51 protein-coding genes, 1 tRNA gene and 2 pseudogenes (2 of these 54 only partly in view) are annotated in these 55528 nt (G+C 70.7%); 33 read left to right on the forward strand and 21 right to left on the reverse strand.

The window, feature by feature from the left end; genetic code table 11:
- Nucleotides 1-429, forward strand: the 3' portion of a protein-coding gene (locus ACWCSV_RS24735) for an adenylosuccinate synthase (protein WP_327177018.1). Its footprint begins 855 nt before the window's first position; 429 of the gene's 1284 nt are visible here — the last part of the coding sequence; its start codon lies beyond the left edge, outside the window; it ends in the stop codon at nt 427-429.
- Between the two features lie 227 nt (nt 430-656).
- On the opposite strand, the gene ACWCSV_RS24740 is transcribed toward ACWCSV_RS24735, so the two are convergent.
- Nucleotides 657-2171: a PstS family phosphate ABC transporter substrate-binding protein gene (locus ACWCSV_RS24740; protein WP_451145652.1), complete on the reverse strand. Its 1515-nt coding sequence runs from the start codon at nt 2169-2171 to the stop codon at nt 657-659.
- Between the two features lie 318 nt (nt 2172-2489).
- On the reverse strand, nt 2490-4802 hold the full coding sequence (locus tag ACWCSV_RS24745; RefSeq protein WP_451145654.1) for a protein kinase domain-containing protein: 2313 nt from the start codon (nt 4800-4802) through the stop codon (nt 2490-2492).
- 528 nt (nt 4803-5330) lie between these two features.
- On the opposite strand from ACWCSV_RS24745, the gene ACWCSV_RS24750 reads away from it, so the two are divergent.
- Both ACWCSV_RS24750 and ACWCSV_RS24755 read left to right on the forward strand, forming a co-directional pair.
- Entirely contained in the window at nt 5331-6221 is an 891-nt protein-coding gene (locus tag ACWCSV_RS24750; RefSeq protein ID WP_451145656.1) for a glycoside hydrolase family 19 protein, read from the forward strand.
- Nucleotides 6222-6377: 156 nt separating this feature from the next.
- Nucleotides 6378-6935, forward strand: coding sequence for a hypothetical protein (locus ACWCSV_RS24755; protein WP_451145658.1), 558 nt, complete (start codon nt 6378-6380; stop codon nt 6933-6935).
- A gap of 112 nt (nt 6936-7047) precedes the next feature.
- Here the strand turns inward: ACWCSV_RS24755 and ACWCSV_RS24760 are convergent, their stop codons facing one another.
- Nucleotides 7048-7293, reverse strand: coding sequence for a DUF6332 family protein (locus ACWCSV_RS24760; RefSeq protein WP_451145660.1), 246 nt, complete (start codon nt 7291-7293; stop codon nt 7048-7050).
- Nucleotides 7294-7557: 264 nt separating this feature from the next.
- Here ACWCSV_RS24760 and ACWCSV_RS24765 point away from each other — a divergent pair, with 264 nt between their 5' ends.
- From ACWCSV_RS24765 to ACWCSV_RS24785, 5 genes are all read left to right on the forward strand, one after another.
- Nucleotides 7558-7719, forward strand: a complete 162-nt coding sequence (locus tag ACWCSV_RS24765) for a hydrophobic protein (RefSeq protein WP_266707077.1) — start codon at nt 7558-7560, stop codon at nt 7717-7719.
- 255 nt (nt 7720-7974) lie between these two features.
- Nucleotides 7975-8328: a PRC-barrel domain-containing protein gene (locus tag ACWCSV_RS24770; RefSeq protein ID WP_451145662.1), complete on the forward strand. Its 354-nt coding sequence runs from the start codon at nt 7975-7977 to the stop codon at nt 8326-8328.
- A 1224-nt stretch (nt 8329-9552) separates the two neighbouring features.
- Nucleotides 9553-10935, forward strand: coding sequence for an aminotransferase class III-fold pyridoxal phosphate-dependent enzyme (locus ACWCSV_RS24775; RefSeq protein WP_451145664.1), 1383 nt, complete (start codon nt 9553-9555; stop codon nt 10933-10935).
- Between the two features lie 182 nt (nt 10936-11117).
- On the forward strand, nt 11118-11807 hold the full coding sequence (locus tag ACWCSV_RS24780) for a GntR family transcriptional regulator (protein ID WP_451145666.1): 690 nt from the start codon (nt 11118-11120) through the stop codon (nt 11805-11807).
- Between the two features lie 312 nt (nt 11808-12119).
- On the forward strand, nt 12120-12770 hold the full coding sequence (locus tag ACWCSV_RS24785) for a hypothetical protein (RefSeq protein ID WP_451145668.1): 651 nt from the start codon (nt 12120-12122) through the stop codon (nt 12768-12770).
- 102 nt (nt 12771-12872) lie between these two features.
- On the opposite strand, the gene ACWCSV_RS24790 is transcribed toward ACWCSV_RS24785, so the two are convergent.
- Complete coding sequence (locus tag ACWCSV_RS24790; protein ID WP_450769832.1) at nt 12873-13673, reverse strand: SLATT domain-containing protein; 801 nt, start codon at nt 13671-13673, stop codon at nt 12873-12875.
- A 368-nt stretch (nt 13674-14041) separates the two neighbouring features.
- Between ACWCSV_RS24790 and ACWCSV_RS24795 the strand changes: the two genes are divergently transcribed.
- From ACWCSV_RS24795 to ACWCSV_RS24805, 3 genes are all read left to right on the forward strand, one after another.
- Complete coding sequence (locus ACWCSV_RS24795) at nt 14042-14377, forward strand: YbaB/EbfC family nucleoid-associated protein (RefSeq protein ID WP_451145670.1); 336 nt, start codon at nt 14042-14044, stop codon at nt 14375-14377.
- Nucleotides 14378-14556: 179 nt separating this feature from the next.
- A complete protein-coding gene (gene recR / locus ACWCSV_RS24800) occupies nt 14557-15156 on the forward strand; it encodes a recombination mediator RecR (RefSeq protein WP_327177030.1) in 600 nt (199 codons plus the stop codon).
- A gap of 62 nt (nt 15157-15218) precedes the next feature.
- On the forward strand, nt 15219-15878 hold the full coding sequence (locus tag ACWCSV_RS24805) for a DUF5063 domain-containing protein (RefSeq protein ID WP_390958753.1): 660 nt from the start codon (nt 15219-15221) through the stop codon (nt 15876-15878).
- Nucleotides 15879-15918: 40 nt separating this feature from the next.
- Here the strand turns inward: ACWCSV_RS24805 and ACWCSV_RS24810 are convergent, their stop codons facing one another.
- Nucleotides 15919-16683, reverse strand: coding sequence for an SDR family NAD(P)-dependent oxidoreductase (locus ACWCSV_RS24810; RefSeq protein WP_451145673.1), 765 nt, complete (start codon nt 16681-16683; stop codon nt 15919-15921).
- A gap of 108 nt (nt 16684-16791) precedes the next feature.
- Between ACWCSV_RS24810 and ACWCSV_RS24815 the strand changes: the two genes are divergently transcribed.
- From ACWCSV_RS24815 to ACWCSV_RS24845, 7 genes are all read left to right on the forward strand, one after another.
- Entirely contained in the window at nt 16792-17445 is a 654-nt protein-coding gene (locus ACWCSV_RS24815; protein WP_451145675.1) for a TetR/AcrR family transcriptional regulator, read from the forward strand.
- A 112-nt stretch (nt 17446-17557) separates the two neighbouring features.
- Nucleotides 17558-18544 carry a hypothetical protein gene (locus tag ACWCSV_RS24820; RefSeq protein ID WP_451145677.1) on the forward strand — a complete coding sequence of 329 codons (987 nt, stop codon included), beginning with the start codon at nt 17558-17560 and terminating at the stop codon, nt 18542-18544.
- Between the two features lie 77 nt (nt 18545-18621).
- Nucleotides 18622-18873, forward strand: coding sequence for a hypothetical protein (locus tag ACWCSV_RS24825; RefSeq protein WP_451145679.1), 252 nt, complete (start codon nt 18622-18624; stop codon nt 18871-18873).
- 444 nt (nt 18874-19317) lie between these two features.
- A complete protein-coding gene (locus ACWCSV_RS24830) occupies nt 19318-20589 on the forward strand; it encodes an aspartate kinase (protein WP_390958742.1) in 1272 nt (423 codons plus the stop codon).
- Nucleotides 20586-21665: an aspartate-semialdehyde dehydrogenase gene (locus tag ACWCSV_RS24835; RefSeq protein ID WP_451145681.1), complete on the forward strand. Its 1080-nt coding sequence runs from the start codon at nt 20586-20588 to the stop codon at nt 21663-21665. The genes ACWCSV_RS24830 and ACWCSV_RS24835 overlap by 4 nt, the downstream gene beginning before the upstream one ends.
- Before the next feature lie 597 nt (nt 21666-22262).
- Complete coding sequence (locus tag ACWCSV_RS24840) at nt 22263-22847, forward strand: SigE family RNA polymerase sigma factor (protein WP_451145731.1); 585 nt, start codon at nt 22263-22265, stop codon at nt 22845-22847.
- A complete protein-coding gene (locus ACWCSV_RS24845; protein WP_451145683.1) occupies nt 22844-24304 on the forward strand; it encodes a hypothetical protein in 1461 nt (486 codons plus the stop codon). The genes ACWCSV_RS24840 and ACWCSV_RS24845 overlap by 4 nt, the downstream gene beginning before the upstream one ends.
- Before the next feature lie 76 nt (nt 24305-24380).
- On the opposite strand, the gene ACWCSV_RS24850 is transcribed toward ACWCSV_RS24845, so the two are convergent.
- Nucleotides 24381-25262: an SURF1 family protein gene (locus ACWCSV_RS24850; protein ID WP_451145685.1), complete on the reverse strand. Its 882-nt coding sequence runs from the start codon at nt 25260-25262 to the stop codon at nt 24381-24383.
- Nucleotides 25263-25359: 97 nt separating this feature from the next.
- A complete protein-coding gene (locus ACWCSV_RS24855) occupies nt 25360-27231 on the reverse strand; it encodes a S9 family peptidase (protein ID WP_451145687.1) in 1872 nt (623 codons plus the stop codon).
- Nucleotides 27232-27507: 276 nt separating this feature from the next.
- On the opposite strand from ACWCSV_RS24855, the gene ACWCSV_RS24860 reads away from it, so the two are divergent.
- On the forward strand, nt 27508-27954 hold the full coding sequence (locus tag ACWCSV_RS24860; protein ID WP_451145689.1) for a nuclear transport factor 2 family protein: 447 nt from the start codon (nt 27508-27510) through the stop codon (nt 27952-27954).
- 153 nt (nt 27955-28107) lie between these two features.
- On the opposite strand, the gene ACWCSV_RS24865 is transcribed toward ACWCSV_RS24860, so the two are convergent.
- A complete protein-coding gene (locus ACWCSV_RS24865) occupies nt 28108-28902 on the reverse strand; it encodes an SGNH/GDSL hydrolase family protein (RefSeq protein WP_451145691.1) in 795 nt (264 codons plus the stop codon).
- 455 nt (nt 28903-29357) lie between these two features.
- Here ACWCSV_RS24865 and metG point away from each other — a divergent pair, with 455 nt between their 5' ends.
- Nucleotides 29358-31139 (forward strand): methionine--tRNA ligase, encoded by a 1782-nt coding sequence (gene metG / locus ACWCSV_RS24870; RefSeq protein WP_451145693.1) that lies wholly within the window; start codon nt 29358-29360, stop codon nt 31137-31139.
- A 231-nt stretch (nt 31140-31370) separates the two neighbouring features.
- Here metG and ACWCSV_RS24875 read toward each other — a convergent pair whose 3' ends face one another.
- Nucleotides 31371-32612: a helix-turn-helix transcriptional regulator gene (locus tag ACWCSV_RS24875; protein WP_451145695.1), complete on the reverse strand. Its 1242-nt coding sequence runs from the start codon at nt 32610-32612 to the stop codon at nt 31371-31373.
- A gap of 129 nt (nt 32613-32741) precedes the next feature.
- Between ACWCSV_RS24875 and gltX the strand changes: the two genes are divergently transcribed.
- Nucleotides 32742-34112, forward strand: a complete 1371-nt coding sequence (gltX, locus tag ACWCSV_RS24880) for a glutamate--tRNA ligase (RefSeq protein ID WP_451145733.1) — start codon at nt 32742-32744, stop codon at nt 34110-34112.
- A 127-nt stretch (nt 34113-34239) separates the two neighbouring features.
- Nucleotides 34240-34494: a Sec-independent protein translocase subunit TatA gene (tatA, locus tag ACWCSV_RS24885; RefSeq protein ID WP_451145697.1), complete on the forward strand. Its 255-nt coding sequence runs from the start codon at nt 34240-34242 to the stop codon at nt 34492-34494.
- A 92-nt stretch (nt 34495-34586) separates the two neighbouring features.
- On the opposite strand, the gene ACWCSV_RS24890 is transcribed toward tatA, so the two are convergent.
- Complete coding sequence (locus ACWCSV_RS24890; protein WP_327177043.1) at nt 34587-34820, reverse strand: hypothetical protein; 234 nt, start codon at nt 34818-34820, stop codon at nt 34587-34589.
- Nucleotides 34821-34873: 53 nt separating this feature from the next.
- Nucleotides 34874-35050 carry a hypothetical protein gene (locus ACWCSV_RS24895; RefSeq protein WP_451145699.1) on the reverse strand — a complete coding sequence of 59 codons (177 nt, stop codon included), beginning with the start codon at nt 35048-35050 and terminating at the stop codon, nt 34874-34876.
- Between the two features lie 633 nt (nt 35051-35683).
- Here ACWCSV_RS24895 and ACWCSV_RS24900 point away from each other — a divergent pair.
- Together ACWCSV_RS24900 and ACWCSV_RS24905 are read left to right on the forward strand one after the other, a co-directional pair.
- Entirely contained in the window at nt 35684-36910 is a 1227-nt protein-coding gene (locus ACWCSV_RS24900) for a DNA sulfur modification protein DndB (RefSeq protein ID WP_451145701.1), read from the forward strand.
- 509 nt (nt 36911-37419) lie between these two features.
- Nucleotides 37420-37802, forward strand: a pseudogene (locus ACWCSV_RS24905) (tyrosine-type recombinase/integrase); the annotation flags it as partial.
- Between the two features lie 89 nt (nt 37803-37891).
- Here ACWCSV_RS24905 and ACWCSV_RS24910 read toward each other — a convergent pair.
- The 3 genes from ACWCSV_RS24910 to ACWCSV_RS24920 form a co-directional block, all read right to left on the reverse strand.
- A tRNA-Pro gene (locus ACWCSV_RS24910) sits at nt 37892-37965 on the reverse strand.
- A 65-nt stretch (nt 37966-38030) separates the two neighbouring features.
- Complete coding sequence (locus ACWCSV_RS24915; protein ID WP_451145703.1) at nt 38031-38780, reverse strand: Pr6Pr family membrane protein; 750 nt, start codon at nt 38778-38780, stop codon at nt 38031-38033.
- Between the two features lie 216 nt (nt 38781-38996).
- Nucleotides 38997-39935: a metallophosphoesterase gene (locus ACWCSV_RS24920; protein WP_451145705.1), complete on the reverse strand. Its 939-nt coding sequence runs from the start codon at nt 39933-39935 to the stop codon at nt 38997-38999.
- A gap of 93 nt (nt 39936-40028) precedes the next feature.
- Between ACWCSV_RS24920 and ACWCSV_RS24925 the strand changes: the two genes are divergently transcribed.
- Entirely contained in the window at nt 40029-40493 is a 465-nt protein-coding gene (locus ACWCSV_RS24925) for a GatB/YqeY domain-containing protein (RefSeq protein ID WP_387371286.1), read from the forward strand.
- A gap of 95 nt (nt 40494-40588) precedes the next feature.
- On the opposite strand, the gene ACWCSV_RS24930 is transcribed toward ACWCSV_RS24925, so the two are convergent.
- Nucleotides 40589-42832 carry a transglycosylase domain-containing protein gene (locus ACWCSV_RS24930; protein WP_451145707.1) on the reverse strand — a complete coding sequence of 748 codons (2244 nt, stop codon included), beginning with the start codon at nt 42830-42832 and terminating at the stop codon, nt 40589-40591.
- Nucleotides 42833-43449: 617 nt separating this feature from the next.
- Here ACWCSV_RS24930 and ACWCSV_RS24935 point away from each other — a divergent pair.
- Nucleotides 43450-43800 (forward strand): WhiB family transcriptional regulator, encoded by a 351-nt coding sequence (locus ACWCSV_RS24935; RefSeq protein ID WP_327177088.1) that lies wholly within the window; start codon nt 43450-43452, stop codon nt 43798-43800.
- Nucleotides 43801-44038: 238 nt separating this feature from the next.
- Here the strand turns inward: ACWCSV_RS24935 and ACWCSV_RS24940 are convergent, their stop codons facing one another.
- Together ACWCSV_RS24940 and ACWCSV_RS24945 are read right to left on the reverse strand one after the other, a co-directional pair.
- Entirely contained in the window at nt 44039-45466 is a 1428-nt protein-coding gene (locus tag ACWCSV_RS24940) for an ArsA family ATPase (RefSeq protein WP_451145709.1), read from the reverse strand.
- The gene (locus ACWCSV_RS24945) at nt 45463-46437 is read right to left on the reverse strand and encodes an ArsA-related P-loop ATPase (protein WP_451145711.1); all 975 of its coding nucleotides are present in this window, start codon (nt 46435-46437) and stop codon (nt 45463-45465) included. Before ACWCSV_RS24945 ends, ACWCSV_RS24940 begins: the two co-directional genes overlap by 4 nt.
- A gap of 71 nt (nt 46438-46508) precedes the next feature.
- Here ACWCSV_RS24945 and ACWCSV_RS24950 point away from each other — a divergent pair, with 71 nt between their 5' ends.
- From ACWCSV_RS24950 to ACWCSV_RS24965, 4 genes are all read left to right on the forward strand, one after another.
- A complete protein-coding gene (locus ACWCSV_RS24950; protein ID WP_003967454.1) occupies nt 46509-46667 on the forward strand; it encodes a DUF4177 domain-containing protein in 159 nt (52 codons plus the stop codon).
- Nucleotides 46667-47137, forward strand: coding sequence for a RidA family protein (locus ACWCSV_RS24955; protein ID WP_451145713.1), 471 nt, complete (start codon nt 46667-46669; stop codon nt 47135-47137). Before ACWCSV_RS24950 ends, ACWCSV_RS24955 begins: the two co-directional genes overlap by 1 nt.
- 163 nt (nt 47138-47300) lie before the next feature.
- Complete coding sequence (locus tag ACWCSV_RS24960) at nt 47301-48197, forward strand: NUDIX hydrolase (RefSeq protein WP_451145715.1); 897 nt, start codon at nt 47301-47303, stop codon at nt 48195-48197.
- Nucleotides 48194-49024, forward strand: a complete 831-nt coding sequence (locus ACWCSV_RS24965; protein WP_451145717.1) for an MBL fold metallo-hydrolase — start codon at nt 48194-48196, stop codon at nt 49022-49024. The genes ACWCSV_RS24960 and ACWCSV_RS24965 overlap by 4 nt, the downstream gene beginning before the upstream one ends.
- A 160-nt stretch (nt 49025-49184) precedes the next feature.
- Here the strand turns inward: ACWCSV_RS24965 and ACWCSV_RS24970 are convergent, their stop codons facing one another.
- Entirely contained in the window at nt 49185-49859 is a 675-nt protein-coding gene (locus ACWCSV_RS24970; protein ID WP_150489041.1) for a Crp/Fnr family transcriptional regulator, read from the reverse strand.
- 399 nt (nt 49860-50258) lie between these two features.
- Between ACWCSV_RS24970 and nth the strand changes: the two are divergent.
- From nth to ACWCSV_RS24985, 3 genes and pseudogenes are all read left to right on the forward strand, one after another.
- Nucleotides 50259-51155: pseudogene (nth, locus tag ACWCSV_RS24975) on the forward strand (endonuclease III); the annotation flags it as partial.
- Between the two features lie 380 nt (nt 51156-51535).
- A complete protein-coding gene (locus ACWCSV_RS24980) occupies nt 51536-52294 on the forward strand; it encodes an NUDIX hydrolase (RefSeq protein ID WP_451145719.1) in 759 nt (252 codons plus the stop codon).
- Nucleotides 52295-52380: 86 nt separating this feature from the next.
- Nucleotides 52381-53580 (forward strand): MarP family serine protease, encoded by a 1200-nt coding sequence (locus tag ACWCSV_RS24985; protein WP_451145721.1) that lies wholly within the window; start codon nt 52381-52383, stop codon nt 53578-53580.
- 87 nt (nt 53581-53667) lie between these two features.
- Here ACWCSV_RS24985 and ACWCSV_RS24990 read toward each other — a convergent pair whose 3' ends face one another.
- From ACWCSV_RS24990 to ACWCSV_RS25000, 3 genes are all read right to left on the reverse strand, one after another.
- Entirely contained in the window at nt 53668-53871 is a 204-nt protein-coding gene (locus ACWCSV_RS24990; RefSeq protein WP_327177096.1) for a hypothetical protein, read from the reverse strand.
- Between the two features lie 106 nt (nt 53872-53977).
- Complete coding sequence (locus ACWCSV_RS24995) at nt 53978-55066, reverse strand: alpha/beta fold hydrolase (protein ID WP_451145723.1); 1089 nt, start codon at nt 55064-55066, stop codon at nt 53978-53980.
- A protein-coding gene (locus tag ACWCSV_RS25000; protein ID WP_451145725.1) for a phage holin family protein crosses the window boundary here: on the reverse strand, nt 55063-55528 show its 3' portion. Its footprint extends 68 nt past the window's final position; 466 of the gene's 534 nt are visible here — the last part of the coding sequence; the start codon falls outside the window, past its right edge; its stop codon occupies nt 55063-55065. The genes ACWCSV_RS24995 and ACWCSV_RS25000 overlap by 4 nt, the downstream gene beginning before the upstream one ends.

The raw sequence follows: 55528 nt of genomic DNA on the forward strand, positions 1-55528 counted from the left end.
GGCGAGGCGCTGCGCCGCATCGGTGGCGAGCGCGGTGTCACCACCGGCCGCGACCGTCGCTGCGGCTGGTTCGACGCGGTCATCGCGCGGTACGCGACCCGGGTCAACGGCCTGACCGACTTCTTCCTCACCAAGCTCGACGTGCTCACCGGCTGGGAGCAGATCCCGGTCTGCGTGGCGTACGAGATCGACGGCAAGCGCGTCGAAGAGCTGCCCTACAGCCAGACCGACTTCCACCACGCGAAGCCGATCTACGAGATGCTGCCGGGCTGGTCCGAGGACATCACCAAGGCGAAGACCTTCTCCGACCTGCCGAAGAACGCGCAGGCCTACGTGAAGGCGCTGGAGGAGATGTCGGGCGCTCCGATCTCCGCGATCGGTGTCGGCCCCGGCCGCACCGAGACGATCGAGATCAACTCGTTCCTGTAGGGAGTCTGTCGGGGCCCGTCTGCCAAGGCCTGTCTGTCAGGGCCCGTCTGGCAAGGCCTGTCTTGCAGGTCTGTCTGGCAAGGCTCGTCTGGCAGGTTCTGTCGGGCTCCGGGAGGATCCTCGTACGACGACGGCCGCGGGCCGGGACACGTTCTGTGCCCCGGCCCGCGGCCGTTTCGTCCGTGGCGGCCGTTTCGTCGGCGGCCGTCCGGAGGGGGCGTCCGTCGTCAGGAGCGGGGGCGGTCGCCGCACAGGGGGTACGCCTGCGGGGCCGAGCAGGGCACGAGGCCGTGGGTGCGCAGGGCCTGCTGGTCGTGGCTGTTCACGTAGTCGAGGAAGCGGGCCGCGAGCGAGTCGGGGGCCGGGTCCCGGTACGTGTACGCGTACTCGACCACCCAGTACGGGTAGCCGTTCGTGGTGATCTTCTCGGGGGACGGTTCCCTGGCGTCGATGGTGATGCGGTGCAGCCCCTTCGGGGCGGCCGCGCCGGTGCGCAGTTCGCTGTAGCCGATCGCCCCGTCCACGGTGCCGACGGTGCGCAGCACCTCGTCGGTGCTGCCCAGTTCGCACCGGGTGACCAGTGCCTTCGGGTCGTCGCGGGTGAGGCAGTCGCGGGAGGACGTGGGTATGGGCTCATTGCCGCCCAGCACCCGGCGCTGGAGCGCCACCCGGGTGCCCGAGTTCGCGTCCCGGCTGACGAGCCGGATCTCCAGGTCCGGGTTGCCGGGGAAGTGGTTCCAGTTGCGGATCTCGCCCCGGTAGATCCGCCGTACGTCGTCGAGCGACAGATCCTTCACCTGCACGCTGTCGTTGACGACGAGGGAGAACAGTACGACGGCGACCCGGCCGTTCTCGTGCAGCTCCGGATAACCGCCCGGCTTCGGGCCGTCGGCGAAGACGACCGTGGCGGGGGAAGCGCCACGTTCGTCGAGCAGCCGGACTCCGGCGTCGCTGCCGTGCATGTCCACGTCGATCGAGGAGCCCTCGCACGCCTGCGTGTACAGCTTCGCCAGCTCGGTCACGGCCGGCTGGAACGCGGTGGAGCCCGCCACCCGCAGGGAGCCACGGGCGCACTCCACCGGCGGCGGGGTGCGGTCGAACGCGAGGATGATCGTGGAGAGGGTGACCACCCCGACGGTCAGCGCCACGGTGATGGACCGGGCGGCCTTGCTGAACACCGGCGGCTTCTCGTCGGGACGGGCCGCGCTGTTGACCCGTACGTCCCCGTCCCGGATGCCTCCGACGATCCGGATCGGGCTGCCCACCTCGCCGCCGGTGAGCAGCACGAGGAGCTTGAAGTGCTGATGACGGTTGAGGGGCACCCGGGGCAGCCGGATCAGACCGCCCTCCTGCCGCATGCCGGCGGCGGGGGTGAAGTGCTCCATCAGGTGCCCGGTCTCGACGGGCTGGGTCACCGCTATGCCGCGCACCGCACGGTCGGTGAACTCCACGGTCAGGCCGTGCCGTTCGATGCCGGTGTAGTCGTCGCGGGAGATGGACTGCGAGCCGTCGTTCTCGATGCGCAGCAGGACGAGAGTGGCGTCCGACATGTCAGGGGTCTCGTCGAACAGCCCCAGCCGGACGTTGACGCCGCTGCCGATCGGGGTGTCCATCTGGACGCGGTACCCGATGCGCCGCTGGGCCGGGATGCGGCGCTCGTACCAGAGCACCCCCACGGAGACCAGCACACCGACCGCGGCGGTCACGACGGCCACGACGTTCTCGGCGCTCAACCACTCCACGGCTGCCTCGCACCCCTCCGCGCGTACCGGACCGGGCCCGCTCGGCGCGCCCTCGGGCCGCCACCGTACGAGCGGGGAGACAGCAGCGGAGCGGGGGAGCGCATGTTGTCGGCGGGTGTTCGCCCCTTGTTCAGCTCGCCCCTTGTGCCGCTCGGTGCGGGGGTGGTGTGGCGTGGTGTGGGGTGGGGTGGGGTGGGGTGAGGTGGGGTGCGATGTGCGGGGCGGGTCCGGCGGCGGGGTTTGGTTCCCGCAGGGGGCGTGGCTCCCGCTGTGGGGTGTGGTTCCGGCGGTGGGCGGCTGGTTCCGGCGGGTGGAGAGTCAGAAGGCCCGGTAGTACTCGGCGGGTTCACCGTCCGCGCTCATGCCGTTGACCAGCAGACGTTCGTGGCCTTCGAAGGTGTCGATCCGCAGGTACTGCGAGCCGTTGGAGAAGCAGTCGGGGTCGGAACGGTCCGCTGCCGAAAGCATGTCCGGTCCGGCGACCAGCAGTTCGCCCGATCCTCCGACGACGGCGGTGCTCGTGCAGGCGACGGGGTCCGGGGCGGGCATCCCGGTGTCGGGGTCCAGCTTCGGGGTTCTCGATACGTACCGGATGAGCGGGGCGCCCACCGGGCCCTGGGCGACGGTGAGGTCGAACCGGTACAGATGCCGCTCCCTGGCGCTGAGTTCGGGCATGGGGGCACGCCTCCAGTACCCGAGGAAGGCGGCCGGTACGGCTCGGGAGCCGCTCGCGGCCCGCCGGAAGACGGAGTGGACCGCCCCGGAGGTCCACTCCATGACGTCGGGCGAGCGCACGGCCAGCGTCTGGTGGGCGGCAGGGGTGCAGCGGCCGGCGGGGATGCTGATGTTCACGTCGCTCTCGCCGAAGACGATGTGGTCCTCGTCCGCGTCGACCAGGACGGACCGGCCCATGCAGAGGCGTTCGCCGAAGACCTGGACGTAGGTGGCGGTCTTGTGGCCTCGGGTGCCCTGCCCGATCTCGATCCGGCCCGTCTCGTACGGGGCGTTGTCGGTGCCCTTGAGTACGCCCTCCCAGGCGCCGAGGTAGACCTCGGGGACGTCGCCGGGGCCGTTGGGCCCCCAGGGGCGGGAGCCGTAGCTGCCCTCGCCGCTGGTGTCGGTGTCGCCCATGTCGCTGCCCATGTCGGTGCTCTGTGCGGGGTTGCCGAAGCCGAGACCGACGAGGCGGCTGAATCCGCCGAGCCCGCCGGCGGTGTAGTGCTGGAGGGCCAGGCCCGCGCCGAGGAGCCCGCTGACGGCGCAGGCGGCGAGCAGCGCGGTGCGCCGGAGGGCGAGGCTGCCCCTGTGGGCACGGATGGCCTCCCAAGGAGGCGCCGAGGGCGTTGTCGGGGGCGTCGGTGGGGGCGATTGCGCGGGCGCTGCCAGGGGCTTTTCCGGGGGTGTCTTCGTGGCGGCTGCCGAGCGCGTCTCCGGGGGTGCCGGCGGGGATGCCTCCGCGGGCGGTGTCGGGCCGCCGGGAGGGGCGTGCACCGGGTGGGCGCGGGGTGCGGGGGCCTCCGGCGATCGGCGCTGGGGGACGGTGAGTCCGGGGGCGGCGTGATCCGGCGTGGTGGGCTCCGGGGCGGAGTGGTCGGGTGCTGGGTGGCCGGGGCCGGAGTGGTCGGGTGCTGGGTGGCCGGGGCCGGAGTGGTCCGGGGCGAGGATGTCCGGGTCGGGGTGGTCCGGTGCTGGGTGGTCCAGGCCGGGGTGGTCCGGGGCGGGTGTTTCCGCGTCCAGCGGTGGGGTCTCCTGGGTGCTGAGCAGGGCCAGGAGTTCGGGCGGCAGCCATGCTTCGGGCCGCCTGGCCGACCGGGCTGGGGCCGACTTCGCCAGGGCTGCGGCAGTGGGGCGGCGGTGGGGGTCGCGGTGCAGGCAGGACCGCACCAGGGGGCCGAGTTCGGCGGGGAGGGCGGTCAGATCCGGCTCGTTGTTCGCGATCCGGAACATGATCGCGTGGACGCCGCTGTCGGACGCTCCGAAGGGCTGCACCCCGGTCGCCGCGTACGCGAGGACCGCGCCGACGCAGAAGATGTCCGAGGCGGCGGTGACCCTCTCGCCCCTTACCTGCTCGGGCGACATGAACCCCGGTGAGCCGATCACCGCTCCGGTGCTGGTCAGGCCGCCGTCCGTGACCGTCTCCACGGCCCGGGCGATACCGAAGTCGATGATGCGGGGGCCGTCCGCGGTGAGCAGGATGTTGGACGGTTTCAGGTCGCGGTGGACGAGTCCCGCCGCATGGATGTGGGTCAGCGCCCGCCCGAGGCCGGCGGCCAGGAAGCGTACGGAGGGCACGGGCAACGGGCGTACCCGCGTGGCCGGTTCGGGTCTGCCACGCTCGGCGGCTTCCCAGCGCCCCTCCGCCCAGGTGCGCTGGACCCGCCGGGTACGCCGGTCGCCCACGACGGTACGGAGCGAGGGGCCGGGGACGTACGCGATGGCCACCCACGGAAGGGCGGCATCCGTGTCCGCCGCGATGACCGGGGCGGTGCCCGCGCTGCCGACGCGTTCCAGCGCGGCGACCTCCCGGGCGAACCGGATCCGGAATTCGTCCACCACCGCGAACTGGGCGTGCACGACCTTCACCGCCACGGTCCGTCCGCCCTCGGAGCGTGCGAGGTAGACGCGTCCCATTCCTCCCGTGCCGAGGCGGCCGAGGAGCCGGAACGGGCCTACCCGAGGAGGATCTTGAGGAGTCAGCGGGTCCACGCCCGGATACTCGCATATCGGTCGCCCGGGTGGCGCGGTCCCGCGCCCCGGCGCCCCGGCCCGGAGTGGGCCGGAGTGGGCCGGGAGGATGCCGTGCACGGGGCGCCCTGTGGTGCACCCAGAGTCCGAGGCCGATCTCCCCTTCGAACTGAGTTGCGGTGAGAGGGTGTCGGAGCCGGGTGGGGCTGCTCGGATTCTTTCTCGGGGCACCGACGCGCGCGCGGGTGAAGACTGCCCAACACCTGCATGTTTAGCTCCTGTTGAGGGCCGCTGCGGGTTCCTCGCCGGTGCGGGAGGTTCATGGAGGGGGGCGCGGCGTGACGCTGACGAAGCTTGGTCCAGACCTTGACAGGTCCAGACCAGTCTCGCTTGAGTGTCCGCACCCCCACAAGACGGCGCGGTCCCGGACCGGTCAGAAGTCCGGACACAGCGTCGCACCGAAGGAGTGATCACGTGTTCCGACGCGTCATGGGCCTTCTCGCCGCGGCAGCGGCCGTAGCGGCCACGGTCGTCGTCCTTCCCGCCGGTACGGCTTCCGCCGCGACCTGCGCCGCCGCCTGGAACTCCTCGTCCGTCTACTGGGGCGGCGACTCCGCCTCCCGCAACGGTCACAACTGGACCGCCAAGTGGTGGACCCAGAACGAGGTTCCCGGCACCACCGACGTCTGGGCCGACGCCGGCACCTGTGGCGGCGGCACCACCGACCCCGGCACGCCGAACCCCTCCGGCTTCGTCGTCAGTGAGTCGCAGTTCAACCAGATGTTCCCGAGCCGGAACTCCTTCTACACGTACTCCGGGCTGACCGCCGCCCTGAGTGCCTACCCCGGCTTCGCCAACACCGGCAGCGACACCGTCAAGCGCCAGGAGGCGGCCGCCTTCCTCGCCAACGTCAGCCACGAGACGGGCGGGCTGGTGTACGTGGTCGAGCAGAACACGGCCAACTACTCGCACTACTGCGACACCTCGCAGTCCTACGGCTGCCCGGCGGGCCAGTCCGCGTACTACGGCCGCGGCCCGATCCAGCTGAGCTGGAACTTCAACTACAAGGCCGCCGGTGACGCCCTCGGCATCAACCTGCTGGCCAACCCCAACCTCGTCCAGACGGATGCGGCCGTGGCCTGGAAGACCGCTCTCTGGTACTGGAACACCCAGAGCGGCCCGGGCACGATGACCCCCCACAACGCCATGGTCAACGGTGCCGGGTTCGGTGAGACCATCCGCTCGATCAACGGCTCCATCGAGTGCAACGGCGGCAACCCCGCCCAGGTCCAGAGCCGCGTCAACTCCTACCAGTCGTTCACCTCGATTCTGGGCGTCACCCCCGGCTCGAACCTGAGCTGCTGATCCCCTTCCTTCTCCGAGGCCGCTCCACGAGCTGCCTCCGCGCAACCGTCTCCACCTCCTCCTCCGCTTGGCCGGGCGGGGGGTGCGACCGGCCCCCGGCCGTGCCGTACCCCCCGCTTCGGCGTTCCGGAGGCCGCGTTGGCAAGATCCGTGTGCATGACATCCGAGACATCCGACAGCGGCAGCCTGCCCACCCCCACCACGACCGCCGAGCGGATCGCCCTCGTCGACCACGTGCTCGCCCTGCCGTTCCCGCAGGGCGACGAGGCGGAGGACAGCGGGGTACGGAGCAGCGGCCCCAGCCACCATCTGCTCATCCTGCGAGCGAGCGAGGACTTCTGGGACGGGCGGGAGGCGGAGGCGGTGGAACCGGCCGAGGAGGAGATCGAGTCCGAGTTCAGCGCCGTGGCGACGGCGCTCACCGAACGCTGGGGCGAACCCGAGACGGTCGACCTGTGGCCCTGGCTCGCCGGTGACGGCGAGACGGAGACGGCTGCCGCGGCACCCGAGCCCCTGGGGCAGCTCTGCAACCTGGCCGGCAGCATGCAGGCCTGGCGCATCCCCGGTACCACCCGCTGGCTCGGCCTCACGGTGGGCCAGGCCGACCCGGAGTTCCCGATCTGGCTGCTTGCCGCGGTCGGTGAGAACGAGGTCCTGGAGACGGGTGGCCTCGGTGACGAGGAGACCGGGGACGGCGAGGGATCCAGCCTCTGAGTCCGCGTACGGGACGCCTCGGGGGAGGAACGCGCTCCGGTCGCCGACCTGTTGGCGGCCGGGGACGCGGATGCGGGGGCGGATGCGGTGCCGGTGAGACCGGGGGCGGGGGTCAGGCGTGGTACCGGCCGAATCGCCACAGCACGTGCACGACGCGGAGCGCCGCGAGCAGCCCTCCGACCGAGGCTCCCGTGATGAGCAGAACCTTGTCGGTGGTGTGGGAGAGCTCCCAGACGATCGCGGGTCCTGCGATCGCGCCGAACACGACGGCTCCGAGGAAGCACGCGCTGAGCAGCGCGTAGCCGATCTCCACGGTGATCTCGTCCCGGTCTTCCTGAGTCCTTCGCCCCGTTCCCATGGCCAGAGCGTGGCAGCAGGCGCGGTCCGGGTCCAGTGGGTGGGTTGGAGAGCGAGTCCGGTGCTGGGGCTGGGGCTGGGGCTGGGGTGCCGGTGAGGCTGTGCGCGTGTCGGGGTGGCGGCTCCGCGGTGGAGGAGCCGTTCGGTGAGGGGCGAATTCCGGGAGGACGTCTGCGCTTGCCCCGTAAATTCGGGAAGAAACAGAGGAGTTTGTGTGTGTGGGGCGAAGTTGTAGGGGCAACAGAAGCTCTGGAGGTTGATAATCATGGTTCCCCTGCTTCTCGTTCTTCTTCTGGCCGTCATTCTTTTCGGTGCTGGGTTCGCGCTCAAGGCGCTGTGGATCGTCGCAGCGATTGTCCTTGTTCTCTGGCTGATCGGCTTCGTTGCCCGCCCGAAGGGTGGCAGCCACCGCTGGTACCGGTGGTAGTCAGCACGAAGCCGCCGTTTAAAGAATTCGCAGTAGGAAGAGGGTCCGCTCCCGATGGGCGGGCCCTCTTTCGCGTTTCCCGGCTCGTTTCGGAGTGGGGCGTCGGGGCTTCTGCGTTACAAGTCGAGGGAATTGTGGTGCATGGGTCGGGCGATGCCGGGCAAGCGAAGGTCAGGACGGAAACCGTACTTACGGTGAAATTCCCGTCCGACTGAGCCTGACATCCATTCCGGCAACGAGAGAGGAAGCCTGAAGATGAGCGAGAACATCTGGGGCTACCAGCCCACGGCCGGCCACACCGCCGGCACCGACCTGATCGGCTACAAGGTCGAAGCTACCGACGGCAGCATCGGCAAGGTCGACAAGCACTCCGACGAGGTCGGCTCCTCCTACCTGGTGGTCGACACCGGGGTCTGGATCTTCGGTAAGCACGTCCTGCTTCCGGCGGGGACGGTGCGCCGGGTCGATCCGGAGGAGAAGAGGGTCTACGTGGACCTCGACAAGGAGCAGATCAAGAGTGCTCCGGAGTTCGACAAGGACTCGCACCTGGGGAACACCGAGTTCTTCGAGACCACGGGTGAGCACTACGGGCGGCACCGTCGCATCTGACGCCTTCATGCGTCAGAACGGGCTTCGGCTTCAAGTGACTTCGTCATCCACGGGGTGGCACCCACGAGGGAAGGTCATCACGGAGTCGAGACCGCAGCGCGGGACCGTGGCGCTGGATCGCGCTGCTGGATTGCGGCGCGTGGTTGGTGGAACCCGGCGGGTCGGGCCAGGCAGAGTTTATCTGTCGGGCCCGGCCCGCTTTCCGCGCGCCCGGATCTCCGCAGGAACCGTGGCGGCGAGGTATTCGGCGCGGACCTCGATGAGCGGAGCCGTCCCGCAAGCGGGCCCTCCAGGCGCGGGATGCTGCCGATCCCAGCCGTAGAGGCATCGGTGAACTCCCCGGTTTCGGGAAGTGCTTCCAGCGTGGGAACCGCCTATGCGGAGCGACAGGAATCCACACGGTGAGCAAGCCGAGCAGAGCGCGGATGCCGACCCGGCTGGCGGCCCGGGCGGTGGCTCGGGCGGTGGCTCGGTCGATTGCAGTCGAGATGTGCGCCGGTGTGCGTGAACTCTTCATCGGGGTGCCTTCCTCCGCGTCGGCCCTCTGAGGAGAGGAGCCGACATCTTTGGTCCGTCACTCCTGTACAGAGCACCGCCGGGTCGGAAAGGTTGATGCCCTCAAGACCCGGATCGCACGAACGAGTGATGCATTCCAGAGTCGGGACGGGTGCTCCCCGCGCCTCCGGAATGCCGCGGGTATCACCGGCGCAACGCCGCTGTGAGCATCGGGAGAGCGTGGCGCGGTTCCTGTACCCGTAGGTGCCGGTGCGCCCTCCTGGGCAAAGGTGCGTGGCCACGGGTGCGCCCGGAGTCGTGAGGCGTCCTGAACCGAGCGTGAGCGACAGGCCCGGCGCTGTGGCGAGCGCCCCGCCGTGCAGGGCGAGTCTTCGGCGTGAGGGACGCAAGGAGTACCTCCAGGGGATCGGGGCGTGCCGTTCCGCTGTCGCGACGATTCCTTCCGCCCGCGCGAGGCGTTCCGTGCATCCCTTCGGGGCGAAAAGGCTGTCGGAGACGGCCCCCAAGAGGGCTGTCGGAGACGGTTTCCCTGAAGTTGCCGGCGGTAATAGCGCAGGGGCAATACCGCTGCCCGGGAGTGCAGAGAGAGCCGGGAGAGCCGGGAGAGCCGGGAGTGGGCTTGGCGGGGCCTTCCCTCCCCACCCCGCACGTCAACTCCCCACCGCACAGTCATGGAACCCCGCGTCCCCACCCCCTACGCTCGCCGACATGACCGCTGAAGCCCTTCGTGGCCCCCGAGACCCGTTCGTCGACCAGGCCGCCGGTGCGGCCGTGAAGGCTGCCGACCGGGCCCACGTCTTCCACTCCTGGTCCGCGCAGGGGCTGCTCGATCCGCTCGCCGTGGCGGGGGCGGAGGGGTCGTACTTCTGGGATTACGACGGGAAGCGCTACCTCGACTTCGCGAGCAGTCTCGTCTTCACCAACATCGGCTACCAGCACCCGGTCGTCGTGGCCGCGATCCAGGAGCAGGCGGGCAAGCTCGCCGCCTTCGCGCCCGCGTTCGCGATCGAGGCCCGGTCCGAGGCGGCGCGGCTGATCGCCTCCCGCACGCCGGGAGACCTGGACAAGATCTTCTTCACCAACGGCGGGGCCGAGGCGGTGGAGAACGCCGTGCGGCTGGCACGGGTGCACACCGGCCGTACGAAGGTGCTGTCGGCGTACCGCTCGTACCACGGGTCCACCTCGACCGCGATCAACCTCACGGGTGACCCGAGGCGTTGGGCGTCCGACACCGGGTCCGCGGGGGTGGTGCGGTTCTGGGCGCCGTTCCTGTACCGCTCGCCGTTCTACGCGACGACCGAGGCGGAGGAGTGCGCCCGCGCCCTCCAGCACCTGGAGGACACCATCGCGTTCGAGGGGCCCGGCACGATCGCGGCGATCGTGCTGGAGACCATTCCCGGTACGGCGGGCATCATGACTCCGCCGCCCGGCTACCTCCCGGGCGTGCGCGAGATCTGCGACCGGTACGGCATCGTCTTCGTGCTGGACGAGGTGATGGCCGGCTTCGGGCGTACCGGCGAGTGGTTCGCGGCCGACCACGAAGGGGTGGTGCCGGACCTGATGACCTTCGCGAAGGGGGTCAACTCCGGTTACGTCCCGCTCGGCGGCGTCGCGATCAACGCCGAGATCGCGGCCACCTTCGAGACCCGCCCCTACCCCGGCGGTCTCACCTACTCCGGGCACCCGCTGGCCTGCGCCGCCGCCGTCGCCACGATCCGGGTGATGGAGGAGGAGAAGGTCGTCGAGCGGGCCGCCCGCCTCGGCGAGAAGGTCCTCGGGCCGGGGCTGCGCGAACTGGCCGCCCGCCATCCCTCGGTCGGCGAGGTGCGGGGCGTCGGCGCGTTCTGGGCGCTGGAGCTGGTACGGAACCGGGAGACGCGCGAGCCGCTCGTCCCGTACAACGCGACCGGGGAGGCCGCGGCGCCGATGGCCGCTTTCGGGGCGGCGGCGAAGAAGCGGGGGCTGTGGCCCTTCATCAACATGAACCGCACCCATGTCGTGCCGCCGTGCACCATCAGCGACGCCGAGGCGTTGGAGGGCCTCGCGGCGCTTGACGAAGCCCTGACGGTCGCAGACGGCTACACGGTCTGAAGCGAATCTCCACAGTCTGTAGAAAAGCCCGCTATCGACCCCTTGTGCCGGAAAATTTCCCGTCAAAGGTGACGCTTCCTCATATCTGTCCCTTCGTCGGCTTCCTGTCCCGCCCTGCCCGGATCCGGGCAGGGCGGGCCTGCCTTAAGGTGTCCCGAACAGAAAAATGGGGAGGGAACGGGATGAGCCCGCACGGAGGTGTGACCCGCAACACGCTGCGCCGCCAGATCTCCGGTGCGCTGCGTGACGAAGTGCTCGCGGGGCGTCTGCCGTCGGGCAAGGAGTTCACGGTCAAGCAGATCGCCGAGCAGTACGGGGTCTCCGCGACCCCGGTCCGCGAGGCCCTCTTCGACCTTGCCTCGCAGGGTCTCCTCGTCTCCGACGAACATCGCGGGTTCCAGGTCCGCGCGTTCTCCGCCGAGGACTACCGCTCCATCGTGCAGGCGCGTGCCGTCATCGTGGAGGGCGTGTTCAGTGGCTGCCACCCGATCGCGGTCCGGGGCGAGGCGATGGTGTCCGTACGCCGCCGCGCCTCCGAGGCCGCTCGTGCCGCGAAGGGCGGCGACCTCGACGTACTGATCGGGTACGACCTGCGGTTCTGGCGCGAGCTGAGCGCCTTCCTCGGCAACCCGAACATCAGCGACTTCCTCGCGACCCTCCGGGTCCAGGGCTGGGTCTTCCTGGTGCACCGGCTCCGTACGAGCGCCGAGCGGAACCGGTTGCTCTGGCTCGACCACGAGGCGCTCGCCGACGCGGTCACCTCCGGGGACCGGGCGGGGGTGCTGGCGATGCTGCGCGGGTACTACGCCCGGGAGCAGGAATGGGCGGAGCGGCTACTGGCCGTGGAGCGGCTCGCGGCGGACGGCCGCTGAGGCGACCCGCACGCCCCGTGACGGCCCCGACAGGGACCCGTACGCTCGTGACCCGGCAGGACCCGTACGCCGCGTGACCCGGCAGGACCCGTACGCCCCGATGCGGTGCCCCGGTGCAGCGCTCCGGCGCAGCGACCCGTGTGACCTGGTGCGCCCCCTGCGCCCCCTGCGCCCCCTGCGCCCCGTGGGGCGTCGTGCCCCCGTCGTGTCCGGATTCGTCCTGGTCCCGTGACCGCCGAGACCCTGTGCGTGGCCCACCTGCCGCATTACGCTGTCCCGACGAGCGCCCAACCCGTGTGAGAGCGAGACTTCGTGGCCTGTGACCTGTGGCTCGTCCCCCTCGTCGATGTGCTGTGCCACAGCCCCGACAACCCGTTCGCCGAAGAGATCGCCGTCTACGACAACGCGCTGGGGGAGGCCGGTCTGCCGCCCGTCCCCGTGTACGCGTACATGCCGGGCCTCACCGGGGACGTGGCCCCGGTCGCGGGGTTCGACTACGAGGCGCTGCACTATCTGCGCCGGGCCTACCTGCTCCAGCTCAGCGGGCTGGCGGTCACTCCTGTCGACGGTCTCGGCGGGGACTACGAACAGCTCCTGGAGATGTTCGAGCAGAGCGCGCAACAGTCGCACCTGGTCTGGCACTTCGACCACGCGGGGGCGTACGTCCCGGTGGACTTCCCCGTTCCCCTCTCCAACGACGAGCTGCTGGAGGGCGGGGGCCCGCTCGGGTCCTCGCACGGTCTGCTGCGCGAACTGGAGTTCGTCGCCCCGGCGCTCGGCATCGACCCGGCGAACCCGCCGGCCGCGCCCGCGCCGCCCACCCGGCCCACCGAGCTGGAGGAGCCGGCCGACCCGATCGCGTACGATGCGAGCCCGTTCGCCCGGGAGCGGCACGTCTGGCTGGGCCTGCACGCGGCCGCGACCCGGAGCCTCGCGCAGGGCTCGATGATCATCTTCAGCTGACGGCACGCCCTCGCTCGAAGCGGAAGCCCCGGACGCACCTCGCCGAGGCACCGCACCGGGCCACCACGACCGGTCACCACACCGGCCACCGCACCCGCCACCTCACCTGGGCGGCTCCGGCGGCCGTTGCCGGGGCATGTTGGGCCGGGTCACCGCGGGCATCGAGAAGCGGCCCGGTGGCCCGGTCTGCTCGCCCCGGCCGATGCCGGCGCCCGTCACCAGGGACTGCATCCCCATGGGGGCGGGCCCGGCGCGGAACTCCACCATCCAGTCCGCCGTCTCGGACCGTACGAGCTCCGTGATGTCCTCGGAGAAGCGCCGCAGCACCCCGAGGCAGCGTTCGGCCGCCTCGCTCGCGGTGCCCTCGGTCGGGCCGAGCACTTCGCGTACGGACTCCGAGGCCCAGTCGAACTGGAGCACCTGGAGCCGGCGCTGCACGGCCTGCGCGGTGGCCAGATCCCTTATCCAGCCGGAGGTCAGGCCGAAGTACCGGTCGCAGGCCATGCAGGCCGCCCCGAGCAGCAGCGAGAAGTAGCCGTACCCCGCCGAGCCCTCCAGCGCGCCCGTCAGATCGAGCAGCGGCAGGGTCGCGCCCGCGACGACCCCGACCGAGGTGCCGACGCGCAGGCCGCGTGCGCCACGCCGCTTCCAGGTGCGGTCCCTCAGGTACCAGGCCGCCGTCTCCAGCGCGCCCGTCTCGACCCACCGGTACAGCTCGTCCAGGCGTTCGGCCGGCTCGCCCCAGTCGCCGAGCGGGAACGGGCGCGCGGCGAGATCCCGCCCCGGTCCCGCCGGGCCGCCCGGTTCCGGGGCGGAATGCGTGACTCCGGTGCTGTCACCGGATGACCCCGCAGCGGATTCCTTGCGGGGCGGCCCCTCGGGCGGCATCTCCGGCTGGCTCACCGGGGCACTCCTCTGCACTCTGCGTGGAACTACGGAGGGTCTGTCTCGGGTATCTCCACTGACTTTCACCGACTCCGCCGTCTGGCTCGCTGCGCCGGCTCCGCCCACGGGCTGCGCTGACTCTGCGTTCCCGGCGGTGCGATCGTGTGTGGCGGTACGCATGCCCTTCCTACCGCCGAATGGTGGGCCGTGGGAGCGAAATCGCGGTATTACAGCGTGCTGTCGGCCTCTGGTCAGGTATAGGGCGTTTTCCTGGGGTTGAGAATCTCACTCGAAAGAGTTGCTTCCGATGGGTGGAGCGGGGCACCCGGCAAGCACGTAGGCTCGTTTTAGCCAAACATCCGCCCTCGAAAAGCCCAGGAGTGACCATGATTCCCGGTGGTGGTCAGCCCAATATGCAGCAGCTGCTGCAGCAGGCCCAGAAGATGCAGCAGGATCTCGCGGCGGCTCAGGAGGAGCTGGCGCGGACCGAGGTGGAGGGTCAGGCGGGCGGCGGTCTGGTCAAGGCCACCGTGAACGGCTCCGGCGAACTGCGCGCCCTCGTGATCGACCCCAAGGCGGTGGACCCCGAGGACACCGAGACCCTGGCCGATCTCGTCGTCGCGGCAGTCCAGGCGGCCAACGAGAACGCCTCCGAGCTCCAGCAGCAGAAGCTGGGCCCGCTGGCGCAGGGCCTGGGTGGCATGCCCGGACTCCCGTTCTGAGCCGTCCCACCCGCTGAGCCGTCCCGGCCGACGCGCGAGCCGCGCCCACGCACGGGCCGTCCGACGCGCGAGCCGAGCCGACGTACGAGCCGTCCCGGCCGCCGAGCCGGCCGACTCCCCTATTGGTACCCACGCGTACCCACTACGGTACGAGCAGGAATTGAAGGAAAGGCGTTCCGTTGTACGAAGGCGTTGTTCAGGACCTCATCGACGAACTGGGCAGGCTCCCGGGCGTCGGTCCCAAGAGCGCGCAGCGGATCGCCTTCCACGTGCTGCAGGCGGAGCCGACCGACGTGCGGCGCCTCGCCCATGCCCTCCTCGAGGTCAAGGACAAGGTCCGTTTCTGTTCGGTCTGCGGAAACGTCGCGCAGCAGGAGCAGTGCAACATCTGCCGCGACACCCGCCGGGACCTGACGGTCATCTGCGTGGTCGAGGAGCCGAAGGACGTCGTCGCGATCGAGCGGACCCGTGAGTTCCGGGGCCGGTACCACGTGCTCGGCGGCGCGATCAGCCCCATCGAGGGCGTCGGGCCCGACGATCTGCGCATCCGCGAGCTGCTGACCCGGCTCGCCGACGGCTCCGTCACGGAGCTCATCCTGGCGACCGACCCGAACCTGGAGGGCGAGGCCACCGCGACGTACCTGGCGCGGATGATCAAGCCCATGGGGCTCCGTGTCACCCGCCTCGCCAGTGGGCTGCCCGTGGGCGGCGACCTGGAGTACGCGGACGAAGTGACCCTGGGCCGCGCGTTCGAGGGGAGACGGCTTCTCGATGTCTGACGCGGGTACGTTGCAGAGGTTCCAGCCACCGTTCGTGCAGGTGCCCACCGGAGGTTCCCTCGATGTCTGACGCCACGCTGAACTCCGTCACGCAGGACCCGGACGACTTCGCCGTCCAGATCGCGGACCAGATCAAGACGTTCATCGTCGCGGTCACCGAGGTGTCCAAGGTCGACGAGCCGGAGGAGGCCGTTCCGGTCCTGCTCCTCCAGGTCTCCCAGCTGCTGCTCGCGGGCGGCCGGCTCGGCGCGTACGAGGACATCCTCCCGGACGAGCGGTACGAGCCCGACCTCGGCGCCGAGCCGGACGCGGACGGGCTGCGGGAGCGGTTCGCGGCCCTGCTGGAGCCCATCGACGTCTACTCCGAGGTCTTCGACCCGTACGAGCCCCGCAAGGCGCCCGTGCCGCACCGGATCTCCGACGACCTGGCCGACCTCGTCACCGACCTCGGCCACGGTCTCGCCCACTACGAGGCGGACCGCACGGCCGAGGCGCTGTGGTGGTGGCAGTTCTCGTACTTCTCCAACTGGGGCTCGACGGCCTCCGCGACCCTGCGGGCCCTCCAGTCGCTGATCGCGCACATCCGCCTCAACCAGCCGCTGGCGGAGCTGGACGGGCTCGACATCGACCAGGACCCGGGCGACGACGACCTCGCCGAGGCCGCGGGTCTGGTCATGGTCCAGGAGATCGCGGGGCCGCTGGGGCTGCGCCCGGTGAAGTAGCGGCCGGACGCCACGGACCGTACGGCTCCGAGGGGGCGGGTCAGACCGCCGACCAGCCGTTGTCCACGGCGAGGATCACACCGTTGATGTTGCTCGCCGCGTCCGAGGCGAGGAAGACGATCGCCGCGGCCTGCTCCTCGGCGGAGGCGGGCGTGCCGACGTTCCCCATGTAGGAGCCGAGGACGGCCGGGCCGAGCGCGTCGCGGTCGGCGTTCACCTGGATGTTGGTGAGGGTGCCGCCGGGGGCGATGGCGTTGGTGCGGACGCCCTGGGCGCGGTACATGACGGCGGTCGACTTGGTGAGGCCCGCGATGCCGTGCTTCGACGCGGTGTACGCGGCGCCCGCCGCCGAGCCGCGCAGGCTCGCCTCCGAGGCGGTGTTCACGATCGCGCCCTTTCCGGCCGCCAGCATGTGCGGGAGCGCGGCCCGCGTCAGCAGGAACGGCGCGGTGAGGTTGACGCGTATGACCCGCTCCCACTCGGAGTCCGTGACGTCCGCCGCCGCCGACATGGAGTCCATGATTCCGGCGTTGTTGACCAGCACGTCCAGCCCGCCGAGGGTCTCCACGGCGGTGCGCACGACCTCGTCCACCACAGTCTGCTCGCTCAGGTCGCCCACCACCGCGACAGCGGTGCCGCCGTCCGCCGCGATGTCGGCGACGGTCTGTCCGGCCCGTGCCTCGTCCAGGTCGGCGACGAGGACCTTCGCGCCCCGGGCGGCGAACTGGAGGGCGGTGGCCCGGCCGATGCCGGAGCCCGCGCCGGTGACGACGACGCTGCGGTCCTGGAATTCGGTGGTGGTCATGGTGGTGCTCCCTTGCCTTGATGTTCCGCCCCGGACTGTACGGTTTTTTGGCGCACGGTGCCAGAAAGTCGCTCCGCGCCATAGTGCGGAGATCGTTAGGGTGGGTCCATGGGAGACGCTCCGACCTCTGCCGCGCAGTCCGTCCGCGCCGGCCGCCCGCCGCTGACCGAGCGCCGCAAGGCGGCCACCCGGCTGGAGATCGCGGAGGTCGCGGTGCGGCTCTTCGCGGAGAAGGGCGTCGCCGCCACCTCCGCCGACGAGATCGCCGCCGAGGCGGGCGTCTCGACCCGCACGCTCTGGCGGTACTTCCCGACCAAGGAGGCGTGCGTACAGCCGCTGCTCGCGGTCGGCGTCGACTCGCTCGCCGATGCGCTCCGGAACGGCTCGGGCGACGAGTCGCTGATCGACGCGCTGGAGGCCATGCGACCCGACACCATGCGCCCCACGGCCGGTTCGGAGGACGTACTCAGCCTGGTCAGGCTCACCCGTACGGAACCGGGGCTCCGGGCCGTGTGGCTCCAGACCCATCTGGAGGCCGAGCCGGTCCTCGCGGAGGCCCTAGCCGAGCGCACCGGGGAGTCGCCGGACGCGCTGGCGCCCCGGGTCGCCGCCGCCATGATCAACGTCGCGTTGCGGGTCGCCGCCGAGGAGTACGCCTGGAAGCGGGAGCGGACGGACCGCACCCTGGACGAGGTCGCGCGCGATGCGCTGCGGATCGCGGCCGGGGCACTGCGGGAGGGCCCGGGGGCTGCCGAGAGGTGACAACTCCTGTACGGCGTGGGGCCGGGGGCGGCCGAGAGGTGACAACTCCCTTACGGCGTGGGGCCGGGGGCGGCCGGGTGGTGACAACTCCCGTACCGCATAAGGTCGGAGCGTGACAAGGACCACTCCGGCCAGGCCGGTGTCCGTGGAGGCGGTGTTCCCGGAACTGGCCGCATGGCGGGGCAGGACGACACGCCTGCACCCCAGGCCGGGTCGGCCCGGCATGCGGGAAAGCCATGTCGGCGGGCCGATGTTCTGGCCTGAGGGCGAGGCGTGGCCGGTCTGCGACGAGCCGCACCCGAGGGAGGCCGAGGGGTACGCGCCGGACGAGATCCGCAGCGCGCGGGCGGCGGGCGTCCACCCGCCCCGTCGGCCGTGGCTCAGCCCCACGACGCCGGGCCCGGCGCCCCTGGTGGGGCTCGCCCAGTTCTTCCGCCGCGACGTCCCGGGTCTGGCCGCAGGGCCCGGCGGGGCGGATCTGGTGCAGCTCTTCCGCTGCCCCTTCACCCACGGGCCGTACCTCGAAATCCTCTACCGGCTGCGGTGGCGGCGGGCGGAGGAGGCCGAACGCGTGGGCCGGTTCCTTGCCGCTCCGCCCGAAGTGCCCATGCTCCGCTGGGAACACGACCTCCCCGAGCCCTGCGTCCTGCACCCCGAGGAGGTGGACACCTATCCCTGGGCGGAGGACGACTCGCTGCCCGCCGCGCTGCTCGCGCGCATCGACGCCTGGGACGAGGCCCAGGAGCTGGAGCACGGCCCCGACGCCCTCAGCTACCAGTCCGACCTGTCGATCCCGCCCGGTTGGCGGGTCGGCGGCTTTCCCCGATGGGCATCGACGGGTCCCATGCACATCGAGTGCACGACCTGCGCGACCCCGATGTGCCTGCTGCTGACCGCCGAGGGATACGAGACGGACGGCCCCTCCGACAGCTGGCTGCCGTTGGAGGACCGGGCCCCGTCCCTGCGGGGCGGCGCGTCGGTCCGGGGCGGTGACGCCGTCCTCCGCCCCACCCGGCTTCGCTTCGGCCGCGACCGGGACTTGCATGTCTTCGCCTGCCCTGCGGATGCCGAGCACCCGCCCCGGTGGGTACTCGCCTGACGGGAAAACTGCCCCAAGGCTGCCTCCGTGGATCGCCACGGATCGCCACGGATCTCCGTGGATCTCCGTGGATCTCTGTGGAGCGCCTCTGCGGCGAGGACGAGACCGCGACGATCCTGGTCGACGGGGTCTGCGAGGAGTGCCGCACCGCCATCGACCAGGACGGGGCGAGCTGCGCCACCGGCGCCGTACCCGATACCTTCCTCGCCCGCCCCCGGCGGGAGCAGACGCGGCTGCCGGGTCGCCGGACTCCGCGCGGCGGCGGGCCGCCCGATGACGGGGCCGGTACCGCGCCGGTGCTGAGCGACGAGCGGGCACGGCCTCTCTGACCTCGGCACTTCATCCTGTGCAGGCTGCACGGAAGATCTGAGCGATTGCCGGGCGTCCACGCGTACACCGGGGCTCTGTCCAGGAGGGCGGCCCAGGACCTCGCCAACGGGTACGGCCCCTGCCTGATCTGCTCCCGATCCGGCCCTGGTCCACCGGAGGTCCGCCTCCTGGCCGCCGGCGGGCCGCAGGGTGGACCGCAGCGCGGACCGCCGGGCCCCGCCGGCGCCCGTCCCCGGTGGCGGAACGCGCCGGAACCGTGTGGGCTGGACCACAGAGACGCGTGGCAGCTCGTGGGGTGGGCATAGGCCCCGTACGAGCGGCCCGGGACGACACGCCGGACCAGGTGGTGGGCGGGACATCTCACCATCTGGTAAGGACGGGGAGATTCCGGGCCGCTCGTTAAACTGAGCCGACCGCAGTAACGGAATGAGCGAGGAGCGCACGTGGGCCTGGTCGTGCAGAAGTACGGAGGCTCATCCGTAGCCGATGCCGAGGGCATCAAGCGCGTCGCCAAGCGAGTCGTCGATGCCAAGAAGAACGGCAACCAGGTGGTTGTCGTGGTGTCCGCGATGGGCGACACGACGGACGAGCTGATCGATCTCGCCGAACAGGTGTCTCCGATGCCTGCCGGGCGTGAGTTCGACATGCTACTGACCGCCGGAGAGCGGATCTCCATGGCTCTGCTGGCCATGGCGATCAAAAACCTGGGCCACGAGGCCCAGTCGTTCACGGGCAGCCAGGCCGGTGTCATCACCGACTCCGTCCACAACAAGGCGCGCATCATCGATGTCACGCCCGGCCGCATCCGGACCTCGATCGACGAGGGCAACATCGCCATCGTCGCCGGGTTCCAGGGCGTGAGCCAGGAGGGCAAGAACATCACCACCCTCGGCCGCGGTGGGTCGGACACCACCGCCGTCGCCCTCGCCGCGGCGCTGGACGCCGAGGTCTGCGAGATCTACACCGACGTCGACGGCGTCTTCACCGCCGACCCCCGGGTCGTCAAGAAGGCCCAGAAGATCGAGTGGATCTCCTTCGAGGACATGCTGGAGCTGGCCGCGTCCGGCTCCAAGGTGCTGCTGCACCGCTGCGTCGAGTACGCACGCCGATACAACATCCCGATCCACGTCCGCTCGTCCTTCTCCGGACTGCGCGGCACCTGGGTCAGCAACGAGCCGCAAGGGGACCAGCAGGTGGAGCACGCGATCATCTCCGGAGTCGCCCATGACGTCTCCGAGGCCAAGATCACCGTCGTCGGAGTCCCCGACAAGCCGGGCGAGGCCGCCGCGATCTTCCGCACCATCGCCAACGCGGAAGTCAACATCGACATGGTGGTGCAGAACGTCTCCGCCGCCGCGACGGGGCTGACGGACATCTCCTTCACCCTTCCCAAGGCCGAGGGCCGCAAGGCCATCGACGCCCTGGAGCGGGCCAAGGGCACCATCGGCTTCGACTCGCTGCGCTACGACGACCAGATCGCCAAGATCTCGCTGGTCGGCGCGGGCATGAAGACCAACCCGGGCGTCACCGCCGGATTCTTCGAGGCGCTCTCCGACGCCGGTGTGAACATCGAGCTGATCTCGACCTCCGAGATCCGCATCTCGGTCGTCACCCGCGCCGACGACGTCAACGAGGCCGTCCGCGCCGTGCACACCGCCTTCGGTCTCGACAGCGACTCCGACGAGGCCGTCGTCTACGGAGGCACCGGCCGATGACCGCACGCCGCCCCTCGCTCGCGGTCGTCGGTGCGACCGGGGCGAGCGGCGGCGTCATGCTCCAGATCCTTTCGCAGCACGCGGACGTCTGGGGCGAGGTGAGACTCGTCGCCTCCCCGCGTTCGGCCGGCCGCAAGCTGGCCGTACGCGGCGAGGAGAAGGACGTCCTGCCGATCGGTGAGGACGTCTTCGACGGCGTCGACATCGCCGTCTTCCTGGTGCCCGACCGGGTCGCCGCACTCTGGGCGCCCGTCGCCGCCTCCCGGGGCGCCGTGGTCGTCGACGGCTCCGCCGCCTTCCGCCTCGACCCGGACGTGCCGCTGGTCGTCCCCGAGGTCAATCCGCACGCCGCTCGTACCCGCCCGCGCGGGATCGTGGCCTCGCCGGACTGCACCACGCTCTCCCTGATCGTCCCGGTCGGCGCGCTGCACGCCGAATTCGGCCTCCGCGAACTGACCGTCTCCACCTACCAGGCCGTGAGCGGCCAGGGCCGCGACGGCGTCGCCGCCCTGCGCGAGGAGCTCGGCCTGGTCGCAGGCAGCATCGCCGCCGGCACGGAGCTGGGCACCCGCCCCGGAGACGTACGCCGCGTCCTCGGCGACCGGCCCGCCGGCCCGTTCCCCGCCCCCGTCGCGCTGAACGTCGTGCCCTGGGCCGGCAGCGACGCGGGCGACGGCTGGTCCTCCGAGGAACTCTCCATCCGCGAGGAATGCCGCAAGATCCTCGGCCTGCCGGACCTGCGCACCGCCATCACCTGCGTGTACGTCCCCGTCGTGATCACGCACTCGATGTCCGTGCACGCCCGCTTCGAGAACGAGGTCACCGTCGCCCGGGCCCACGAGATCCTGGCCACCGCCCCCGGCGTCGTACTCGTCGACAGCCCCGCCGAGGGCGAGTTCCCGACCCCCGCGGACGTGGTGGGCACCGACCCCACCTGGGTCGGCCGGGTACGCCGCTCCCTGGACGACCCGCAAGCCCTGGAGATGTTCCTCTGCGGGGACAACCTGCGAAAAGGCGGGGCCCTGAATGTGGCGCAGATCGCCGAATCCCTCGCGGCCTCCGTGGGCGGGTCCTGAATCCGGCTCGGTTTCGCCACACGGTTTCGTCACACGGGCTGCCGCACGGTTTCTGCCGGGGCCTCGTTTCGGGCGGTCTTTCGAGGGTCTTCGGGGGGCGCCTTCGGGCCTTCTTCGGGGCCGCCTTCGAGGTCGAGGGCTGTCTTCCGGCTCTCCTGGTCCTCTTTCCGGCTTCCCTCCGTGCTCTCTTCGGCCTCTCTTCAGGGTCACCGAATTTCGTACGCAATCGAAATGTCTCATCGAAACAGTTTTGTGGGATCTGTGAAGGTCACATGTTCAATTCGGCTTCCTTAACCCCTTGAGCTGGGGCGTTGTCATATCCGACGATGACTCTGTGGTCCTGTGCAACCGTGAGTCGGCAGTTCGGCGTCTTCGCCGTCACTTCTTGCGCGACGGGCGCACCAATAGGGCAATTGGGGAAGAGCGGGTACGTATGAGGGCGAGTCGCACAGGGTTGAACGCGCTGCCGAACGCGTACAACCCTGACGGGGGGCAGTGTGTCCAACTTGCGTGGCAGAGGTTCTCGAAATCCCGGTGGTCGGCCCCTTGCGAGGGGTCTCCGTGCTCCCGCTCCGCAGGCCCCGTGCGGTCGGCGGCATGCCGGTGATCGCCCCGCTGAGCGCCGCGAGCACGACGAGCCCCGTGCGGCTCTCCTCGCAGCGCGAGGGTGCTGAGGAGGCGGTGGCGGCCGGAACGACGGTCGACCATCTGACCGAGACCTACCGCGCCCACTACCGTTCGCTGCTCGGCCTCGCCGCGCTCCTGCTGGACGACACCGCCTCCTGCGAGGACGTCGTGCAGGAGGCGTTCATCCGCGTGCACTCCGCCCGCAGCCGCGTGCGCGAACCCGAGAAGACGCTCGCCTACCTCCGGCAGACGGTCGTCAACCTCTCCCGCTCCGCCCTCCGCCGCCGCATCCTCGGGCTGAAGCTCCTCTCCAAGCCCATGCCGGACATGGCCAGCGCGGAGGAGGGGGCGTACGACCAGCTGGAGCGGGATGCCCTGATCAAGGCGATGAAGGGCCTCCAGCGGCGCCAGCGGGAAGTTCTCGTGCTGCGCTACTTCGCGGACATGACCGAAGCCCAGGTCGCCGACACCCTCGGTATCTCGCTCGGTTCGGTGAAGGCGTACGGTTCGCGCGGTATCGCCGCTCTGCGCCTGGTGATGGAGGCGCAGGCATGAGCGACGGCCCCCTCAGTCACCAGCCGGACCGGACGGGAAACGGAACTGTGAACCACGGGCCGAAGACGAGCCATGGGCCCAAGGCGAGCCGTGGGACGGAGCCTGGGCCCGGCTCCGAGAGTCAGGCGGAGGCGTCCGAGCCGACCGGCCGTACCCTCGGAGCCGACGAGGAGCATGGTCCTCCGGGGCGCACACCGTCCGGTCGGTACGACGAGACGCCCGGCCGTCCTGGCGGTGAAGCCTCCGACCGTCGCGAGAGGGCGGCCCGCGCGCTCGATGACCTGTCCCGCCCCCGCGAGGAGGCGGCCGGCTTCCGCGACGAGGCTTCCCGTACGGGCGCACCGACCCCACGGGCCCCGCTCTTCCTGGCACGCCCCGCGACCGCGGGCTCCGGCAGAAGCGCCGGTGGCAGGGGCGGCCCGGACACCGGGGACCCGAGCACCGGCGACGACGGCGACACGGCCGACGAGCAGCTGTTGAGGAACCTGCTGCGGGGAGCCGTCCGCGACCTCGAACCGGCCGGGAACGCGCTGGACCACCTGCACCGGGCCGTACCCGCCCGGCGGGCGCGCCGCCGCCAGGGGGTCGTCGGCGCGGCCGCCGCGGCCCTGCTGATCGGTACCGCCGTGCCCGCCTTCGTCCACGTGGCGAGCTCCGGGAACGCGGCCACCGCGTCGCCCGCCCTCGCCGGACAGAGCGAGAACTCCCAGAGCCAGCAGGGGGACGCGTCCGGGGCGGCGGTGGGGGCGAAGCCGAGCGACGGACAGCCCGCGCAGGGGACGAGCGGGCCGCACGAGGGAACGCCCGGCCCCGGCGACACCCCGTCCGCGAGCGAGGAACCGGGCGACCCCGACAGCGTCCGCTCCGGAGCCGTCAGCCAGGAGGAACTCGCCTCGATCGCCGCTCTGCCCGCCTGCGGGCCCGGCCAGCTCGGCATCGTCTCGGCGTCCACCGGAACGGCGGACTCGAACGGCACGGTCTACGGGACCTTCCGCATCGCCAACCGGTCCGCCGCGAACTGCTCGGTCAGCAGCGCGGGCACGGTGGGCTTCACCGCGTCCGGCGCCGCCGACGCGACGAAGATCCAGGTCGTGCGGCACGTGATGGGTGACCCCGCCGCCGGACTGCCCGACCCCGCCGTCGAGCCCGCGGCGGTGCTGCTGAGGCCCGAGATGTCGTACGAGGTGCAGTTCGCCTTCGTACCGGCCGACACCTGTCCCACCGCCACCGCCCCCACACCCATGCCGACAGAGACGATTCCGCCGGGCACGGGCGGTGCGGTGGAGGACCAGACGGCGAGCGTGGAGACGCAGTTCCTGCCGGCCGACACCGCCCCGGCCGAGGGATCCATCGCCGTGAGCCACACCCCGGAAGCGGGTGCGCCGACCGCCGAGACCACGATCAGCAACGCCTGCGCGGGCACGATCTACCGGACGGGCATCGTCGCGGAGCCGTAGGGCCTCTCGGTCGCATCAGGCCGGATCAGGGGAGCGGAGGGACAGCGGGGGTCATCCGCGGAGGGGCAGCGGGCGGTCATCCGCGGCGCGGCGGCGTTCCGGACGCGGTGCCGACGGGTTCACCCGGTTCAGGAGCGACCGGCGTTGACCGGGCGGCGTCGGCCGGGTCGGGAATCAGGCCCAGGGCGATGTCCCGGGCCGCTTCGGCCTCGCGCCGCAGCAGGCGGAACCACATGAAGAGCACGAACGCGGCGAAGACGAACCACTCCCCGGTGTAGCCGAGGTTCTGGAAGGCCTTCAGGTCGAGACCGCTGCCCTCGACCGCCGCCGCCGGAACCGCCTTCATGCCGTTGCCGGAGTCGTCCGCGCCGCCGATGCCGCTCGCGGGGAGCGTGACCCAGGCGTCGTACACGTCGTACGGCACGAGGTTCACCAGCGTCGCCGCGCTGATGATGCCGAGCTCCCCCTCGGGAAGGCCCCCCGCGTTGTTCACACCGGAGCTGGTGGCGCTCTCCGAGGCCTGGAGGTCGCCGGTCACCGTGATCTCACCGGTGGGCGCCGGGGGGACCGTGTTGTTCTCCCGCGCGCGCTCCGGCTCGCCCGGCATCCAGCCGCGTACGACGGGCAGCGCCTTGCCGCCGTCCGTACGCAGCAGGTCGAGGACGTAGAAGCCGTCACGGTCGTCCAGCTCGCGCCCCGGGACCAGGAACTGGTCCGCGAACGTCCCTGTCGCCGTGGCGGGACGGCCCGACGTGACCGTGTCCACGGGCAGCAGTGAGTCCAGCGGTTTCGCCCGGCGGGTGCCCGGGTCCGGCTGCTTCTCGGCCTGTTCGTGCGAGTGCACGCGGTCCTCGAAACGGCCGAGCTGCCAGGTGCCCATGAACACGCAGAACGGAATGGCCAGCACGACGAAGAGGTTGATCCCCCACCATCGCGGGGTCAGCAGGAACCGGTACACCCCTTTACCGTACGGTCCCCGCCCGGCCGACCGGGAGCGGGGGCGCCCATTTATCCGTCCCTTACGGGGGCGCCCCCATCCCGGTGCGGGTCTCCGGCTACTTCTCCGAGGCCGTCGTCGCGGTGGTCGGCGCGGCCGCTCCGGGTGCGGGCTCCGGCAGATGCCGCAGCGCGAAGTCCAGCTCCAGGGCCACCTGCTTGATCCGCTCCTCCACCACCAGCGAGCCGTGGCCCGCGTCGTAGCGGTAGACCTCGTGCACCGCGCCTCGTGCCTTCAGCCGGTCCACGTAGTTCTCCACCTGACGGATGGGGCAGCGTGGATCGTTGACGCCCGCCGAGATGTAGACCGGGGCGCGCACCGCGTCCACGTACGTCAGCGGCGACGACGCCTCGAATCGCTCGGGGACCTCCTCCGGAGTGCCGCCCAGCAGGGTCCGGTCCATCGCCTTCAGGGCCTCCATCTCGTCGTGGTACGCCGTGACGTAGTCCGCGACCGGGACGGCCGCCAGCCCCAGGGCCCAGGCGTCGGGCTGGGTGCCGAGACCGAGCAGGGTCAGATAGCCGCCCCAGGACCCACCGGCCAGGATCAGCCGGTCCGGATCGGCGAGACCCGACTCGACCGCCCACTCCCGGACCGCCGCGATGTCCTCCAGCTCGATCAGCCCGACCCGGTGCTTCAGCGCGTCGGTCCAGGCCCGGCCGTACCCCGTCGAACCCCGGTAGTTCACCCGCACGACCGCGAAACCGTGGTCCACCCAGGCCGCCGGGCCGGACGCGAACGCGTCGCTGTCGTGCCACGTCGGGCCGCCGTGGATCTCGAAGACCGTCGGGAACGGGCCCTCGCCCGAGGCCGGCGTCTGCACCAGCGCGTGCACCCGCCCGCCCGGCCCCTCCACCCACGCGTCCCGCACCGGCACCGAGACGGGGGCCTTCAGACCCGGCGGGTCCAGCACCACCGAACCCGTGGTCGAACGGACGACCGGTGGCTGGGCCGCCGAGGACCAGAGGTACTCCACCGTCCCGTCGGGCCGGGCCGTGGCACCCGATACCGAACCGGCGGGCGTCTCCACCCGCACCGGCGCCGGCCCGCCCGGCTCATGGCGCCACAGCTCACTGCGGGCCTCGAAGCCGTGCTCGACCAGGATCGCGGAGGCGTCCGGATACCACTCGGCACTCACGTCGCCGGGCAGATCGATCGCCAGCTCCGTCTCCGTGCCCGCGACCGGGTCCCAGATCATCGGCTCCCAGCGGCCCCGCCGCTGGTGCCCCACCAGCAGCCGGGTGTCACCGGCGACGGGAGCGAACCCCATCACCGCCAGGCCCAGCTCCTTCGTGCCGCCCTCGGTGTCGTCGAGCTCGGCCACCGTCGAGCCGTCCGGCCGCACCACCCGCAGCGCCGAATGCATCGCGTCGCCGTGCTCCGTGTGCTCCAGGGCGATCAGGCTGCCGTCGTACGACAGATCGCCTACCCCGGCCGACTCGCGGTGCCGGTAGATCTCCACGTCCCCCGCGCCACCCGGCCGCGCCAGATGGATCGTGGTCCCGTCCTCGTCGGTGGACCGCCCGACGACCGCGCTGCCGTCCCGCCCGATCGCGAGGCCCGCCGGATACGACGGCTCGAGACCCGGCGCCGCCGGAACGTCCTCGCCACCGCCGAACGGCTGCCGCATCCACACGCCGAACTCGTCCCCGTACGACGGTGCGGCCGGATCGTCGGAGCTGCGGCCGTCGTCGAACCACCAGATCCACTCGCCGTCGGGGGAGAGCACCGCGTCCGTGGTGCCGTCCGGCCGGTCCGTGACCATGCGCTGCTCGCCGGTCCTGCGGTCCCACGCGTAGATCTCGTACGTACCCGTCGCGTTGGACACGAACAGGCTGCGGTCCGGGGCGTCCTCCGCCCAGTCGGGCAGGGAGACGCGCGGGGCACGGAACCGCTTCTCCCAGTCGGGCATGGCTTCTGCGCTACTCATGCCCCCATCAAACCCGATGGGGAGGAACTGGTGCACGGCCCGCGAGCAGGTGAATCGTGACGGCGGGACCCGGGGGCGCCGGCCCGCGCGACCGACGAGTCGCCGGAGTGGATCCGGAGCGCTGGAGTGGATCCGGAGCGCCGGAGTGGATCCGGGGCCAGGGGCCGGTGCCGGACGCTTCGGCGGTGCCGCCCGCACGTCCTGCCGCGTAGCGGGCGCTGTTCACCGTCTCCGCAGGTCAGCGCGATTGTCAGTGGTGGGGTCCAGACTCCTTCCATGACTGCAGAGATGAGCGCGGGCACGGTCTCGACCGCTGTTCTGCGCAAGGCCGTGGAGACGTACTGGACCGCCGCCGACGCCCGTGACTGGGAGGCGTTCGCGGCCACGCTCGACGACGACGTGGTGTACGAAGTGCCGCAGACCCGCGAGATGGTCCGGGGCAAGGAGAGATGCGTCCGGTTCAACCGGGAGTACCCGGGCGACTGGCACGTGCGCATCGACCGGATCGTGGCCGACCTGCCCGAGCACCCGGTCGGAGCGAGCGAGGCCGGGCACGGTGGCCAGGCCGCCGCGCGCACGCTCTTCACCGTGGGAGAAGCGGAGTTGGACGGCATCCACTTCTTCTCGTTCGACACCAGGGGCCGCATCACCGCCGTCACCGACTTCTGGCCGGAGCCGTACAAGCCGCCGACCGGGCGCGAACACCTCGTCGAACGCTTCTGACGGTCCACGCTCCGGATGGTTCAAGGGGGCGTGGGCGGCCCGCGCGTCCGACGGCACAGGGCCCCTGCGCCGGCCTGCGGCGGAGGAGCCCTGTGCGTGTGGGGGGTGGGCTGTGCGGGCCGTCGGCGGTTCGGGCCTCCGGCGATCCGGCCGTTAGAGCGCCGACTTGAAGGCGGGAAGATAGCCGCCCGACTGGCCGGCGGCCTTCGGGTGGTAGGAGTTGTAGACCGGCAGCGTGACGCTGTTCAGCCAGGGGTCGCCCGAGCAGAGCTCGTGGCCGGTGAACTCGTCCACCACGCTGGAGTAGGTGAACCCGGCGTTGGCCGCACGCTTGGCGATGACGGAGTTCAGCACGTCCGCACCGTTGTTGATCGCCTTCCGCGCGTTCTCGCTGAGGCCGAGGATGCAGCTGCCGGAGATCTTGTAGAAGCGGGGGTAGCTCAGCACGACCACGTGCGCCGAAGGGGCCTTCGCGTGGATGGAGCCGTAGAGGGAGTCGAGGCTGCCCGGCAGGACGTTCTGCGCCTTGGTGACGGCCGCGTTCACGCTGCTGATGCAGGTGGCCTCGCTCGACAGGACGCAGGTCTGCATGACATCGGCGAAGCCGACGTCATTGCCGCCCACCGAGATGCTGACCAGCGCGGTCGACGAGCTGAGCGCGCTCAGCTGGCTGCCGGCGACGGTCGACGTCGTCGCGCCCGAACACGCGACGAAGGCGAAGGAGGAGGGGGAGTTGGCGGCGGCCCAGAGGTACGGATACGCCTTGGTCGAACGGTGGCAGTCGCCGCTGTCCGAGATGTAGCTGCCGGAGCCCACTCCGGAGGAGTAGGAGTCGCCGAGAGCGACGTAACCGCCCGTAGCGGCTGAGGCCGGCTGAGCCGCTCCCAGCGCGGCGACGGCCGCGATGGCCAGAGTGGAAAAGGATGCCCAGAATCTACGCACTGACATGGCCGGTGGCCCCTTCGGAAGGGTGGGGGGTGCGAGGGGAGTTCGTGGCGCAGACAGTTTTTAGCAGCTCGAAGTACCGACCGGTAATGGCTGTGCGAGAAGTCGTCTGATATGCCCGAATGATCGTTCGGTGGACGTAGCTCCGCGCGTAGATAAACCCTGAACACCCGGCGAATTCGGGGCACTTGGGGGCACAGTGCGGGCGTGCGCGCTGTCGGGCGAGGAGGCGCACGGCGGGGTTCCCTGACGCATTCGGACGCCTGTGGAGTACTGACGTACCGCCAAAAACCACTCGCACGGGTGGGTCGCGCCCTGCCTACGATGGCGCCCGCCGAGGACGCCCCGCCCCGGCCGTACCGCCCGGGTGGGCCACACCGTGGTCACGCTCCGTGGTGCGCCCGCGCGGGGGCCCCGCCGGCCCGGCCCGTACCGGACTGAAGAAGGAAGCAGCCAGCATGCCCCGACACCTGATCACCAGCGCCCTTCCGTACATCAACGGGATCAAGCACCTGGGCAACATGGCCGGGTCGATGCTTCCGGCCGACGTGTACGCCCGGTACCTCCGGCTGACCGGGCACGAGGTCCTCTTCATCTGTGCCACCGACGAGCACGGCACCCCCGCGGAACTGGCCGCCCACGCGGCCGGCCTCCCGGTCGCCGAGTTCTGCGCACGGGCGCACGCGGCCCAGAAGGCCGTGTACGACGGATACGCCCTCTCCTTCGACCACTTCGGCCGCAGTTCCTCGCCGCAGAACGCCGAGCTCACTCAGCACTTCGCGCGCCGGCTCAAGGAGAACGGCTTCATCGAGGAGCGCTCGGTCCGGCAGGTGTACTCACCCGCGGACGGGCGCTTCCTGCCGGACCGCTACGTGGAAGGCACCTGTCCGCACTGCGGGGACGAGCGGGCGCGCGGCGACCAGTGCGAGAACTGCACACGCGTCCTCGACCCCGCCGACCTGCTCCGTCCCCGCTCGGCCATCAGCGGCTCCACCGACCTGGAGGTGCGCGAGACCCGCCACCTCTTCCTCCTCCAGTCCCGGCTCCAGCAGGAGGTCGAGGCATGGATCGACGCCGTGGCCGGCTCCTGGCCGCACCTGTCGACCTCGATCGCGCGCAAGTGGCTGACCGAAGGACTCCACGACCGGGCCATCACCCGCGACCTGGACTGGGGCGTTCCGGTACCCGCCGACACCTGGCCCGAGTTGGCCGCCGAGGGCAAGGTCTTCTACGTCTGGTTCGACGCCCCGATCGCCTACATCGGCGCCACGAAGGAGTGGGCCGAGGACGCCCCGGTCGCCCCAGCCGCCCCGGGTGATCCGGTCGCCCGCCGCGACTGGCGAAGCTGGTGGTACGAGGCCGACGGCACCGTCCGCTACACCCAGTTCATGGGCAAGGACAACGTTCCCTTCCACACGGTGATGTTCCCCGCCACCGAACTCGGCGTGCGCGAACCGTGGAAGAAGGCCGACATCGTCAAGGGCTTCAACTGGCTTACCTACTACGGCGGGAAGTTCTCCACCTCCGCCAAGCGCGGCGTCTTCACCGCCGACGCCCTGGAGGTCCTCCCCGCCGACTACTGGCGCTACTACCTCGTCGCCCACGCCCCCGAGTCCGACGACTCCTCCTTCACCTGGGAGCACTTCGCCGCCTCGGTCAACAAGGACCTCGCGGACACCCTCGGCAACTTCGTCAACCGCACCCTCTCCCTCTCACGGAAGAAGTACGGCGACACGGTCCCGGCCGGACGCGCCGCCGGTGAGCCGGAGGCGCGGCTCGGCGCAGAGGCCGCGCGGCTGCTCGCCGAGTACGAGGAGCACCTGTCGGGCCTCCGCTTCCGCAAGGCGGTGGCCGCTCTGCGCTCCCTGTGGGCGCTGGGCAACGCCTACCTCGCCGAGAAGGAGCCCTGGCGGGAGGCGAAGACCGACCCGGAGGGCGCGGCCCTCACCCTGCGTACGGCCATGAACCTCGTCCGGCTGCACGCGATCGTCTCCGAACCCGTCGTGCCGGCCGCGGCCGGGGCCCTGCGCGCCGTATTCACCCCTGCGGAGGGTGGTGCGGAAGGCGGTCCCGTCCATGGCGGCCCGGGTGGGTGGGCCGACGCGACCTGGGTCACGGCGGACGAGGCCCGGACACTGGACCTCCTGCCGTCCGGCACCCCGTTCACCGTGCCGCCGCTGCTCTTCTCCAAGATCACGGACGAGGACCTGGAGTCGTACCGCACCCGCTTCGGCAGCTGACCCGGCCGGCCGTACGCACCCGCGTGTCCGCGTACACGGAGGGGCCGATCGCTGCGAGTCCCGGTGACCGGCTCGGTCCCGACGCCTGCCGGGGGGCTGCCGACGGAAAGGTGCTGCCGGGCGCAGGGGCTATGGGGAGTCCCTGTGCCCGGCACCCAGATCGTTCGCCAATCCCCGCACCCCGGACAAGCCCTGGAGCTTGGCGTGAACGCGCCAGGGCGTAAACGCGCCTCAGGAGTCGCCGTTCTCCACCCGCGGCACTTCCGACGCCGGCCCGGCCGACGGCTCTTGCCCGCCGGCCGTGCCGGGCACATCCTCCAGCCAGCCGTTCCGCGCGGCGTGCCAACCGAGCTGGAAGCGCGTGGAGGCCTTCACCTGCGCCATGAGCCTCTGGAGGCGGCGCTGCACGGTGCGATGGCCCATGCCGAGCTGGCGGGCGATGGCCGAGTCGGTGAGTCCGAGGTGCAGCAGGGCGAGGATCCTGCGGTCGGCGGGGTCGAGGAGGGTGCCGGACGCGTCCTCGGCGACCGCGGCCGTACCGGAGGGGCGCAGGAGCGTGCCCCGCTCGAACTGCGCCTCGAAGAGGGAGCTGAGGGCGACGAGCAGACCGGTTCGGTGGACCACGAGAGCCACCTGGTCGACGTCCTCGCGCCCCGGCTCGAGGGGGAGCAACGCGATCCGCCGGTCCACGATGACCAGCTTGATCGGCAGCTTGTCCACCACGGAGATCTGCTGGCCCTGGGCGATGTAGACCTCCAGCGCCGCCGAGATGCCGGGGCTCTCCAGCCAGTCGCGTTCGATGACGGACCGCAGCGCGATTCCGCGCCGCATCAGGACGGCCTCGGTCTCCGCGTGGTTGTCCTCGTGGGTGATCACGGAGTGCTCCGGCTGCCCGAGCGGCATCAGGTTGCACACCTCGGTGGTGGCCTGCTCCTGCATCAGCAGCAGCCTGCGGCGGATCGCCGCCGCTCCCGAAAGAACCTCGACCGGGGCCCCCGACGCGTGGGCCTGGGCGGAGCGGTGCCGCTCGGCGAGGGTGGCCAACAACGACTCGACCTGGTGCAGGGAGGACCGCCGGGACTCCAGCAGCGGCCCGAGGGCGAGTACGGGGGAGGCCGCCCGGTAGCGCGGTACGCCCCCGCCGGAGGAGGCGGAGCTCGCGAGGCCGCGTACCACCAGGGACTCCAGGGCGTCGCGGACGGCCGGGAGAGGGGCGGCCAGTTCCTTGGTCAGCGTCTCCGGCTCACTGTCGGGGCGGTCCACCAGGAGCCGGTAGAGGGCGTCCTCCAGCGGGTAGAGCCCGAGCAGGGTGAGCAGCGCGTTCTCGGTCGTCCCGGTCCCTCCCGCGTCCGGCTCGCCGGACGCGCCGCCCGACGGGCGGAACCCGGTGGCGTTCAGCGGGGACTCCGGCCGGGTACGGGCTCGAACATGGTCCCGCCCCCTTGCTGCCGCCCTTACAACTGTGCCAATCACGATATCTGTTGATCATCTTGCATCGGTAGCTCTGTGGACAACGGCCGCTCGGGTTCGTGGCCCGTCGGTAGGGTGGGCGGTATGTCTGATGCCCCGGTCCGCGTCCGTTTCGCTCCGTCCCCCACCGGCATGTTCCATGTCGGCGGCGCCCGCTCCGCCCTCTACAACTGGGCGGTGGCGCGGCAGTCGGGCGGCACCTTCGTCCTGCGTGTCGAGGACACCGACGCCGCGCGCAACAAGCCCGAGTGGACCGACGGCATCATCAATGCCCTGGCCGCCATCGGCATCCACGAGGACGACCCCGCCTTCGAGGGCCCCTACTTCCAGTCGCACAACGCCGCCCGCCACACCGAGGCCGGACTGCGGCTGTACGACGCCGGCCGCGCGTACTACTGCGACTGCACGCGCGAGCAGCTCAAGGAGCGCACCGGCTCGGAGCACCTCGGATACGACGGCTTCTGCCGCGACCGCGGCCTGGCCCACGAGGAAGGGCGGGCGCTCCGCTTCCGTACCCCGGACGAGGGCGAGACCGTCGTGGCCGACCTGGTGCGCGGCGAGCCCGCGTTCCCGAACAGCGCCATCGAGGACTTCGTGATCGCCCGGGGCGACGGCTCCCCGGTCTTCCTGATCGCCAACGTCGTGGACGACCTCGACGAGGGCGTCACCCTGGTGGTCCGGGGCGAGGAGCACCTGTCCAACACCCCGAAGCAGCAGCTGCTGTGGGAAGCGCTCGGCGCCGAACCGCCCCGCTGGGCGCACCTCCCGGTGATCGTCAACGAGAAGCGCCAGAAGCTCTCCAAGCGCCGCGACAAGGTGGCGCTGGAGGACTACCTCGCCGAGGGCTTCCTCCCCGAGGCGATGGTCAACTACCTCATGCTGCTCGGCTGGGGCCCCGGCGGGGACCGGGAGATCCTCCCCTACGAGGAGATGGAGCAGCTTTTCCGCATCGAGGACGTCAACACCTCACCGGCGTTCTTCGACGTGAAGAAGCTGACCGCCTTCAACGGCGAGTACATCCGCGCGCTCGCGCCGGAGCAGTTCGCCGCGGCCTGCGCCCCGTGGCTGATCGCCCCGCACGCCCCCTGGGGCCCGGACGCCTTCGACACGGCCGTCTTCGAGGCGGCGGCCCCGCTCGCGCAGACCCGGTTGACGGTCCTGTCCGAGATCACCGCCTGCGTCGACTTCCTCTTCCTGGACGAGCCGGTCCGTGACGACGCCTCCTGGACCAAGGCGATGAAGCCCGGCGCCGACGCCATCCTGCGGGACGCCCGTGCCGCGCTGGCCATCACTCCCTGGCAGGCGGACGACCTGAAGTCGGCGCTGGTCGCGGTCGGTGAGCAGCACGGGCTGAAGCTGGGCAAAGCCCAGGCGCCCATCCGCGTCGCGCTCACCGGCCGTACGGTCGGGCTGCCGCTCTTCGAGTCCATGGAACTCCTCGGCCGCGAGCGGGTCCTCGTCCGGCTCGACGCGGCTTCCGGGAGGCTGGCCGCACAGGCGTAAATCCAGTACGGGCGGGCCCCACCGTCCGCCCCGTACTTCTTGTACCGTTGCGTTCAAGCAGCAACCATCTGGGCCGGGCGGGCGGCGTGCGAGCGCCCACGGCCGACACGAGGAAGGCGGGCTCGGCATGCTCCGCAATGGACTGGAACCCTGGCACGTGCTGATCCTGGCGGTCGTGGTCATCGCGCTGTTCGGATCGAAGAAGCTCCCGGAGGCCGCACGGGCCCTGGGCAAGTCGGCGCGCATCCTGAAGAGCGAGGCGCAGGCGATGAAGAACGACCCCGCCCCTGCCCCGGCTCACACCCCGGCCGCCGCCCCGGCCCCGGCCGCGCCGACGACCGTCGCCGCCACGACGGCGGAGCCGCGCCCCGCGGACCTCTGACCGCACAGCACAAGCCTGCGCCCCCTGTCCCGCCGGCCCTCAGCGACCGCGGGACAGGGGGCGCGGTGGCGCGCTGCCCCGAACCGCAGGGATCAGGGGCTGGCGGGATCGAACCCGTACGCCACGGGCTCGTCCTGCGCATAGGGGTCGCGGCGGTACACGTACAACGCGTCCACCATGAATTCGTCGCCGTCCGGGGATTCGACGCGGCAGGGACGCGTCACCTGAAGGACCGGGGGCTGGTCGGGAACCCGCATGCGAAGACCATCGGCAGGTCCTCCGGCGAGTTCGGCTGTCTCCCACATCGTCGCAGTGTGAAGATCCATGCCCACAACTTTACGGGCTGTGCCGCACCCCTTAGGTGAGCATCGAGCAACCGCTACGTCTTCTTGCCCTGCAGGTCACCGCTGCCGTCGCTGCCGTCGCCCCTGCCCCGGGCGCCGCTGCCGTCACGGTCTCCGAACACCCGTGCGGTCTCCGGGGCGCCGTCCTCGTGGCTCGGAAACACCGCGGCCAGGCGGCGGACAGCGGGCAGCGAAGCGGGTCGGCGCGACACGGTACGGAAAACAGGTGAGGCGCCTACCTAATCCGGTAGGCGCCTCACCTGCTGTTTTGGCTGTCGGGGTGGTGGGATTTGAACCCACGACCTCTTCGTCCCGAAGCAAGTTGGGGAGTGCTCGACCTGAGGGGCGGTGCCCTCTGGTCTGGGCTGATTGTTCATCGGCATCCGTGGTTGTCCGCTGCTGGCTGCCTGCGTTGTCACGCAGTTAGACACTCATCGGGACGCATGCTGGATGCCTGAACGTCCGATCCGTAGCTCTAGCCGGATCGGACAGCGGCGGTCATGCCGGCCGCTACAAGGGTTCCGGAGCCGACGGTAACGGACAGGGGCGGTCGACGTGGTTGCGGTAGGTCGCTGCTGTATGCCTTCTGGCAATACCAGCGGAACCCCGTGGGGTTGGCGACTGCTTCCGGGGCCCCGGAGCGTCGTAGAAGGACTAGCCGCCCACTGGGTTCGCCGCGGCTTCGAACTTGGCCATCTTATGTTCGTCCGCAGGCAGAAATCGCCAACTGAGGTGCGAAAAATGGACTGCTTAAGCCACCTCAGTTGCTCCCTTGGTGGTGCTTTAGGTATCGTCCATGGGGTGACGACGCGTCAAGTGCCGTCCCTACAGGGGGGATCCTGCGCATGCCCACGCCTTTGAAGCCAGTGACCACCGGTCTGCCCGCCGACCTCCGCGAGATTCGCAAGGGAGTCATGGCGAACGGTGTTATCGACTGTGAGAACCTGCTGGCCATCGTCAACGATCCCCAGGAGGTCGAGGACGCCGCCAAGCGTGCTCAGAAGGCCGGACAGCCGATCAGCGAGTACGCCCGCACCCGTGCCGAGATCCAGCGGCTCCTGGGTACGGCGAGCAGCAAGAAGGCTAGGAACGTCGGCGAGTACGCCGACTACATTGCGGCGGGTTTGCGAGGGGACCTCGATAACCATTGGTCGCTTCCGCAGATCACTTTGTGGTCGCCGCGCCCGCTGGTCATCTCAGAGGACGGATCGTCGGCTCTGCCGATCAAGGACGGCCTCTATGCTCTCGACAGCGAGACTCAGGTCACTGCCTGGCACCGGATCAAGAAGAATCCTGCTGCCTACGAGCTGGAGGACTGTGACTTCGGTGCGGTCCCGCTGTCATTCGAGATCTTTCACGGCATCAGCGTCATGGCCGCCCGGCAGATCTTCCATGACCGCAATCTGAAGGGCGTCCCGGTCGACAAGTCCTTGGCCATGTCCATGGACGGTCGCGACTTCGGAACCACCGTGACGCGCAAACTGATGGAGTCGTTGGAGGTGCCTGCCGGCGATACCGCGGTTCCCTTGTCCAGCCTGATTCTCACCGGCAAGCGCCAGGTGTCGGACAAGGCTGTGGAGTGGATGACAATGTCCGTCCTCCGAACCCTCGTCGCTACGGCCATGCTCGGCAAGGCTGGGATCCATGCCGCGTCGACCGGTATTGAGTACGAGGACATCCCCGTCAATCAGAGCGGCGACCGCCCGGACAAAGCCGTCGTTCAGCGTGAAGTTATGGAGACCGTCGGCGCATTCCTGCAGGAAAACGCCTCGCTCTTCCATGCCAAGACTGCTGTCACTGCGCCCGCTGTCGTGGCTGGTCTCGGCGCGACCATGAATCGCACTATGTCGTGGAGCTCAGACCCCATGCCCGCGGGAGTCACCCTGGAGCGCATGCTGGAAGGTATCGAGTGGGAGCGTGAGGCGAAGTACTGGGGTGGCATCGCGGCCAAGGTAACCGATCGAGGGGCCGTCTCCTGGGCTGGCGGCGCGCGTGACTCCGGTCATAAGGTCTACGACGCGCTGAACCATCCGGAGGGCGAAACGGGTAAGCAGATTCGCGGACGATTCTAGATCTGCTTCCACCCAGGATTGAAGGCTGCTACTACACCGAGGAAGTCACTTAATTACAGACCGGCGGTCACCGGCCTAGGAAGTTGGCCGGGGGCCGCCTTGGTCATTTCTGACACAGGGAGGGGTTTCCGTGCAAAGGGGGAATATTGCAAGGCAGGCGTCGCATGTTAGCGAACCGGGATAGGCGAGGTCTTTCGAATTTGCAAAACCCTGCCCCGCTTTTATCTCCACTTCGAACAGTGAAGGCTTAGTTGAATGCCCGACTATTCAGTTCTTCGGAACTTGCATTCCACTCTTGCGCCACGTCACGCAGGCTTGAATTCTTGGCCTGTGTCATCTTGAATGCTTTTTTGAGAAGCCGATGCTTTTCTTGTGGGCGGGCGAAAATTGGGTTCACCAGTGCCAAATCTCGGTTTCCCGGGTCAACGCAAGTGCCGATAATGCCAGTCCGAAAGCATGTCAAGTTCGTGCAGTCGGTAGGGCAATGCCATAGCGGAGACCATCCAGACGCCATCGATGCACTCAAGATCCAGCGAGAGCGTCAGGGACGGCAGTCGGTGATCAGTGGCAGGAACACAGACTCGTGTTCACTTCGGCCGTGGGGACTGAGTTGGACGCAGCGAACGTGCGACGTGAGTTCCGGAAAGTCCTCGCCCGCGTCGCGCTGACGCCTGGCATCGAGCTCAAGCCGCACGAGTGGACCACGAGGGAGACTCGCACGTCCTTCGTTTCGATCTTGTCTGACCGTGGCATCCCGCTCGAAGAGATTTCCCGGTTGGTCGGGCACTCCAGCACGGCGGTCACCGAGGAGGTCTACCGGAAGCAGATCCGCCCAGTGATCCAGACCGGGGCAACAGCCATGGACGGAATCTTCGGCACGCCCCCGCCTCCCGGAGCGGTAGTCACGCAGATAGTCACACACGCACAAACAGGTGAGGCGCCTACCGAATCCGGTAGGCGCCTCACCTGCTGTTTTGGCTGTCGGGGTGGCGGGATTTGAACCCACGACCTCTTCGTCCCGAACGAAGCGCGCTGCCAAGCTGCGCTACACCCCGATGTCCACCGGTCTCCCGGCGACATCGATAACTCTAGCCCACCCGCGCCCGGAGGCGAAATCCGGTTACCGGCGGGGCCCGGTCCGCTGTCGGAGCCGGTGGAGGGGCCGGGGGCGTACGTGGTCCAGGGCGATGAGCAGGGTGGCCAGGACGATGAGGAGCAGGGAGAGGGCGAAGGCGTGGGCGAGGACCTCCGAGTAGCCGTAGGTGTCCACGTCGAGGAAGGGGTACGGGTAGCGGGGACCGGCGTCGGGGGAGAGCAGGGTGCCCCGGGCGAGGACGAAGCCCAGATAGGCCAGGGCGGAGAGCAGCCACAGCGGCAGGAAGCGCAGGCGCAGCGTCCGGGCCGGGGTCAGCAGGAGCCAGTCCAGGGTCACGGCCACCGGCAGGACCGAGTGCAGCAGCCGCTCCGAGACGGCGCGGGCGCCCGCGGCCGCGGGGTCGGGGGAGCCTGCGGCGGAGTAGCCGAAGCTGTTGTCGGTCAGGATCAGGTGGTACGTCAGGCCGATGATCACCGCGACGAGGAGTACGCCGCCCGTCAGGTGCGCGGTCACGGGGCCCCGGCCCGTCCAGGAGCGGAGAGCGGACCAGCCGAAGACCCCGGCGATCAGGAGGTTCGCCTGGAAGGTGAACCGGCTCAGCAGTTCCAGCGGCGCGCCGGTGGTCGCCAGCTCGATGGTGAGGCCGCAGACCGCCGCCGCGCAGACCAGTACCCGGAGCGCGGCGGCGGTACGGCGGGGGGTGCGGGCGCCCCGCAGGAACGCGTCTTCGGCACGGGGCCTGGGCAGCGTCGCGGTTCTGGGGGCGGCGGTCATGGTCCTCACCGTAAAGGCGAGGTTCCGGGCCCGCGATTCATCCGTGGCGGATGGGCCCGCGCCGGACGGGCGGCCCGCGCCGGACGGGCGGTCCGCGGCGGACGGGCGGTCCGCGGCGGACGGGCGGTCCGCGGCGGACGGGCCGTGCGAAGGCGGATGACGGCTCGGGCCCGCCCGCCGCCCTCGCAGCCCGCCGCCGGAATCGGGCCTCGCGCCTCAGGCCCGCGCGGTCAGGGTGAGCAGGGTCGCTTCCGGGGGGCAGGCGAAGCGGACCGGGGTGTAGCGGTTCGTGCCGCAGCCGGCCGAGACGTGGAGGTAGGACCGGTTGCCGTCGGCCGTGTGGCTGGAGAGGCCCTTCACCCGGTCCGTGTCCAGGTCGCAGTTGGTGACCAGCGCGCCGTAGAAGGGGATGCAGAGCTGTCCGCCGTGCGTGTGACCGGCCAGGATCAGCGGGTAGCCGTCCTTCGTGAACGCGTCGAGCGAGCGCAGGTACGGGGCGTGGACCACGCCGATGGAGAGGTCGGCGCCCGTCTCGGGGCCGCCGGAGACCTCGGCGTACCGGTCACGCTTGATGTGGGGGTCGTCCAGCCCGGTGAACGCGATGTCCAGGCCGTCGAGCTTCAGCCGGCCCCGGGTGTTGGAGAGTCCGGTCCACCCGGCGTCGTCGAAGGCGTCGCGCATGGGTTCCCACGGGTTGTGGACCACGTTCGTCGCCGGGGCGTTCCCGTTCAGCCCGTGCTTGCCGGCCGCCTTCTCCTTGAGATAGCGCACCGGGTTGCGGAGCTTGGGGCCGTAGTAGTCGTTCGAGCCGAAGACGTACACGCCGGGGAGCTCCATGAGGGGCCCCAGCGCGTCCAGCAGCTCGGGGACCGCCTCGGGGTCCGAGAGGTTGTCGCCCGTGTTGACGACGAAGTCCGGGCGGAGCCCTGCCAGGGACTGGAGCCAGGCGCGCTTCTTGCGCTGGCCGCTGACCATGTGGACGTCCGAGATCTGGAGTACGCGCAACGGGCGTGCCCCGGGCGGGAGTACCGGGACGGTCACCCGGCGGAGGCGGAACGAGCGGGCCTCGAATCCTGCGGCGTAGGCGAGGCCGGCGACGCCGACCGCCGCACCGGTCGCAGCGACTTTCAGGGGAACTCCGTAGCGTGCGCGCATGCGCCCATCGTCGCAGACCCGGCCCGGGCGGGGTCCGGCGGCGGTGGGAAAACGAACGGGCACCCGGGACCGCGTACCTGACACAATCAAGTCATGACCACGCTCAAGTCCAAGCTCAAGGAAGACCTCACCACCGCCATGAAGGCGCGTGACGAGCTGACCTCGTCCACCCTTCGGCTGACCCTCACCGCGATCACCAAGGAGGAGGTGAGCGGGAAGACCGCTCGCGAACTCTCCGACGACGAGGTGCAGAAGGTCATCGCCAAGGAGGCGAAGAAGCGCCGCGAGGCGGCGGAGGCGTTCGCCCAGGGCGGCCGGACGGAGCAGGCCGAGCGGGAGAAGGCCGAGGGCGAGCTGCTCGACGCCTACCTGCCCAAGCAGCTCTCCGACGAGGAGCTCGACGCGATCGTCGGCTCCGCCGTGGCGGAGGCGAAGGCCGCCGGTGCCGAGGGCCCGCGTGCCATGGGCGCCGTGATGAAGATCGTCAGCCCGAAGGTCGCGGGTCTCGCCGAGGGCGGCCGGGTCGCCGCCGCGGTGAAGAAGTCCCTCGCGGGCTGAGGCCCTGAGGGCTGAGTCCTGAACGCACGAAAAAAGGTGGGGCGCCCCGGTCGACGGGGGCGCCCCACCTTCACGTCCGACGTTCGGCCCGGCCGTCAGGGGCCGTTGCCGCCGCCGTCCTGACCGCCGTGCCGGCCGCCGCCGCCCTGGTTGCCGCCGAGGAAGTCCGGCAGCACGGTGGTGCCGGGCGCCGGGGTGCTGCCGGCGTCGCCGGTGTCGTCGCCGTCGCCCTCCCCGTCGCGGCCCTTGTCCTTGTCGCCCTTCTCCTCGCCCCTGGGGACGGAGACAGCGTTGAAGGACGGGGTCTCGCCCGCGTCGAGTGCGCCGGTCATCGCGATCTTCCAGATCGGACCGGGCAGACAGCCACCACAGACCTTGTCGTAGTACTGTCCGCCGATGTTGATGTTGTACATCGGCAGCTTCTTGCCGATGTCGGCACCGACCCAGACGGCCGTGGACAGGTTCGGCGTGTAGCCGACGAACCAGGCGTCCACGCGCTCGTTCGTCGTACCGGTCTTGCCGGCGTTGTCGCGGTCGCTCAGACCGGCGGCCGTACCGGTGCCGTCCTCGACCACGCCCTTCAGCATCTGGTTGATCGTGTCCGCGGTCTTCTCGCTCATCGCCCGCGAGCAGTCCGACTTCGGCACGGCGAGCTTCTTGCCGTTGGCGTCGGTGATCGACTGGATGGCGATCGGGGTGCAGTACGTGCCGCGGTTGGCGAAGGTCGCGTAGGTGGCGGCCATGCCGAGCGGGGTGCTCTCCGCGCCGCCGAGGGTGATGGAGGGGTCTTCGCCGAGGGGCTTGCCGTCACCGCGGGCGTAACCGACCTTCTTCGCCATCTGGACCGTGTCGCAGAGGCCGACCTTCTGCTCCAGCTTCGCGAAGTAGGTGTTGATGGACTTCCCGAGGGCGCTGGTCATGTCCCAGGTGCCCTTCTCCTCGTCCGTCTCGTTCGACGGCTTCCAGGTGTCGCTTCCCGCCGGAGCACCCGAGCAGGTGGTGAAGGAGCTCATCGGCAGCGTGATCTCGTGGTCCGTGGTGAAGGACTGGGCCGGGCTGATGCCCTTCTCCAGAGCCGCCGCCGCGGTGATCGGCTTGAACGTCGAGCCGACCTGGAAGCCGTAGGTGGAGCCGCCCATCGCGGAGCCGACGGCGAGGTTGAGGACCGTCTCGTTCTTCTTCTGGTCCAGGCCGTAGGGGCGTGACTGGCCCATCGAGAGGATCTTCCCCGTGCCGGGTTCGACCTGCACCACGGAGGCGGCGACCTTGTCGGTCTTGTTGACCTTCGCGGTGGCGGCCTCGTCGGCGGCCTCCTGGGCACGCGGGGAGAGCGTGGTCTTGATGGTCAGGCCGCCGAGGTTCCAGAGCTTCGACCGCTCCTCGCTCGTCTTGCCGAAGGCGGGGTCGTTGAGGATGACCTTGCGTACGTAGTCGCAGAAGAAGCCCGCGCCGCTGACGGCGGTGATGCAGCCGTTCTGCGGGGTCTTGACCTTCAGCTTGATCGGGGCGGCCATGGCCTTGTCGGCGTCGGCCTGCGAGATGCTGCCGGTCGCGGCCATGCGCGCGAGGACCGTGTTGCGGCGCTTGGTCGCCTCTTCCTCGTCGTTGACGGGGTCGTACCGGGTCGGCGACTGGACGATACCCGCGAGCAGCGCGGCCTCGTCCAGCGTCAGGTCCTTGGCGTGCTTGGAGAAGTACCGCTGGGAGGCGGCCTCCACGCCGTAGGCCTGCTGTCCGAAGAACGTGATGTTGAGGTAGTTCTCGAGGATCTTCTTCTTGCCGAGCTCCTCTTCGACCTGGATCGCGTACTTCAGTTCACGGACCTTGCGGCCCAGGGTCTGCTGGGTGGCCTCGGCGACCTTCTCCGGGTCGTCGCCCGCCTCCTCGACGAACACGTTCTTCACGTACTGCTGGGTGAGGGTCGACGCGCCTTCCGCCGTCCCGCCCGACTGCACGTTGCGGTTCATCGCGCGCAGGATGCCCTTGAGGTCGACCGCCCCGTGCTCGTAGAAGCGTGAGTCCTCGATCGCGACGATCGCGTTCTGCATGTACGGAGAGATGTCCTTGAGCGGCACGACGGTGCGGTCGCGCGAGTACACCGTCGCGATGGCACCCCCGTCGGCGTCCAGGATCGTGGTGCGCTGGCTGAGCGGTGGAGTCTTGAGGTTGGCGGGGATCTCGTCGAATCCCTCGACCGTCCCCTTGGCGGCGAGGCCCAGTGCGCCCGCGGCAGGCAGTGCGATGCCCGCCAGCACGGCTCCGGAGAGCGCGGCGACACCGAGGAACTTGGCGGCCTGCTGGGTCGTGGTGAGACCCCCGCCCGAGCGCTTTTTTGGCATGGGGGCAGCCTAATCCGTATCCCTGTACGTTCCGATGGAGCAGGCTCCGCTCGGGATGTTCAGGTACCAACCCGTTACGAGACACGGGTTTGAGAGCCGGATTCAGCACGTCACAGGCGTGCGCACCGGCCGGCGGGAGCCTGCGGGCGCACGGGGGCGCGGATGTCTGCACGCAGGCGTGCGCCGGCGTGATGGCACGGCGCAGTGGCTACGTTGTCATTCGCCGGACACGCGCGCATCCCTTGGCCTAAGCTGCACTCAACTGTCACAGCAGTCCGGCTTCGTATCAACCCCCACGCACACGCCGCATGCATCCCCCAGCTCGGTGTTCGTGCGGAGGACCGCACACCAGGCATTCCCGAAAACACCTGGTGTGTCATGGAGCGTCCCTTGCAACTCGGGTGTACCGTCCCCTTTTTGCATGGTTCGTCTCGCATGTCCTCGCATCACTCCCCTGGGTGATCTGCCGCATACGCATAGTCCGTTCGGGCCATTCAAGATTGGGCCCGAAGGGGGTGTTGTGCTCGGAGCCGCTTCCGTAACGTCCTCAACTGGCAGCGGTGAATATGCCTCTGCCGCCGTGGGGGAGCCTCAATTCGGGAGAGGACGGCGCCGGCATGGGCTGGGTAACCGACTGGAGTGCGCAGGCAGCCTGCCGCACTACCGATCCGGACGAGCTGTTCGTACAAGGGGCAGCGCAGAACAGGGCCAAGGCGGTGTGCACCGGATGTCCGGTGCGGACGGAGTGCCTGGCCGACGCGCTCGACAATCACGTCGAGTTCGGCGTGTGGGGTGGGATGACGGAACGGGAGCGCCGCGCACTGCTGCGCCGCCGCCCCACCGTCACGTCCTGGCGGCGACTGCTGGAGACCGCGCGCAGCGAGTACGAGCGGTCCACGGGCATGCTGCCCGGAGTCATCGACATGGACGACGACGACTTCCAGGAGACGTACGCCGCAGTGGGGTAGCCGGCTTCCGGCGGGGTGTGCCGCGGTGGTGGCTCTCCGCGTGACGCGCGCAGCAGGGGGGAACTCTCCGCGCCCGCAGCCGGGTTGAGCCGGCGGGCCGGCAGGGGGCCGGTCGTCGACGTCCCCGTACGGAGTCGCGCGAACGCGCCGTACGGGGAATGCCTCGGGCGAACCGGGGCCGTCCCACGGCTGGGCGTGCCCGCTCACGGTCGCGGACCGGCCGGTGGAGTCCGGGCCCTCAGGCCGCCCCGGCGGGGTCGTGGCCCGCCGCGCCCGCGGCGAGGCGTTCGCCCACGGTCCGCAGTCCCGCCAGATCGTGCACGTCGCCCGGCAGCGCGGCCACCTCGGTCACCAGGACCTCGGGGTGGGCTGCGGTGAAGTGCTCACGGGTAAGCCGCTCGCGCGCGACGACCTGCATGCGTTCGGCGTGCAGGCGCAGCAGTCCCTCGGTGAGTTCTTCGATCGCGACCACGGGGACCGCCGGTGCGCCGTCCGTGCCGTCCAGGGCATCCGTGCCGTTCGTGCCGACGGGGGTGGGGGACTCGGCGGCTTCGGGGGATGCCTCGGGAGGGAGGGCTACCGCCGGGTCACGAGGACCAGTCTTCCCGGGAGCCTCATCCACCATGCCCGCCGTCTCAAGATTTTCGGCGGCGGCGAGTGCCTGCTCGGCCGTGAGGCGCGCGGCCTCGCTGCCGTGCGCCCGGTTCAGCACCAGCCCCGCCAGCGGCATCCGCTCCGCCGCCAGCCGTTCCACGAAGTAGGCCGCCTCGCGCAGCGCGTCCCGCTCCGGCGTCGCGACCACCAGGAACGCGGTCCCCGGGGCCTGGAGCAGCTGGTACGTGGCGTCCGCCCGGGTACGGAAGCCGCCGAACATCGAGTCCATGGCGGCCACGAACGTCTGTACGTCCCGGAGGAACTGGCCGCCCAGCAGCTTGCCGAGGGTGCCGGTCATCATCGACATGCCCACGTTGAGGAACTTCATCCCGGCCCGGCCGCCCATCTTCGCGGGCGCCATCAGCAGCCGGATGAACTTGCCGTCGAGGAACGACCCGAGCCGCTTCGGCGCGTCCAGGAAGTCCAGCGCGGAACGCGAGGGCGGGGTGTCGACGATGATCAGGTCCCACTCGTCGCGGGCCCTCAGCTGCCCGAGCTTCTCCATCGCCATGTACTCCTGCGTGCCCGCGAAGCCGGCCGACAGGGACTGGTAGAAGGGGTTCTCCAGGATGGCGCGGGCCCGCTCGGGGTCCGCGTGCGCCTCGACCGTCTCGTCGAAGGTCCGCTTCATGTCGAGCATCATGGCGTGCAGTTCGCCCTCGCCCGCGATGTCCTCGACCCGGCGCGGGACGTTGTCGAGCTGGTCGATGCGCATGGACTGGGCGAGCCTGCGCGCGGGGTCGATGGTGAGGACGACCACCTTGCGTCCGCGCTCCGCCGCGCGTACGCCGAGCGCCGCGGCCGTGGTCGTCTTGCCGACCCCGCCGGAGCCGCAGCACACCACGATCCGGATACCGGGGTCGTCGAGCAGCGCGTCGGTGTCGAGGCCCGGCGCGTGCACGGGGTCCGTACCGGCCACCACTTCCGCCGCCGTCTCCGCGCCGCCCGTCAACTCCGTGCCGTCCACCGCCGCCTTGCCGCCTTCGCCCTCGGTGCCGGGCGCCCGCGTCATGAGGCCCCCTCTTCCCCTGCGCCCTGTTTACGGAGCTCCCCGGCCAGGACGTGCAGAGCGGCGAGGTCGATGCCCTCGCCCATCAGCGGCAGCTCGTCCGTGGGCAGCCCGAGCCCGGCCAGTACGGCCCGCTGCTCGCGCTCCAGGCGGACCCGCTGCGCGTGCTCGGCCGCCTGCGCGATCAGCGGGCGGACCAGGGCCGCCGAACCGGTCACGCCCGCCCGGGTCAGGGTCTTCGCGATCTCCTTGCGGCGGGCGCCCGACGCGGTGCGCAGCGCCTCCTCGTCCAGCAGGTGGGGGCGGACCATGTTGACGATCACCCGGCCCACCGGGAGCTGGGCCGCGCGCAGTTCCCCGATGCCGTCCGCGGTCTCCTGCACCGGCATCTCCTCCAGCAGGGTCACCAGATGGACCGCGGTGTCGGGGGACTTGAGGACCCGCATCACGGACTGCGCCTGGTTGTGTATCGGGCCGATCCGGGCCAGACCCGCCACCTCGTCGTTGACGTTGAGGAAGCGGGTGATCCGGCCGGTGGGCGGCGCGTCCATGATCACGTGGTCGTAGACGAAACGACCCTGCTTGTCCTTACGGCGCACGGCCTCGCACGCCTTGCCCGTCAGCAGGACGTCCCGGACCCCGGGCGCGATGGTGGTGGCGAAGTCGATCGCGCCGAGCTTCTTGAGCGCCCGGCCCGCGCTGCCGAGCTTGTAGAACATCTGGAGGTAGTCGAGGAGCGCCTGCTCGGCGTCGATGGCCAGGGCGAACACCTCGCCGCCGCCCGGCACGTCGGCGATCCTGCGCTCCTCGTACGGCGAGGCGCCCGCGCCGAAGAGCTCGGCGATGCCGCCGCGGCCCTCCACCTCGACGAGTAGGGTGCGCCGGCCCTCGGCCGCGAGGGCGAGCGCGAGGGCGGCGGCCACCGTGGTCTTACCGGTGCCGCCCTTGCCGCTGACGACCTGGAACCTGCTCACGCTTCGAGCCTAACCAGTAGGTCGGCAGCCTACGCACGGGAGCGCCCGTGCCAGGCATTACAGTCGGGGCCATGACCAAGTGGGAATACGCGACCGTGCCGCTCCTCGTGCACGCGACCAAGCAGATTCTGGACACCTGGGGCGAGGACGGCTGGGAGCTGGTCCAGGTCGTGCCCGGGCCGAACAACCCCGAGCAGCTCGTGGCCTACCTGAAGCGGGAGAAGGCGTAATGGCCGGTACCGTCGAGGCGCGGATCGCCGAGCTCGGACTCACCCTGCCCGACGTCGTCCCGCCGCTGGCCGTGTACCAGCCGGCCGTGCTGTCCGGTGCGTACGTGTACACCTCGGGCCAGCTGCCGATGGTCGAGGGCCGGCTCGGTGTGACCGGCAAGGTCGGCGGCGAGGTGACGGCCGAGGAGGCCAAGGACCTCGCCCGGGTCTGCGCCCTCAACGCCCTCGCGGCCGTGAAGTCGGCAGTCGGTGACCTGGACCGGATCGCCCGGGTCGTGAAGGTCGTCGGATTCGTTGCCTCCGCTCCTGACTTCACCGGGCAGCCCGGTGTGATCAACGGTGCCAGCGAGCTGCTGGGCGAGGTGCTCGGCGACAAGGGCGTGCACGCCCGCAGCGCCGTCGGTGTCGCCGTCCTGCCGCTGGACGCACCGGTCGAGGTCGAGATCCAGGTCGAGCTGACCGACGCCTGACCGCACGCACCTGTTTCCGGTCCCGTCCGGCCTTCTGGGCCGGGCGGGATCTTTTTCGTACCAGCCGTTGATCCCAGCTGTTGATCCCGGGGTGTTGATCTCACCGGGAGGGAACGCGCGTTCCCCTCTCGTACAAATCGGCCGATCCGGATAGCCTCCGGCCATGTCCCAAGGTCAGTGGTACCCACCGGAATGGCCCGACCGGATCAGAGCCCTCGCCGCGGGCGAGCTGACGGCCGTGACCCCCCGGCGCGCGGCCACCGTGATGCTGCTGCGTGACTCGCCCGCCGCGGCCGGTGCCGGACCCGCCGTCCACATGCTGCGGCGCCGTACCACCATGGCCTTCGCCGGAGGCGCGTACGCCTATCCGGGCGGCGGGGTCGACCCGCGCGACGACGACCACCTCGTCGGCTGGGCCGGACCCCCGCTGGAGAGCTGGGCCGCATGTCTGGGTGTCCCGAGCGCGGCGGAGGCCCAGGCCATCGTGTGCGCGGCGGTCCGGGAGACCTTCGAGGAGGCGGGCGTACTCCTCGCGGGCCCCACCCCCGACACCGTCGTCGGCGACACCACGGGCGCCGACTGGGAGGAGGACCGGGCGGCACTCGTCGCCCGGGAGATCTCCTTCGCCGGGTTCCTGGAGCGGCGGCGGCTCGTGCTCCGCTCCGACCTGCTCGGCGCCTGGGCCCGCTGGATCACCCCCGAGTTCGAGACCCGGCGCTACGACACCTGGTTCTTCGTCGCCGCGCTCCCGGAGGGCCAGCGCACCCGCAACGCCTCCACCGAGGCCGACCGCACCGTCTGGATCACCCCCGCCGACGCCACCGCCGGCCACGCCCGGGGCGAACTCCAGATGATGCCGCCCACCGTGGCGACGCTGCGCTCGCTCCTGCCGTTCCGGACGGCCGAGGAGGCGCTGAAGGCGGCCGGGACCCGGAACCTCGCCCCCGTACTCGCACGGGCCCGGCTGGAGGGCGACCGGCTGGAGCTGATCTGGCCGGGGCACGATGAATTCACCACGCCCGTCCCGCCCGTGGGACCCGGAGCCGGAGGAACAGCATGAGCGACGCCGCGCTTCTGCCCGGACAACCGCGCGGACAGGTCGTCTCCGGACCCGCCACCGCCCGCGCGGTCAACGTCCTGGCCCCCAACGCCTCAGCGATGACCCTGGACGGCACCAACACCTGGATCCTCGCCGAGCCCGACTCGGACCTCGCGGTCGTCCTGGACCCGGGACCGCTCGACGACACCCACCTGCGCACGGTGATCGACACCGCCGCCCGGGCCGGCCGGCGCATCGCGCTCACCCTGCTCACCCACGGCCACCCGGACCACGCCGAGGGCGCCGCGCGCTTCGCGGAGCTGACCCGTACGAAGGTGCGCGCGCTCGACCCCGCGCTCCGGCTCGGCGACGAGGGGCTGGCGGCGGGGGACGTCATCACCACCGGAGGGCTCGAACTCCGGGTCGTCCCCACGCCCGGACACACCGCCGACTCGCTCTCCTTCCACCTGCCCGCGGACGGCGCGGTGCTCACCGGCGACACCATCCTCGGCCGGGGTACGACCGTCGTCGCCCATCCGGACGGGCGGCTCGGCGACTACCTCGACACCCTCCGGCGGCTGCGCTCGCTGACCACGGACGACGGCGTCCACACCGTCCTGCCGGGCCACGGGCCGGTACTCGAGGACGCGCAGGGCGCGGTGGAGTTCTACCTCGCGCACCGCGCGCACCGGCTCGCCCAGGTGGAGACGGCGGTGGAGTCCGGGCTGCTCACGCCGTCAGAGGTGGTGGCCCGGGTCTACGCGGACGTCGACCGGTCCCTGTGGCCCGCGGCGGAACTGTCCGTACGGGCACAGCTGGAGTACCTGGCGGAGCACGGGCTGATCTGACCCGGGGTTCCGGTTCCGCTCCCGGGGAGTCCCACGCCCCCGGGACCCGCGCGTCCGGGACCCGGGGGCGTGGGACCCGCGCGTCCGGGAACGCCGAGAGGCCCCGCCTGACGGCGGGGCCTCTTCGTGCGGGTACGGCGGTACACGTACCGCGTGGGGCTCAGCGCGAGCGCTTCGCCAGCCGCTCGACGTCGAGCAGGATCACGGCGCGGGCCTCCAGGCGGAGCCAGCCGCGGCCGGCGAAGTCCGCGAGCGCCTTGTTGACCGTCTCGCGGGAGGCGCCGACCAGCTGGGCCAGCTCCTCCTGAGTGAGGTCGTGGACCACGTGGATGCCTTCCTCGGACTGGACGCCGAAGCGGCGCGACAGGTCCAGGAGGGCACGGGCGACACGGCCCGGCACGTCGGAGAAGACCAGGTCGGACATCTGGTCGTTGGTCTTGCGCAGGCGGCGGGCGACGGCGCGCAGCAGCGCGGTGGCGACCTCGGGGCGTGCGTTCAGCCAGGGCTGGAGGTCGCCGTGGCCGAGGCCGAGCAGCTTGACCTCGGTGAGCGCGGTCGCGGTGGCGGTGCGCGGACCCGGGTCGAACAGCGACAGCTCGCCGATCAGCTCCCCGGGGCCCAGGACGGCGAGCATGTTCTCGCGGCCGTCGGGGGAGGTGCGGTGGAGCTTCACCTTGCCGTCGGTGACCACGTACAGGCGGTCGCCGGGGTCACCCTCGTGGAACAGCGCGTCTCCGCGTGCGAGGGTCACCTCACTCATCGAGGCGCGGAGTTCCGCGGCCTGCTCGTCATCGAGCGCCGCGAAAAGCGGGGCGCGTCGTAGAACGTCGTCCACGAGATCTCTCCTTGTCGGCCTGTTCAGGGAACCGTGGTCCCCATCATGCCGGACGGTAAAACAGTGCGATCAATCACAAACCAGTTTGACGCACGAGTCGCCCGGATCGTACGGCAGGGGGCCGATCGGGGGTGGAATCCCGCTGACAGGGACGAATCCGGGGGCCGGGCCCCGGGGTGATTACGGCAAAGCCCGGCACGGCACCTCGCAGTACTGCCGGACCGCTCAAGGGCATCCAGGAGAAGGGTGGTCCTCCGCCTCGCGATGCACCGCACCGGACACCGCCCGCTGATCCGACGCGAATTGCCGGTCACGGCCTAGGCTGACCGGGTGTCCGGAAAGCTGCTGGGAGCGAAGGGCGAGGGGGCCGTCTAGGTGTCGGAGAAGCAGGATTCAGCTGTGGGCGAACAGGGCTCGGGGGCGCCGCGGAAGGCTCGCACCCGCACGCCCGCCACCGCCCCCCGGTCCGCCGCGAAGGCGCGGCCGTCCGGGGCGAAGTCCGCCGACGCGTCGAAGACCGTACGGGCGAAGCCGGCCAAGCCGGAGTCGCATCTCGCGATGGTCCGCCGGGCCCGCCGGATCAACCGTGAACTGGCCGAGGTATACCCGTACGCCCATCCGGAACTGGACTTCCGCAACCCCTTCGAACTCCTCGTCGCGACCGTCCTCTCCGCGCAGACCACCGACCTGAGGGTCAACCAGACCACCCCGGCGCTCTTCGCCGCCTACCCCACCCCCGAGGACATGGCCGCCGCCGTCCCGGAGGACATGGAGGAGCTGATCCGGCCGACCGGGTTCTTCAGGGCGAAGACCAGGTCGCTCCTCGGCCTCTCGGCGGCGCTGCGGGACAACTTCGGCGGCGAGGTGCCCGGCCGGCTCGAGGACCTCGTGACGTTGCCCGGCGTCGGCCGCAAGACGGCCAACGTGGTGCTCGGCAACGCTTTCGGAGTCCCAGGGATCACTGTCGACACCCACTTCGGCCGGCTGGTGCGGCGCTGGAAGTGGACCGACGAGGAGGACCCGGTGAAAGTCGAGGCCGTGGTCGCCGAAATCTTCCCCAAGAGCGAGTGGACGATGCTCTCCCACCGGGTCGTCTTCCACGGCCGCCGGATCTGCCACTCCCGCAAGCCCGCCTGCGGCGCGTGCCCGATCGCGCCGCTCTGCCCCTCGTACGGAGAGGGAGAGACCGACCCGGAGAAGGCCGCGAAGCTGCTGAAGTACGAGAAGGGCGGCTATCCGGGACAGCGGCTGAGCCCGCCCGCCGACTACCCGGGCGACCCCGCGCCCGGCCTGGGCCGGCGGGAGGCCGCCGCGCAGGAGGCCGCCCTGGTGACCGCGCTGGAGGACGGGGCCGGGGGCGCGGGCTCCACGGGCGCGTCGGGCGGCAAAGCGGCGTCGGACCGCAAGGCCGCATCGGGCGGCGAGGCGGCGTCGGACCGCAAGGCCGCGCGTGGGCCGAAGGCCGCGCCGAGCACGGGAGCCGAATGAGGGAGAACGCGCCCCGCGCCTTACGCCCGGAGCCCGCCGCGCGCGCCGACCCCGCCGCGCCCCCGGTACCTCCGGCGGGCTCCGCCCCCTCGGCGGCCGTCGTCACGGAACGTCCCGGCGCACCCCCGTACGGATGAGGCCGGAACGAAATGGCAGATGACAGGCGTTGTGAGAAATCGGGGGTGCCCATGACCTACACACCGAGCACGACGCGGCCGACGAGTGCCGCGCAGACGGACGGCGGGACGCACCGGCCGGGCGGGCAGCCCGCAGCCGGGGACGCGGTCGCCGTCACCACCGAGGGCATGCCGTCGTGGCTCGCCCCGGTCGCCGAGGCCGCCCGCGACGTGCGGCCGCAGCAGCTGAGCCGCTTCCTGCCGCCGGAGAGCGGGGCCGGGCGCCAGTCGGCCGTGCTGATCCTCTTCGGCGAGGGCGAACGCGGACCGGAGCTGCTCCTGATGGAGCGCGCCGGAACCCTCCGCTCGCACGCGGGGCAGCCGGCCTTCCCGGGCGGCGCGCTCGACCCCGAGGACGGCGACCCGGCGACGAGCGGTCCGCTCCGGGCGGCGCTGCGGGAGGCCGAGGAGGAGACCGGTCTCGACCCGCGCGGTGTGCAGATCTTCAGCGTGCTGCCCCGGCTCTACATCCCGGTCAGCAGCTTCGTGGTGACCCCGGTGCTCGGCTGGTGGCGGGCCCCGAGCCCGGTGCGGGCGGTCGACGCCGCCGAGACGGCCCGGGTCTTCACCGTCCCCGTGGCCGATCTCACGGACCCGGCCAACCGGGTGATCACCAAGCACCCCAGCGGCTTCCTGGGCCCCGCTTTCCTGGTGGAGAACGCCCTGGTCTGGGGGTTCACCGCCGGTTTGATCGACCGGATTCTCCACTTCGCGGGCTGGGAACGCCCCTGGGACAGGACCAGGCAGGTGCCGCTCGACTGGCACGCATGACAGGCTGGCTCCCCTGCTGGGTTGTTCCGGGCCCCCGGACCCCGTCACCTGACGGGCCAGGTGACGAATCTGCGAGGCTATAGACGGTGAACGTGCTGGACATCCTGCTGCTCGTCGGCGCCGTGTGGTTCGCGGTCATCGGCTACCGCCAGGGTTTCGTCGTCGGCATCCTGTCCGTGATCGGGTTTCTGGGGGGAGGCCTGGCAGCGGTCTACCTGCTGCCGCTCCTCTGGGACCGGGTCACGGCCAACTCCGAGGTCTCCTCGACGGCCGCCGTCGTGGCGGTCGTGATCGTGATCGTGTGCGCGTCGGTCGGCCAGGCCCTCACCACCCACCTCGGCAACAAACTTCGCGGGCACATCACCTGGTCGCCCGCACGCGCCGTGGACGCCACCGGCGGTGCCCTGGTCAACGTGTGCGCGATGCTGCTGGTCGCCTGGCTGATCGGGTCCGCCCTGGCCGGCACGTCCCTTCCCACCCTGGGCAAGCAGGTCCGCAACTCCTCCGTCCTGCTCGGTGTCTCCCGCGTGATGCCCCAGCAGACGTCCACCTGGTTCGACGACTTCTCCTCGGTCCTCGCCCAGAACGGCTTCCCTCAGGTCTTCAGCCCGTTCGCCAACGAGCCGATCACCGAAGTCGAGCCCCCCGACCCGGCGTTGACCGGCAGCCCGGTGGTGGCCCGCGCGAAGAAGTCCGTCGTCAAGGTCGTCGGAATGGCCCCGAGCTGCGGAAAGGTCCTCGAAGGCACCGGCTTCGTCTTCGCGGACGGGCGCGTCATGACCAACGCCCACGTCGTCGGCGGCGTCGACGAGCCCACCGTCCAGGTCGGCGGCGAGGGACGGGTGTACGACGCGAGGGTCGTCGTCTACGACTGGCAGCGCGACATCGCCGTACTCGACGTCCCGGAACTCCATTCCACCGCACTGGAATTCACCGGATCGGACGCCAAGACCGGCGACAGCGCCATCGTGGCCGGCTTCCCGGAGAACGGCGACTACGACGTCCGCTCCGCCCGGGTCCGCGGCCGTATCCAGGCCAGCGGCCTCGACATCTACCACCGGGGCACCGTCCACCGCGACGTGTACTCGCTCTACGCGCTCGTACGGCAGGGCAACTCCGGCGGCCCCCTGCTCACTCCGGACGGCCAGGTGTACGGAGTGGTGTTCGCCAAGTCGCGCGACGACGCCGACACCGGCTACGTGCTGACCGCCGACGAGATCCAGCCGGACATCGACGCCGGCCGCACGGCCGGCCAGCAGGTCGACACCCAGGGGTGCGCTCTCTGACCGTGGTCGTCTCCCCGCGCGGGCGGTGTGCCGGTGCGGGGAGACGGCTGTGCTCGGGTGGTGGTCAGGTGTGTGCGCGGTTCCCGGTCAGGTGCGGGGATGGCGCAGCCGCGCCGATACCCAGCGGGCCCGCCGGCGGAGGATGCGGGGAATGCCGAGCCGAGGATCGTGTATGACCTGCACGGTATGCATCTGGCCCGTGGGGCCGCCCCCCTCGTGAGTGCTCACCGCGGCAGTGGCGGTAGAGCGGCGGTTGCGTGCTGCGTCACCGAAGTCGTGCGTCCAGCCCATACCCCGACGTGTGCCCCTGACCCATGGTCGGTAATCGTGCGGAAGCAAGCCAATTGGCCTATGCGCCCGGCACGTGGCCGTCCGGCGCACATCTGTACGTATCGGGTCAGCGATCGGGCTCGGGATCCTTGAGCCAGTTGATGAGTTCGGTCGAGAAGGCGGTCGGATCCTCCTCGTGCGGGAAGTGCCCGAGACCGTCGAAAAGTCGCCACCGATAGGGAGCCTCGACGTACTCGCCGGACCCCGCCGCACTCCGCGTACGCATCGCTGGATCGAGTGAACCGTGCAGGTGCAGAGTGGGTACCCGGACCGGTCGCTTCATGCGCCGGTAGAACTGCACCCCGTCCGGCCGGGCCAGCGACCGCACCATCCACCGGTACGGCTCCACCGAGCAGTGCGCCGTGGAGGGGATGCACATCGCGCGGCGGTAGACGTCCAGCGTCGGGTCGTCCGGGAAGGCGGTGTCGTCCGGGCCCGTCCACTCCTCGATCAGCCTGCCCACCAGGGCGCCCTCGTCCGCGACGAGCTGACGCTCCGGCAGCCATGGCCGCTGGAATCCCCAGATGTACGAACCGGCCCTGGACTGGGCGAAGTCCGAGAGCATGGAGGAACGCCAGCGGCGCGGGTGCGGCATCGAGGACACAACGAGGCGCCGCACCAGCTTCGGCCGCATCACGGCCGCCGTCCACGCGAGGTAGCCGCCCATGTCGTGGCCGACCAGTGCCGCGTCGGGCTCGCCGAGCGACCGGATCACGCCGGTGACGTCGAGCGCCAGGTTGGCGGGGTCGTACCCCCTGGGCGTGCGGTCGCTGCCCCCGACGCCGCGCAGGTCCATCGCGACGGCGCGGAAGCCCGCCTCGGCGAGCGCGGGCAGCTGGTGGCGCCAGGTCCACCAGAACTGCGGGAAGCCGTGCAGCAGGAGAACGAGGGGGCCGGATCCCATCTCCGCGATGTGGAAGCGCGCCCCGTTGGCGGCCACGTCGCGGTGCGTCCAGGGGCCGTCCAGCCGTACCGGACCGCCGGCCGCAGCCGGGCGGACGGCGCCCAGCGGCGCGACGGGTACCGCCGGGCCGCTGGGCGCCGTCGGCCCGCCGTCGGAGGCGGGCCGCCCGGCGTCCGGGGGGGACCCGGCAGGCTCCGGCGCGGGACGCGCGGAGCCTGCCGTACCGAATGCGCTGCTTTCGGGGACCGTCATGCCGAAGAGCGTGCCACAGTGGACGACTTGTCCTGAACCGGGCTCTTCTCGACTGCCTTGTCCACGAGGGAGGAGCCGCCGATCGCGGGACGGGACGGGCCGGGCGCGGTGACCGGGCGAGGGTGCGGCTTGACGCCCTGGAGGACGGCCGCGCTCTGCTTCGCGGACGCGATCGACTTCTCCGGCGGCTTGACCTTCTTGAACTTGGCGACGGCGAAGAGCGCCAGCAGTACGCCCAGGAGAATGAAGGCGCCGCCGACGATCAGGAACGACCAGGCGAGGCCCAGCCCCAGGTTGTGGATGCCGTACGCGGCCGCGAAGCTCAGCGTCGGAATCGCGAACAGGAGCAGGACGCCCGCGATGATGCCGGCGGCGCTCCCCATGACGCCCCGCTTGACGTCCTGGCGTACCTCCGCCTTGGCCAGGGCGATTTCGTCGTGCACCAGTGCGGACATCTCGGCG

The sequence above is a fragment of the Streptomyces sp. NPDC001770 genome (genome assembly GCF_053596135.1).

Excerpts from the sequence above, each read along its gene's own strand:
- ACWCSV_RS24745 (WP_451145654.1), bottom strand. The coding sequence starts at position 4,802 with ATGGGACGCGTCTACCTCGCACGCTCCGAGGGCGGACGGACCGTGGCG.
- ACWCSV_RS24755 (WP_451145658.1), top strand. The coding sequence starts at position 6,378 with ATGACATCCGAGACATCCGACAGCGGCAGCCTGCCCACCCCCACCACG.
- ACWCSV_RS24760 (WP_451145660.1), bottom strand. The coding sequence starts at position 7,293 with ATGGGAACGGGGCGAAGGACTCAGGAAGACCGGGACGAGATCACCGTG.
- ACWCSV_RS24765 (WP_266707077.1), top strand. The coding sequence starts at position 7,558 with ATGGTTCCCCTGCTTCTCGTTCTTCTTCTGGCCGTCATTCTTTTCGGT.
- ACWCSV_RS24770 (WP_451145662.1), top strand. The coding sequence starts at position 7,975 with ATGAGCGAGAACATCTGGGGCTACCAGCCCACGGCCGGCCACACCGCC.
- ACWCSV_RS24775 (WP_451145664.1), top strand. The coding sequence starts at position 9,553 with ATGACCGCTGAAGCCCTTCGTGGCCCCCGAGACCCGTTCGTCGACCAG.
- ACWCSV_RS24780 (WP_451145666.1), top strand. The coding sequence starts at position 11,118 with ATGAGCCCGCACGGAGGTGTGACCCGCAACACGCTGCGCCGCCAGATC.
- ACWCSV_RS24795 (WP_451145670.1), top strand. The coding sequence starts at position 14,042 with ATGATTCCCGGTGGTGGTCAGCCCAATATGCAGCAGCTGCTGCAGCAG.
- ACWCSV_RS24805 (WP_390958753.1), top strand. The coding sequence starts at position 15,219 with ATGTCTGACGCCACGCTGAACTCCGTCACGCAGGACCCGGACGACTTC.
- ACWCSV_RS24810 (WP_451145673.1), bottom strand. The coding sequence starts at position 16,683 with ATGACCACCACCGAATTCCAGGACCGCAGCGTCGTCGTCACCGGCGCG.
- ACWCSV_RS24815 (WP_451145675.1), top strand. The coding sequence starts at position 16,792 with ATGGGAGACGCTCCGACCTCTGCCGCGCAGTCCGTCCGCGCCGGCCGC.
- ACWCSV_RS24835 (WP_451145681.1), top strand. The coding sequence starts at position 20,586 with ATGACCGCACGCCGCCCCTCGCTCGCGGTCGTCGGTGCGACCGGGGCG.
- ACWCSV_RS24840 (WP_451145731.1), top strand. The coding sequence starts at position 22,263 with ATGCCGGTGATCGCCCCGCTGAGCGCCGCGAGCACGACGAGCCCCGTG.
- ACWCSV_RS24845 (WP_451145683.1), top strand. The coding sequence starts at position 22,844 with ATGAGCGACGGCCCCCTCAGTCACCAGCCGGACCGGACGGGAAACGGA.
- ACWCSV_RS24855 (WP_451145687.1), bottom strand. The coding sequence starts at position 27,231 with ATGAGTAGCGCAGAAGCCATGCCCGACTGGGAGAAGCGGTTCCGTGCC.
- ACWCSV_RS24860 (WP_451145689.1), top strand. The coding sequence starts at position 27,508 with ATGACTGCAGAGATGAGCGCGGGCACGGTCTCGACCGCTGTTCTGCGC.
- ACWCSV_RS24865 (WP_451145691.1), bottom strand. The coding sequence starts at position 28,902 with ATGTCAGTGCGTAGATTCTGGGCATCCTTTTCCACTCTGGCCATCGCG.
- metG (WP_451145693.1), top strand. The coding sequence starts at position 29,358 with ATGCCCCGACACCTGATCACCAGCGCCCTTCCGTACATCAACGGGATC.
- gltX (WP_451145733.1), top strand. The coding sequence starts at position 32,742 with ATGTTCCATGTCGGCGGCGCCCGCTCCGCCCTCTACAACTGGGCGGTG.
- tatA (WP_451145697.1), top strand. The coding sequence starts at position 34,240 with ATGCTCCGCAATGGACTGGAACCCTGGCACGTGCTGATCCTGGCGGTC.
- ACWCSV_RS24890 (WP_327177043.1), bottom strand. The coding sequence starts at position 34,820 with ATGGATCTTCACACTGCGACGATGTGGGAGACAGCCGAACTCGCCGGA.
- ACWCSV_RS24900 (WP_451145701.1), top strand. The coding sequence starts at position 35,684 with ATGCCCACGCCTTTGAAGCCAGTGACCACCGGTCTGCCCGCCGACCTC.
- ACWCSV_RS24915 (WP_451145703.1), bottom strand. The coding sequence starts at position 38,780 with ATGACCGCCGCCCCCAGAACCGCGACGCTGCCCAGGCCCCGTGCCGAA.
- ACWCSV_RS24920 (WP_451145705.1), bottom strand. The coding sequence starts at position 39,935 with ATGCGCGCACGCTACGGAGTTCCCCTGAAAGTCGCTGCGACCGGTGCG.
- ACWCSV_RS24925 (WP_387371286.1), top strand. The coding sequence starts at position 40,029 with ATGACCACGCTCAAGTCCAAGCTCAAGGAAGACCTCACCACCGCCATG.
- ACWCSV_RS24930 (WP_451145707.1), bottom strand. The coding sequence starts at position 42,832 with ATGCCAAAAAAGCGCTCGGGCGGGGGTCTCACCACGACCCAGCAGGCC.
- ACWCSV_RS24935 (WP_327177088.1), top strand. The coding sequence starts at position 43,450 with ATGGGCTGGGTAACCGACTGGAGTGCGCAGGCAGCCTGCCGCACTACC.
- ACWCSV_RS24940 (WP_451145709.1), bottom strand. The coding sequence starts at position 45,466 with ATGACGCGGGCGCCCGGCACCGAGGGCGAAGGCGGCAAGGCGGCGGTG.
- ACWCSV_RS24950 (WP_003967454.1), top strand. The coding sequence starts at position 46,509 with ATGACCAAGTGGGAATACGCGACCGTGCCGCTCCTCGTGCACGCGACC.
- ACWCSV_RS24955 (WP_451145713.1), top strand. The coding sequence starts at position 46,667 with ATGGCCGGTACCGTCGAGGCGCGGATCGCCGAGCTCGGACTCACCCTG.
- ACWCSV_RS24960 (WP_451145715.1), top strand. The coding sequence starts at position 47,301 with ATGTCCCAAGGTCAGTGGTACCCACCGGAATGGCCCGACCGGATCAGA.
- ACWCSV_RS24965 (WP_451145717.1), top strand. The coding sequence starts at position 48,194 with ATGAGCGACGCCGCGCTTCTGCCCGGACAACCGCGCGGACAGGTCGTC.
- ACWCSV_RS24980 (WP_451145719.1), top strand. The coding sequence starts at position 51,536 with ATGACCTACACACCGAGCACGACGCGGCCGACGAGTGCCGCGCAGACG.
- ACWCSV_RS24990 (WP_327177096.1), bottom strand. The coding sequence starts at position 53,871 with ATGGGCTGGACGCACGACTTCGGTGACGCAGCACGCAACCGCCGCTCT.
- ACWCSV_RS24995 (WP_451145723.1), bottom strand. The coding sequence starts at position 55,066 with ATGACGGTCCCCGAAAGCAGCGCATTCGGTACGGCAGGCTCCGCGCGT.